Source organism: Pseudoalteromonas sp. DY56-GL22 (genome assembly GCF_041414715.1).
Lineage (GTDB): Bacteria > Pseudomonadota > Gammaproteobacteria > Enterobacterales > Alteromonadaceae > Pseudoalteromonas > Pseudoalteromonas simplex.
In genome coordinates this window covers 1-57,671 of record NZ_JANHZR010000009.1, presented here as the reverse complement: position 1 = coordinate 57,671, position 57,671 = coordinate 1, and the positions used below count along the sequence as shown (strand labels likewise).

Here is a 57,671-nt window from a genome sequence, read left to right as displayed (position 1 = left end):
ATTGATGAATTTAGCTCGCGGCCGAGATTACAGTGCGCTTGAGCGCAGTATCGATGTTCAGGTTTCACGCTTACGCCGGATGATCGAAGTGGATGCCGCTAATCCTCGTTATATACAAACAGTATGGGGTTTAGGCTACGTATTTGTGCCAGACGGTGAAAAATAACAGTAATGGGCATGTTTCCACGTAGTGCGTTTGGACAAACGGTATTTTTGGTTGCAGCCCTGCTGTTAATCAATCAAATTGTCTCTTATATTACGGTCAGTTTTTATGTTGTTAAACCAACTATAGAACAAGTAAACCTGATCCTTTCTAAACAGGTGAAAACCGTGTTTATTGAATGGGAAGAAGGGGTTGAGGTAAGCAAAGAAGCCTCAGACAAGTTTTTTGAGATCACCGGCATCGAAGTGATGACCCAGCGCCAAGCGATGAGTCAGGGTTTGGCTGAAACTCGTGAGTACTCCATGTTATCGCGCAGTATGTCGAAAGAGCTCAATGGTTCTGCTCGGGTACGTATTAGCCAAACCGACCCACTTGTTTATTGGGTTGAAGCTCCACAAGCACCGGGTTATTGGGTGCGCGTGCCGCTCACCGGCCTGCAAGAAAACAACCTAAAATTCTTAACCTTTTATTTATCGAGTATTGGCTTTTTAAGTGTGCTCGGTGGGTGGTTGTTTGCCCGCCATCTAAATAGACCTTTAAAAGCACTGCAACAAGCCGCTGTTAAAGTAGGGGTAGGTGACTTTTCTACCAAATTAGAAGAACAAGGCTCTACAGAAGTCATTGAAGTAACCCGTGCGTTTAACCAAATGTCGCGTGGTATTGCAGCTCTTGAGAACGACCGTCGGTTATTAATGGCAGGTGTTTCTCATGACTTGCGCACGCCGCTTACACGAATTCGCCTTGCCACCGAAATGATGTCGGACGATGAAGATTACCTGCGTGAAGGGATCATTCATGATATTGAAGACATGAATGCCATTATCGACCAATTCATTGAATATTTACGCCACCACAAACGTGAAGAACTTGAGCTAGAAGATTTAAACGCGATTGTGTCAGAAGTTGTCGAAGCTGAACAAAAACATCACCGCACTATTACCTTTAAAGAGAATCCGAGCTTAAGTGAAGTGCCAGTGAGTATGGTGGCAATAAAGCGTGTTGTTACTAATATGATTGAAAACGCAATTCGCTATTCAGATGGTGATATAGAGGTTGAAACCCGCGTGAGCAGTAATAAAAAGTTTGCCATAGTTGTGGTTAACGATCACGGTCCGGGGATCCCAGAAAGCGAACTTGAAACTGTATTTGAACCGTTTAAACAAGGTGATGCCGCTCGCGGTAGCGAAGGCAGTGGCTTAGGCCTTGCAATTATTAAACGTATTGTCGATATGCACGGCGGCCGAGTACAACTACTTAATCGCCCAGAAGGTGGCCTCAGTGCGCAAATCTATTTGCCGTTTTAAAAGTATTTAGCTGTAAGCCTTAAGCTATAAGTTTCAAGCAGCCCGAGTGGGCTGCTTTTTTATGGCAATAAAAAAGCGCGACATCAAATGCCGCGCTCTTTTTACTTGAAGCTTAAACTAACAGCTTTTAGCTTAGATTGCTTTAAAACGAATTGCTGTGCCGCCGCTGGTGGCAAGCTTTAACGTTAGCTTATCATCAGCAGTCACTATGCGTTTTTCTACTTTTAAGTCGTAAGGGTTATTTACCCATTCAGCTTTGTCACCGTCGCGGTAGATTTGCGCTTCAAACTTTTTACCTTTATCTAAGAAGTCTAACTTCACTTCTAGAGTGCGGGCTTTTTCGTCTGTAACAGCACCTAGATACCAGTCGTTACCTGAGTATTGATCACGCTTGCGTTCTTTACGTGCAAATACAACGAAATCGCCAACTTCACCTTGTAGTGCAATACTTTGTTGCCAATCAGTTGGTACATCCTGAATAAACTGGAATGCATCTGGCTTCGCTAAATAATTACGTGGTAAATCTGCCGCCATTTGAATTGGGCTGTACATTACAACGTATAGCGCTAATTGCTTCGCTAGGGTTGTTTGTGGGCGGTTGGTATCAGCACCTAAACCGTTAAAGCCCATATCAAAAATACCTGGCGTAAAGTCCATTGGGCCTGCAAGCATACGCGTGAAAGCTAGCATTGGAATATGCTCTGGTGGGTTCGGCGGTGTACCCCATGCGTTAAACTCTTGACCACGAGCACCTTCACGAGCAATCCAGTTCGGGTATGTACGACGTAGGCCGGTATCTTTCACAGGCTCATGCGTGTTGATACTAATTTTATGTTTTGCAGCAAGTTTTACGTTGTGTAGGTATTCATTAACCATGAACTGACCATCGTGCCACTCTTTGCGTACAATACCATTTTCATCGATACGCTTGATGTTACCACCGTCGGCGACATAGCCTGTTTTAACTTGGCTTACATTTGATTTTTCGTATAACGCAAATGCATCTTCCATTTGGTTACGGTAGTTAGTCACGTTACCCGACGTTTCGTGGTGACCGATTAATTGTACGCCTTTTTCTTTGCCGTAACGTGTCAGCTCTTCAATATCAAAGTCGTCATAAGGTTGTGTAAAGCTAAAAACGTCACCGTTATAGAACCAGTCGCCATCCCAGCCAATATTCCAGCCTTCGACTAGCACGCCATCGAAGCCATATTTAGCAGCGAAGTCCATGTAATATTTCGTGTTTGCAGTGGTTGCACCATGAATTTTACCGCTACCCCAAGTATTTTCATTGATGTGCATACCCCACCAAATACCTACGTATTTACCCGGTTTAACCCAAGATACATCACCCAGCTTATTTGGCTCATTTAGGTTTAAGATGATATCTGAGTTGATTAAATCAACGGCTTCATCACCAATTTGAATTGTACGCCAAGGAGTATTAAATGCGCCGTGCTTTTTAACCGCTACACCGTCTGACCAAGGTGTTAAATCGGCTTGGAAGGTACCATCACGACGTTGATTTAACACCATGCCTGCATAATCAACAAGGGCAGCTTCGTGAATACTAATATGCACACCCTCTTTATTTTTTATAGTAAATGGTGTGTGCACAAGTGCTGCTTTATGAAGTGGGGTGGTGTTATAAACATATTCATAACGGTTCCAACCACGCGCGGGGATCCACCAAGCCGTTGCATCTGATGAGTCTGTAATAGCAAACTCTGTAAGTTCTTTAGTGATTTCTACATCATCATAGCCAGCTTGTTTTGGTAATTCGTATCGAAAACCTACACCATCATTAAAAGCGCGAAAACGTACCGTAAACGTGCCACCTTGTGGTTGTGGTTTTTTAAAGGTAACAGCGACTTCGTTATGGTTATCAACCACAGTTTGGCGTTCACCCCAAGGTTGCTCCCAGCTGCTTTTTACCGAATCAGTGGTTTGGCTGCTAATTTTATAACCTTCACTCATTGCTGGTTGTTGTTTAAAAACAAGGCCTAACGAAGAGTTCGCAATGACTTGTTTACCTGCAAAGCTGATTTCGTAGCTAGGTGTGTGTTGCTCATCTGAGATAGTTACTTTGATCTGCCCATCAGGTGAACTGACGGTTGTGGTTTGTGCTAGGCAAGTACCTGAAAAGGCTGCTAACATTAAGGCAGTTAATCGCATTGTTGTTCCTTGGCGGCTTATGGTTATGGATTGTTGTCACGTATTCACATACATCCTTAAAGCATAAAGTGACTTGCCGGTTAATACGAGAGATCTGCATACGTATTCAACAAAGTGAACGCTGCGATATCAGCCCTGCACCTAAAAAGGTTAAGCAAAATGATAAGAATAACCCTGTTGCTACTATTGTTTAGTCAAAGTTTATTGGCACAGCAAATACAGATAGTTGATAAGCAGAATCAGCCAGTCAAGAATGCCGTGGTTTGGCTCAAAGGTTCAAAACAGCTTGTTGTTGCTGAAAGTCACTACACCATGAGCCAAAAAGAACGTGCCTTTGTGCCTCATGTGCTGGCAGTGCCACAAGGGGCAAATGTTGAATTTCCTAACCTTGATTCAATCATGCACCACGTTTATTCATTTTCTAAAACAAAGCAATTTGAGTTAAAGCTTTACCACGATAAACCCGAAAAACCGATTAACTTTGCACAATCGGGGGTTGTTGAGCTTGGCTGTAACATTCATGACTGGATGCTGGGTTACATTGTGGTCGTCGATGGTGGGATCTATGGGCAAACAGATGATCAAGGTATGGTTGAATTAAGCTTACCTGAAAGTAAGTTTACTCTGGCTGTTTGGCATGACCGCTTTAATGATATCAGTACACCAGAAACTATCGAGATAACGAACAATGCAAAGTCGTTGAGCTATCAGTTAAAGCAAAACTTATTACCAAAATTAGAACTAAGCAGTGACGAGTTTGATGATTATGAATAAATGGCAAGCCTTGCTATTGGCGAGTGTTTTTGGGTTGCCTGCAGTGGTATATGCTGAGCATGATGGGCTGGTAACTGTTTCGGCTGTGCGTGGTGACCAACTAGCGAGCTATCAGCGCAAAGGAATTGGCTTATACCGTTATGACCAAGAGCATGATGGTGTTGTGATATCCCAAGCTATGCTGAGTAGTCGTTTTGAGTTAAATAGCGATTGGTCTGCGCACACAGTACTTAACGCTCATCCTGATCCAGAACTAACAGTTGGTTTAACTCAGGCTTATTTGCAATATCAGCCTCTTACAGCTAGTCGTTATAAATGGACAGTGAAAGGAGGTGGCTTTTATCCCAAAATGTCGCTTGAGAACCCGCAAAATGGCTGGATGTCACCTTATAACTACACTAATTCTGCGATTAATACTTGGCTTGGCGAAGAAGTGCGGGCCTTTGGTTTAGAGGCAAACATCAAGCGCCCAGGTAGGCAATTTAGAAGTAATCATAGTTTTGAAGGCTTTGCTGCGGTTTTTAAAGGCAACGATCCTGCTGGGACATTGCTGTCATGGCGTGGCTTTGCTATGCATGACAGGCAGACTACGTTCAATGAACAAATTGATTTTGCTGTTCCACGTTCATTTGAATGGTCGCAGCTAGATAAGCAAGCCGAGCACGTGGAGCCTTTCGAAGAAGTAGATGGGCGTTTTGGCTATTACGTTGGCGCTCATTGGGATTATCAAAAAAAATCACAATTACGTGTCTATTATTATGACAACAATGGCGATCCAGGTGCTTTGAATACCCGTACTGGTCAATATGCGTGGGATACACGTTTTTTAAGCGCGGCATGGTTGTATAAATTTAATAAGCAAACACGCATTATTGTACAGCTCCTTGATGGTAAAACTGCGATGGGCACAAATCGTGGGGTAGACAATGATTTTTATAGCCATTTTGTTTTATTAAGCCACAAGTTAGACCAGCATCGTCTCACAATTAGGTATGATTATTTCAAGGTTAGCGATCATGATGATTGGCAATTTGATCCTAACCAAAGTCGTGGAGAAGCTTTAACCGCAAGTTGGCGTTATCAACTGTCAACCAAGTGGCAAGTAGGTGCTGAATATTCAGTGCTGAGCAGTGACGCTCAAAACAGACCCGGTATGGGGTTTAATGAGCATAACTCGCAGCAGCAATTTCAGCTTTCAGCGAGTTGGCACTTTTAATTTCATACAGTTTTATATTTTTCAGCTAAGATTCAATAAGCATGCTGGTTTCGATTTTTAATTAGGAAAATGTATGAATTTACAAAGCATTCGCGTTAAAAGTTCCCTACCGATTATTTTGTTAGGCATTGCCATTCTTATTCTAATTGCAGGCTACACTTATCTTATCAGTTTGCAAAAACAAGCTGTTGACGCGCAATCAGAACGATTTTTGAATGCGATTTCGGTCGTTGTTAATGCTGATAGAGATATTTACCAAGCAAAGGTTGCCGAGCTTACTCTTGTTACAAGCAGTAACACAGATAAAACTTATCTAAATGAACATCAAGAAAATGCCGAGCAAGTTAAAGAGCGCTTTGGGCAATACTTGTCTTACATGTCACCTTACACCGAGGTAGTCGACCGGTTTCGTCATTTTGATAGCGCATTTGATTCATGGTATTCGGCATCAAAAAACTTTATTAATGACCCACAAAACAGTGAAAAAAAGCAGATTGCTGAACAAACATTTTCAGCACTGAGGGATATTTTAGATAAAGCAGGCGAAGCAGCAGATAAAACATCAAAATCTGAAACTGAGAAGTTAATGGATGGTGTTATCAGCTTTAAAGTTAAACTAATGATAATGATCGCTATCGTTTTACTTGTCGCTGGTTGGTTTAGCTATTATGTACCTCGACAACTCACGAAGCAGATTAACTTTGTGACAGAGCGAATTAATGAGATTGCGTCGGGAGATGGTGATTTAACAGGCCGTATCAATGTAAAAACACAAGACGAGTTTGCAGAACTTGCGACGGCTTTTAACGGGTTTTTAGATAACCTACAACAACTTATCAAAGACATACTTGGACAGGCTAAAGAGCTGCATAATTTAGGTCGTGACCTTGATAATTTTGCTAATCAGAACCATAAAATAAATCAAAAGCTTAGCCAAGCATCTGAATCAATAGTTAGTGCAGTACATGAAATGAGCGTTGCAAGTCGTGAGGTTGCAGGTGTGGCACAAAACTCATCCCATGAAGCTGACAACTCACAGCAACTGGCTAAACAAGGCTTGGCTGCGGTTGATAACTCGAGTCGAAAAATTGTTGCCTTGTCAGATAATATGGAACATGCCAGCCAACGTTCCACTGAACTGCAACAAAGCTCAGACAACATTGCTAAAGTGCTTGAAGTTATTCGCGCTATAGCTGAGCAAACTAACTTACTTGCACTCAATGCTGCAATTGAAGCTGCGCGAGCTGGTGAGCAAGGGCGAGGTTTTGCGGTGGTTGCAGATGAGGTTCGCACCCTAGCAACTCGGACCCAAGAAAGCACTAATGATATTCAAACTATGGTTGAGCAATTTGCAGCCAGTGTTGAGCAATCCTTACAGGCGATTAATAGTGGTAAGCGTTTTGCTGATGAAGCAGTAGAGTCGTTTACCCAAACTAACGATATACTTAACTCGATGCAAGAATCATCGGTCAAAGTAAATGATATGGCGATGCAAACAGCACAAGCAACTGAAGAGCAAACTGCTGTGGCAGATGAAATTAGTCAAAACCTGTCTGATCTAAACGATCAAACCCAACATGGAGGCGGGTTAGCGAGTTCAACACAAGAGGTCGCTAACCGTATGAATCAGCTTACTGACGAACTGAATCAGTTAGTTAATAGATTTAAGGTTTAATACAACAAAAAAGGGCTCAATGAGCCCTTTTTTCATTTAGTCAAAACGCTTACTTTTTCTCGAAAGCACGTTTCATATAATTAGGTGTGGCTAATGCACCGTGGTGAATACCTGCATTATAGTATTCAGTGCTTTGCGCAAGTTTATTGGCATCATCTTCACGAAAACCAGCGAACGCTTCTGACTTACGAGCAAGCGTTACAGACCATAAACCACTTGGATAAATTGGTTGTGGGAAAGGCAGCGTTTGTAAGTCAACAAAGCCCACTTCAGTCATTGCATCACGCATTTCAACTAAAAGTGGCATGTGCATAAGTGGCGATTCACTTTGCTGAATTAAGATGCCACCTGGGCGAAGTGCAGTTAAACAGCTGGTATAGAAAGCGTGGTTAAATAAACCTTCGCCTGGGCCAACTGGATCTGTACCATCAACAATGACTACATCGATTGATTCTGGCGCTGCTTCGCGCATGTACTTGATGCCGTCATCAAACATCACTGTAGCACGCGGATCTTGATTTGATTCACACAGCTCAGGGAAGTATTTAAGTGACATTTGTGTCACGACTTCGTCGATATCAATTTGCGTTACGTTTTCAACACTTGGGTGTTTTAATACTTCGCGTAAAGTACCGCAGTCACCACCACCAATGATCACAACATTTTTTGGATTTGGGTGTGCAAGCAATGCCGGATGGCTGATCATCTCGTGGTAAAAAAAGTTTTCACGGCTACTTACCATAGTGCAACCGTCAATAATCATCAGATTACCGAAGTCAGTTGTTTCGTACATTTCTACTTTTTGAAATGGCGATTGCTGTTCATCAAGCTTTTTAGTAATGCGTAATGAAAAGGCACTACCATCACGGTCACTAATTTCAGTGAACCAGTTATTTTGATCTAAATTAGCCATCTTGCTTATACACTTTTGGTTAATGGTAAAAAAGGGGTGCAATTCTGCCAGTGCTTGGCTAATTGCTCAATCAAATTTTAATCAGTATAGCGAATATTTTTTATCACTTTGGCATACAGCGCAATTTTTGTTAGCGTGGTCAGCCCTAGCGTATTAAAATGTGCGTTTATATTTAATGAATTTACAGAAGACATTGCCATGACTTGGGGTTTAGATAAAGCACGCGAAACATACAATGTTGCTCACTGGAGTGACGGTTACTTTGACATTAACGCACAAGGTGAGCTGGTGGCTTACCCTGATGGCGATCAAACTAAAGCCGCGGTGTCTTTATCTGAACTGACTGAGCAATTTAAAAAGCAAGGTCTTACCCTACCTGTTTTAGTGCGTTTTACCGATATCTTACAAAATCGCGTTGAAACGCTGACTAGCGCATTTACCAAAGCACGAAATGCCCGTGAATACCAAGGCAGTTATACCTGTGTTTATCCAATTAAAGTTAATCAACAGCGTTCTGTGGTCAGTAAACTACTTGCTCACCCAAGTGGTTTAGTGGGCCTTGAAGCCGGCTCAAAACCTGAGCTGATGGCTATTTTAGGTGTAGCACAAGAGCCAATTACCATCGTTTGTAATGGTTATAAAGACAGTGAGTTTTTACGCTTAGCCTGTATTGGCCAAGGCATGGGTCATAAGGTTCATATTGTTGTAGAAAAACTTTCTGAGCTAACTACTCTATTGGCAGAAATTGATGATCTAGGCATCGAGCCATCAATTGGGATTCGTATTCGCTTAAACTCGGTTGGTAAGGGGAAATGGCAGAATACCGGTGGCGAAAAAGGTAAGTTTGGTTTAACAGCAGGGCAAGTGCTATCTGCGGTTGAGCTGCTTAAATCGCGCAATAAACTTCATTTAATGCAACTAGTGCATTTCCACATCGGCTCGCAAATTGCCAATATCCGCGATATTCATCGCGCACTGCGTGAATGTGCTCGTCACTTTGCAGAGTTAACACAGTTAGGCGTACCACTTAATACCGTGGATGTCGGTGGCGGTTTAGGTGTTGATTACGAAGGCTCTGGGTCACGTAGTTCGTGTTCAATGAACTACAGTGTTGAAGAATATGCGCGTAATGTAGTTAATGCGTTTGCTGAAGTGTGTCAGCAACATGACCTTAAACACCCTGCCATTATTACCGAGTCAGGCCGTGCGTTAACAGCGCACCACGCGGTATTAATTACAGATGTTATTGATGTTGAGCGTGCGCCAAACCATGCAAATCCAACGGCGCCAGAGGCAGGCAGTGTATTGGTACTAGATGAAATGTGGCAGTGTTTACAGCGTTTAACACCGCGTATGGCGTTGGAAATTTATCATGATGCAATGCATCTATTCAGTGAAGCCCATGACCAATATGTGCATGGCCTACTCACTATGCTTGAGTGGGCGAAGCTCGAGCAGTTGTATTTCACAATTTTACATCGTGTTCGTGCATCACTTAGTGAGAATGCCCGTTCACATCGAGAAGTGTTAGACGATTTAAACGAGAAACTTGCCGATAAGCTCTTCGTTAACTTCTCATTATTTCAGTCACTCCCCGATGTCTGGGGGATTGGGCAGTTATTCCCTGTTATGCCAGTTGAAAACTTGCATCAGCCATTAACACAGCGCGCCATTATTCAAGACATTACCTGTGACTCAGATGGGCAAATTCGTGATTATGTCGAAGGCACAGGCATAGAGAGCAGCTTACCTATTCCTGAGTACAAGCAAGGTCAGCAATACCATATTGCAATGTTTTTAGTGGGTGCGTATCAAGAGATTTTAGGTGATTTACATAACCTGTTCGGCGATACAGATTCAGTGCATGTTGAGCTTACAGAAGCAGGCTATCAACTGACGAATGCCATTAAAGGTGACAGTGTTAAGGACGTATTAAAGTTTGTTGATTATGATAGCGAGATTCTTGCTGAAAACTTTGCAAAACGGGTCAACTCACTGGCAATTGATGAGCAATCTAAGGCACAATATTTATCAGAACTAAATGCAGGCCTTGCTGGCTATACGTATTTTGAAGATTAAGCGTTAAAGGAATAAGTAGTAATGTCGATGATCCGTTGTGTGTTCAGTTTTTTATTTTACACCCTCAATACCCTTTTTTGGTTTGTGCCTATTTTTATTTGTGGCCTCATAAAGCTTATTCCAATCAAGCCATTGCAAAAATTAATGAGTTGGATTGCTAAGCAATGCGCCACTATGTGGGTGAGTTGCAACAGCATCAACCAAAACATATTTGCTTCATATAATCTGAACGTGACAGGTCTTGAGCAGTTAAAAGCGAAAGACTGGTACTTGGTGATCGCGAATCATCAAAGCTGGGTCGATATCGTTGTTATGCAACGTCTGTTTAATCGCCGTATTCCGTTTTTAAACTTTTTCTTGAAAAAAGAGCTGATATACGTTCCTTTCTTGGGTCTTGCATGGTGGGCGTTGGATTTCCCATTCATGACTCGTACGAGTAAAGCCCAGTTAAAGAAAAACCCTAAATTGCGTGGCAAAGACTTAGAAACCACGCGCAAAGCCTGTGAAAAGTTTAAAGAAATGCCAGTGAGTATTGTTAACTTTGTTGAAGGTACGCGTTTTACTGAGCAAAAGCATTCTCGCCAAAATAGTCCTTTTGAGCACCTATTAAAGCCGAAAGCGGGCGGGGTTGCGTTTGTTATGCAAGCAATGGGTGAACAAATTTCCAAAGTAGTGAATGTAACCATTCATTACCCTGGTGGTATTCCTAGCTTTGTGGACTTTGCTAGTGGTCGAGTAAAGCAAGTCGATGTGCGAGTAGAAGTGATGGAAGTGAGTCCAAATTTGATTGGGGATTATACGGGCGATGCAGAGTTTAGAGTAAATTTTCAAGCTGAGCTAAATCGAATTTGGGAAGAAAAAAATCAACAGTTAGCCGAATTAGAAGCTAAAACGCAGTAGTATTGCTAACGCAGTCGAGAGCACACATATGTTAAAGAAATTTTTACCAAATTGGTTAACAGGCGTTCTAGTTAGTATTGTCTTGTTTGCTAATGTGATTATTTGGGGCACGCTGGTGCTGCTGTTTGGTGTGCTTAAGTTACTACTGCCATTTAAGGTGGTTAGCGATATTCTTCATTTAGCTTATCGCGGTTGGTGTAAAGGTAACCGCTTTGCCTTGTGCTTAGGTTGCCCAGTAATTGAAATTGATATTAAAGGTAAAGTTACTACAGATGGTTGGTACTTACTTATCTCTAATCATATGAGCTGGCTAGACATTGTTGTTCTGAGTGCAATCGATGTTTTACCCGCGCCAAAGTTTTTCTTAAAAGATGAGCTGAAGTATGTGCCATTCATTGGCACTGGCGCATGGGCTATGGGTATGCCTTTTATGAAGCGGGTGAGCAAAGCGCAACTGGCAAAAAATCCTAAGCTGAAAGGGCTTGATGTTGAGCGCACCAAACGTAGCTGCCGTGATTTTCGTAATCACCCAACAACAATCATTAACTTTGTTGAAGGCACGCGCTTTACAAGTCAAAAGCACAGTAAGCAAAATAGTCCGTTTACTTACCTTTTAAAGCCCAAAGCAGGCGGTATAGCATTTGCTCTTGAGGTGTTAGGTGAGCAATTTGATGCATTATTAAATACCTCGATTATTTATCAGGGGGAGGGCGACCATATTTGCCGTAACCTTATGCGTGGCCGTTTAAACGTGATTAAAGTTGAAGTGCAAGTGCAAGCAATTAGCGCAGAGATGATTGGTGATTATCAGCATGACCGTGCATTTAGAACGGCTTTCCAACAACATATTAATGAGTTGTGGTTACAAAAAGATGCTCAGCTACTAACTTATCACCAAGCTCAGCAAGCTGAGTACCTTGCTACCATCAATAAGGAGATTGAAGCGCCATGAAGCAAACTCACCTACAAGAGTTGGTGATGCCTTGGTTTGAATCAATGCCAGACGCGGCGCTAATAAGTGCATTAACCGCTACAGCTATCGGTGTTGGCTCATTACTAATAATTTACATGTTTACCCGTCGCTTATTACTGCCGGGTATTCAAAAGGTTGTTACACGCCTGTCTCCTGAGCGTATTGGTGCGCTCACACCTATGCTCAATAAGTTAAACCGTCGTTTTGCAGGGATATTGTGCTGTGTACTTTATTTAGCGACCTTCGATTATGTTTATCCAGTTCATGATGTCGCTGCATTAGTACTTAAAACGGTGGGTCAAATTGCACTGATCATTTACGGTGGCTTCATTTTAAGTAGTGTGGTGAGCATTGCTGGTGGTATTTATAATCAGCTTGATTTTGCGCGCGATATTCCGATTCAGGGCTTGATCCAAGTTGTAAAACTTATCACTTTTATGGTTTGCGCCATTCTCATTGTGAGCATTTTGCTAGAGAAGTCGCCAACTTATATTTTGTCTGGTTTTGGTGCGATAGCGGCGGTGACCTTACTCGTATTTAAAGACACCATTTTGGGTTTTGTCGCCAGTATTCAAATAGCAGCTAATCGATTAGTGACTTATGGTGATTGGATCCAAGTGGATAGCTATGGCGCGGACGGTGAAGTTATCGACCTTGGTTTAAATACAGTAAAAGTGCGTAACTGGGATAATACCATTACAACCATTCCAACTTACATGTTAGTTGCAGGGTCATTTAAAAACTGGCGTGGTATGCAAGAGTCAGGTGGTCGTCGTATCAAGCGTTCTTTAAACATTGATATGAATAGTATTCGTTTGGTGGATGATGCTTTTCGAGAGCAAATTGATGATGCAATTCCTTTGCATGACTACATACGAGTAGCAAATTTACCTAACCCAGTAACAAATCTTGGCTTATTTAGACGTTATGCTGAAGGTTACTTAAAGCAACATGAAAAAATTAATCGTGATTTAACTTTAATGGTGCGAGAGCTGCAACCAATAAATCATGGTTTACCGATTGAGTTTTATTGCTTTAGTGAGGATAAGCGCTGGATTTCATACGAGCACTTGCAAGCAGAGATCATGGATCATCTACTTGCTGTTCTGCCTATTTTTGGGCTTAGACCTTATCAAAGTGTTACGGGTCAGTTGAGCACAAGCGAAGCCCAAACTGGCTTAAAACCTAGTATCAAGGTAGCTAATCCTCCACGTGAGAAAGCTTAAAGCTGACCAATCAATAAGCTAATCGTAATAAAGCCTAACAAAAGCCACCAAATAGGTGGCTTTGCCATTCTTAGCCATGTAAATGCTGCAATGACTAAAGCTACTTGCCATAGATTTTGCACTGCCGATTGCCAAATCGGTGAATAAAGAGCAGCGGCTAAAAACCCCACTACAGCGGCATTTAGCGCTGCGATACTGCCTGCAAAGCGTGGCTTATCTGCTAACTGTAACCAGCTTTTCATAAAGGCTAACATCAACAAAAAACCCGGTAAGAAAATCAGGATGGTCGCGACAATAGCACCTACAAGTGGAATGCTTGGTGTAACTTGTGCGCCTAAATAAGTAGCGATAGTAAACATCGGTCCAGGTATGGCTTGGGCACTGGCATAAGCCGATAAAAACTGCTCAGTTTCAAGGCTCGGTACACCAGCTTGTAAAATAGGTAACACAACGTGACCGCCACCAAAGACCATAGCGCCAGTTTGATAAAATGGGGCAAACAAAGAGAGCCATTCACCGAAAGGTAAAAAACTAATTAATAACAAGATGGCAAATAAGCCAAGTGGTAACCAAGCTATTTTCACTGATTTTTGCTCTTGGCTTTCAGGTAATTTAAGCTGTGGATAGCACCAACCTATAGCCGCTGCTGCAATAAGTACTAAAATTTGGCTCGATAATTGTGAGAAAATAATCAATACAACAGTACTTAGCACTGCTATAAGTTTATGTAAGTGGTTTTTGCAAAAGCTCATTGCCATGCTATAGGTTGCATCGGCAACAATCACTACTGCAAAGAGTTTTAGCCCAGCAATTACTGCAAAGTATATATCACCAAATTGATGAGCGCTTAGAGCCAGAAAAAACATGATTAAAAATGAGGGTAGGGTAAACCCAATAAAAGCACACAGGCCACCCAATACCCCTCCTTTTTCAACCCCCATCGCAAAGCTAACTTGACTCGAACCTGGGCCCGGTAATGCTTGGCTAAGACTAATCAGTTGGGCATAGCGTTCAGCAGAAAGCCATTTTAAATTATCAACAAAGTGGCGTTTGAAGTAACCAAGGTGTGCTGCAGGGCCACCAAAGCTCATACAGCCTAATAAAAAGAATTGCTTAAATATGATGAATAACATTGATTTGCCATCAGTAATTTTTTTTCAATTATGACAAAATTGTATGACATTTTTGTGGTTTTTATGACACAAGGCCGTCTACAATATACAGAACCAGTGAACGTAGTCATGAGTATCACTATGAAACACTACATTGCAAGTTTGTTGTTATTTTTTTTCAGTGGCTTAGTATCTGCGAACTCTTATGAGAAAGTGTTGGTGGCTGTTGATCATGCGCCCCCTTATGGCATGATTTCTGATGATGGTAAAGTGAGTGGCGCAATTGTTGATATCATGCGTGAAATGCAACCTAGCTTACCAATTAAGTTTGAGTATGTTGCTTGCCCATTTTCTCGTTGTTTAAAGATGCTTGAGCAAAATGAGCTGGATGTGATGGGCGGCCTTATTCGCACAGAAGCGCGCGAGCAAAAAATGCAGTTTCTTACCCCGCCTTATATGATGCTGTCGTCTTCTTTCGTGTTTTATGCAAAAGCTGATAGCGAGCTTAAAATAAACAATTATCAAGACCTAGTCGGTAAGCGCATTGCGGTAATGCGAGGTGCTGCGCATTTTCCCCGCTTCGACACTGATAAAACCCTCACTAAAATCGAGGCTTTAAGCGAACATAATGCTTTTGAGATGTTATTAAAAAATCGTGTTGATTTAGTGATTGCTGTTGAAGAGACTGCAGATCATGCCTCCGTTTTTTTGCAGCGACCTTCACAAGAAATTGTAAAAATGCCTTATCGCTATAAAGATGTTATTTATGGTCACATTGCCCTAAGTAAACAGTTTGCAAGCTCGAGTTTAGCCGAAAAAATTCAAGAGCGCCTCAATACCTTAGTCCTCAATGGCCGTTTAACAGAATTGGTCAAAAGTTATAACTTACCTCCGGTTACTGCTGTAGCAATCGATAAGTAACCCATTCTTCATAGTTTGTTCATAGACGTTCATTCATAATTGTAAACAATTCAATTTGAATAATTGCCATGGAGAGACACATGACTTTTACAAAATCAGTTTTAACAGTGGGCGTATTAGCCGTTTTATTGACAGGTTGTGAGACAACGAATACAGGTAAAGGCGCTGCGATTGGTGCTGCTACAGGTGCCGTTCTAGGTAAAGCAACTGGCGACCACGATGATAAACGTATCTTCATTGGTGCGGCTATTGGTGCATTAGCAGGTGCAGCCGTTGGCGATTATATGGATAAGCAAGAAGAAGCATTTCGCGATGAGCTAGCAGGCTCAGGTGTTGAAGTGGTTCGTGAAGGCGACAATATTCGTCTAGTCATGCCATCAAATATTACTTTTGCAACTGACCAATCTTATATTTCGTCGGGCTTTCATAGCACCTTAGATGCGATTGCTAAGGTGATGAATAAATACGAAAAAACCTACTTAAGCGTAGAAGGTCATACCGACAGCACAGGTAAAGATAGCTACAATATGACGTTATCTCAACAACGTGCGCAAAGCGTAAAAGATTACTTAGTGAATCATCAGATTATGTCTGCGCGTATCAGCACACGAGGCTATGGTGAAACACGCCCTGTGGCAAGCAATGACTCAGCAAATGGCCGAGCTTTAAACCGCCGCGTAGAAATTCAGATCGTACCGAATACACAAGGTTAGATTTTATATCTAGATTTGTGGTCAGGTTTGATATGCCCTTTCAAACCTGACATTTCCCTTCTTAATCTCGATTAAACTGTAATTCGCACAATTGTTTATACAATGGGTTAGTCTCAAACAATTGCTGATGCGTACCCGTTGCAATTATTTCTCCTTTATCCATCACGACAATCACATCGGCGTGTTTAACCGTTGCCAAACGATGGGCAATGATCAGTGTTGTTCTGTCTTTCATTAGATGCTCAAGGGCAGCTTGTACATGAAACTCACTTTGTGCGTCGAGTGCACTGGTTGCTTCATCAAGCAATAAAATTGCAGGGTCTTTTAATATTGCGCGGGCCAGAACTATGCGTTGTTTTTGCCCACCTGAAAGCCTAACACCTTGCTCCCCTAAAAAGCTGTGGTAACCATCTGGCAGTTGACTAATAAACTCATCGGCATGGGCATATTTGGCCGCCGCATATACTTGCTCGTCGCTGGCGCTTGGGTTGCCATAACGTATGTTATGCATTACGTCTGAGCTAAATAAAATTGGGTTTTGTGCCACCATCCCCATTTGCTGGCGTAAGCAATCAAGAGAGAGTGCTTTTATGTTTATTCCTGCCAGCGAAATACTCCCTGAGCTTGGGTCGTAAAAGCGCTGCAGTAACTCAAACAACGTTGTTTTACCAGCCCCCGATGGGCCAACGATAGCAAGAGTTTGACCTTGTTTTACTTGTAAATTCAGCGTATTTAAAGCGGCTTTATCTGGCCTTGAAGGGTAATGAAAAGATACCTCATTAAACTCGATAGCAGGGTGATTAAGTTTGTTTGCTTCAAGTTGTGCATCATGATTTGTATCTGGACTTTTGATCATGCTTTCAACGGCAAGTAGCTCTAACAGCCGTGCTGCTGCACCTGCGGCTCTTTGCAGCTCACCATACACTTCGGCAACGGTTGCTACAGACATCGCCACCATAATCGCATAGAACACGAAAGCACCTAGCTCACCACCTGTCATAGTGCCAGCTAATACGTCACTGCCACCAACCCAAAGCATCACGCTAATAGCACTAAAGGTCAGAAATATCACCGCTGCAATCAAAAACGAGCGCTGTTTGATTCGGCTCTTCGCTACTTGAAACGCCTTGTTGGTCTCTTCGCTAAATGCTGCTTTTTCACGTTCTTCATGGCTATAACTTTGCACTACTTTAATATTTTGAATGATCTCACCAGCATAGGTGCTGATATCGGCAATGGCATCTTGGCTTGAGCTTGCCAGTTTTCTTACATTTCGGCCAAAAATCATCATCGGCACTAATACTACTGGTACGCAGGCAACAACGACAAGAGTCAGCTTTAGGTTGGTAATTAGTAACATAGCCAAGCCACCAATCAGCATTAAACTACTACGTAGTGCCATTGAAAAAGAGGAACCAATGATAGATTGCAACAAGGTGGTGTCGGTGGTCAGGCGCGACATCAGCTCGCCACTACGGTTTTCTTCAAAGTAGCTGGGGTGTAGTGTAACGATGCGATCAAACACGGCTTTACGGATATCGTTACTGACTCGCTCACCAATCCACGACATTAAATAAAAGCGACAAAAAGTACCTACAGCTAATAAGCTTATTAAACCAATCAACACCATTACTGCTTGTTGAAGTTGAGCTTGCGAGCCTGCAATAAAGCCATGGTCGATAACAAATTTAACGCCTTGTCCGAGTGATAAGTTAACAGCGGCCGTAAGCAGCAAGGCGCCAAGGGCCGCAAACACCATCCATTTATAGGGTTTTATAAAAGCTAAAATCGGTAACAGGCTGCTAAATGCGGCCTTTTCTTTATTGGTAGACATGCTAGATTCTTGTTGATGAATAGGGTATAGATATGGTTATCAATGCTCTAAAAATCAACAGTTATTAAGGGATTAGTATGGAATCTACAACGATCAGTGGTCAATTCACCGTAAAGTTAAACCCAATTGGCGGCTATGCCACAGGGCAAGATGGCGTAAATTTGGGACGCATGTCGATTGATAAACAGTTTTCAGGTCCATTAGAAGCAACAAGCCAAGGCGAAATGCTCAGTGCCATGACTGCAACTCAGGGCAGTGCAGGTTATGTAGCGATAGAGCAAGTTGTTGGTAGCTTAGAAGGTAAGCAAGGCAGTTTTGTGCTGCAACATTTTGGCACCATGGATAAAGGGGCTGACCGATTGATTTTAGAAGTGGTACCAGACTCAGGCGCAGGTGAACTTGAAGGTATTTCTGGTAAAATGGCAATTCGAATTGAATCGGGTATTCATCATTATGACTTTGAATACCAACTGACGGACTAACATGCAAAAAGTTGTAGAGTTTAAAAAGAAACGCTTTTTTGGCGGCATCGATATTGATGCATTAAATCAACGAGTGTTCGAATTAGGACAAGCAGGTTGGCAAGTGAAAACCATCACTACAGCAACAGGGGTTTATGGTCAGATAACATCCGTTTTATTACTAATTGAGAATAACGAATAATGACACTAACTGAGTGGTTGAGTTTAGTTTTAATTTGCGTGATGGGGGCAATGTCGCCGGGGCCGAGTTTAGCTGTGGTTTTAAAACACAGCTTACATGGCGGTATGAAGAACGGCATGTTAGCGGCGTTGAGCCATGGTATTGGGGTTGGCTTTTATGCGTGTGCCTCGTTACTTGGCTTAGGTGCGCTGATGACTCAGTTGCCAACGCTTTATCAAGTGCTGGTCTATGGCGGTGCAGCCTATCTCGCATATTTGGGTATTCGTATTTTGTTAGCTAAACCTAGCTCGCAAACATTGAATGTTGAGCAGACTAAGCCGAGTCCTCGTAGCGCACTGCAAGATGGCTTTGCTATTGCCTTTTTAAACCCAAAACTTGCGGTGTTCTTTTTAGCACTGTTTTCGCAATTTATTGATCCTGAAAAGCTGACTTTGCAAGTTGGTTTAATTATGTGTTTAACGGTATTTGTGCTTGATACGGGCTGGTATCTAGTTGTTGCACTGTTAACCGACATATCAAAAAAGCGTTTTGGTTTCACCAAGACAAATCCATGGCTCGAAAAATTGCTAGGGATAATTTTTATTGCTCTAGCTGTTCGCGTCGTTATTACTTTATAAATCCCTCTATATTGCGATTACATCACTAATAAAAAAGGGTTGTGATCGCTACTCTCCCCAGCAAGCTCCTATTGCATACGTATTCATCACACAATATTTACCTTTTGGTTACACTTTATTGGTTGTTTTTTGACAACAACAATAACCACAAATACAACACCTCCAACGACAACAGGGTGGAAATCCAATGGGGAAATTCAAGCTAAGTGCACTTATGCTGGCTTTAGTGGCAGCAAATAGTGCAATAGCGGCGACGGAAGAAGAACGCACATCAGCAAAGGAAATCGATCCTGAGCTTGAAGTAATCGAAGTGCGCGGCTTTAGTCGCAGCTTAATTCAATCATTAAATCAAAAACGCTTTAGCGACACAGTCTCTGAGCAACTATCAGCTGATGACTTAGGGGCATTACCTGATGTGTCTATGGCTGATGCATTAACACGTCTACCGGGGATCTCGGCGGTACGTACCGGAGGCCAAGCTGCCGAAATCAACATCCGCGGTTTATCTGGTGGATTTGTTTTTTCGACATTAAATGGTCGTGAGCAAGTATCTACTAGTGGTAGTCGCAGTATTGAGTTTGACCAATACCCCTCTGAGTTAATCAGTTCAGCGGCGGTCTACAAGTCGCCTAAGGCATCGCTTATTGAAGGGGGCGTCGCGGGTACAGTCGAGCTACAAACAGCAAGCCCTTTGGATAATGACCAGCAACACAAATTTACTGCGAATGTGCGTGGTATGTATAACGACCGTGCTTCAGAGGTCTTTGATGCAACCGAGTACGGCGACCGTATTAGCTTTTCTTACCAAGGTAAGTTTCTTGACGATACGCTAGGTGTCGCAGTGGGTTACGCGCGCTTATTCCAACCAAGTGTGGCGACTCAGTTTATTGGTTTAGCATATAACGGAAACAAAGATGTTGATGGACTGGCAAATGATACCGATGGCCCTGCAGGTAATCCTGCCAATGAATACATCAGCGAGGGATTTGAGCTTCAGCACTTAGGTGGTGAAGAAACCCGTAATGGTTATTTAACCTCAATTGAATGGGTGCCAGCCGATAACTTTAAATTAAAGGGTGATGCGTTCTTATCGCGTTTTGATAGCGAGTCATTTGCCCGTGGTTTCCGAGTTAAGTTTGGTGGTCCGTCTGCGGTGTATGCTAACCCAGTGCTTGACGGTAATGCGGTGATTGGTGGTGCAATTAACCGTACATCAAATAGCTTTACCCGTGTTGAAATCGTTAATGATGATAACCAAGATTTCGATGAAGTAGACAGCTACGGCATTAATGCCGATTGGCAAGTTACTGAGCGTTTAAACGTCAATGCTGACGTGTCGCTATCACGTGCTAAGAGTAATTTCCGTAATGGTTTACTTTGGGCATTGGTTTCGGAAGATGCCACCGTTGAGAACCCAGTATTCGATACCAATGTATCGCTTAACTATCAATTGAACGGCTTAAACTTGCCTGATGTAGGTTTTAACCAAGCCGACGCATTTAGCGATATTGACCGAGTTATGGTCAGTAAATACGGTATTTACCCGTATGAAAATGAAGATGAAGTAAAAGCATTTCGACTCGATTTTAAGTATGAGTTAGAGAATAACTGGTTTAGCTCCATTGAATTTGGCGCTCGTTATTCAGACCGTGAGTACAGCAATAATCGCTCTGTATTTGAATACGGTAACGACGGTGCATTTTCTTCGACTCAACCACCGCTTCGCCTTACCGATGACATGGCTACAGTCGTCAATTGGCAAGGTGAGTTTAGTTATTTCCCATCATATCTAGCGATAGATTTAGATAAAGCACTTAACGCATGGTTCCCAAATGGTATTCCGCAACCAGTACAAACCTGGGGTAATGCTGATGGTGTTGTTGATTTAGATGGTGATGGTGAGCCAGATGCACAAGACTATACCACTAACTATTCATGGACCATGTTGCAAAGTGGTTCAGTGTATGAAGAAGTAGTGTCAGCCTATCTGATGCTTAACATTGATACTGAAATTGGCAAGCTGCCAATTACAGGTAATATTGGTATTCGCCGAGTAGATACCGATCAGTCCGCGACGGTGCTTGAAAACGTCGGTGGTGACCCACAACTCGGTGCGCAGTATATTGTTGATGACAATGGCATTGTTAACGACCTTTATGCACCAAGCGTGTTAGGCATAAAATACACAGACTACCTGCCTTCATTAAACCTAAACTTTAAAGTGAGTGACGCGACACAAATTCGTTTTGCTGCGGCAAAAGTGATGGCGCGTGCTCCGATTAACCGTTTAGCAGGCGATGCCAGTGCATCGGTTAACAATGACGGCGAAATTAACGGTTCAAGTACTAATAATCCATTCTTAAAACCTTTTTATGCGGATCAGTACGATATCTCGTACGAGCAATACTTTGAAGACACCGATGGTGCGCTGGTTGTTGCTGCGTTTTATAAGAATATCGACTCATTCATAGACACGGTAGCCATAGAGAACTTTGACTTTAAGGGTAATGGTTTTAACGTACCAGAATACATTGTTGACCCTGTCAGCGGTGAGCAAATCGAAACTACTAATGGTGTGTATGAAACTGCGGTTAATAATGCCAAAGGGGGTTATATTCGTGGTATTGAGCTTGCCTATACGCAAGTTTTCTCTTTCTTACCCTCGCCGTTTGAAGGCCTAGGCATTAATGCCAGTTACTCATATACCGAGAGCGAAGTGCAGTCTATCACCGACTTAGGTGGTGATTCTGTGTCGCAAGATTTGCCTGGCCTGTCAAACAATGTCTTTAACGGCACACTTTTTTACAGCTATGAAAACTTTGAAACACGTTTGAATGTGCGTTATCGCGATGATTTCGTTTCAGAGCAAGTTGCTGTCAATGAGCAAGTGGTGAACTTTGATGCGGAAACGGTTATCGATTTCCAAACGTCGTATCAGTTCACAGATTCATTCGGCATGTTATTACAAGTGAATAACTTAACCGATGAACCAACACAAAGCTACTTTGGAACAACCAGTAAAACAGGCACCACGCAATTCTTTGGTCGTCAGTTTTATCTAGGTTTTACCTATAACCATTGATCAGTAAGCTGGAGATAATAATATGAAAATAATAGCTAATTTTAGCCGCTTACTGATTGCATGTAGCATGGTATTGCTAACTGCATGTGGTGGTGGCGCTAGTAACGATATAGATTCTGGGCAAGTTTTATTGACCTGTAGTGTCCCGCAAGTTCCCAATGAAGCGGGGACTGAGTGTGTAGATCCACCACCGATTAGTTGTCCGGCACCAACGGTACCCGATGAGAATAATGAAAGCTGCGTGGTAGGCGCTGATCCCACTTTGCCTGATCCTGTGGTTTTCCCTGCAGATGACGAAGCCATCTTATTCTATAACCGCACCAGTGATGATGCCTATGAAGGTTATCGATTACACTCATGGAATAATGATGACTGTGATGCGTACGCAGCGCCGTTTGATGCTACTGATTGGGCCAATGGTCATGAATACGATGGTATTGATCCTAACTATGGCGCGTACTGGATTGTAAAATTAAAAGAAGGTTACAACGAGTGTGCTAACTTCATCGTGCATATTGGAACCGAAGGGTCCGGCAAAGCGTTTGGTGATGTTGATTTAAAAATGCCATTGATGCAGGACGATGAAAAGTTCCAACGTATGAACTTTACCATTCATGGTGAACCATCAGTATTTGAATATCCAATTATAAGCTTAGGTGAGCGCCCGGTGAGTATTTCTGGTGCTTCAGCGCATTGGATTGATTTATCTACTGTGATTTACCAGCCAAGTAATGAGCTGACAAGCATCATTAAATTACACTCATCAAACAGTGCAGATTTAGCTGTCGATGAAGATACTGGTGAGTTAAATGGTCAAGTGGTTGAGCTTATATCGACATCTTTAAGCGATGAACAAATCGCTAAAGTACCACACCTTGCCGGATGGAATGCGTACCAAGGTAACTGGGATGCAGCCGCTGCAAAAGAGCTTATTAAACAACAATTAGTTGTGGCGGGCTATGATGCTGATGGCAAGCTAACAGAAGCCACTTATGTGCAAACCGCTAAAGCCCTAGATGACTTATACACCAGTGGCGAAAGTGATGCTAATGAAGCACAACTAGGTGTGCATTACGCCAATAATGGCATTGATGTGTCGGTATGGGCTCCAACGGCAAGCAATATGAAATTAGTGCTGTATGATGCTGATAAAACAGAGCTTGAACAACTTGTGATGACCTTTGATAGCGCAACGGGTATTTGGTCTAGCAATATCGATATCAGTCACGATCGCCATTACTACCGCTTTATGTTTGATGTTTATCATCCTACGACTAAGCAAATTGAAAGCTTATGGAGCACAGATCCTTATTCATTAAACGTTTCAACCAATGGTCTATATAGCCAACTGATCAACCTTGATGATGAAGATACTAAACCAACCGGCTGGGATGAGCGTATGGTGCCAACGGTTGATTACCCTGAGCAAGCGGTCATTTACGAAGGTCATGTGCGTGATTTTAGTGTACGGGATGAAACCGTCAGTGAAGCAAACCGTGGTAAGTATCTAGCGTTTACTGAGCTTGATAGCGCACCAATGCAACATCTTAAAAAGCTAGCAGATAATGGTTTAACTCATTTCCATTTACTGCCACTGACAGATATTGGCACCATAGATGAAGATGCCAGTCAGCGTGTTGATATCACTGCAACCTTAGGTGATTTATGTAGCCGCATTGACGATGATGCCGATGCATGTAAAACCGAAGATAAGAGTTCATTGATAGTTGATTTAATGGCGTCATACCTACCTGGCTCTGATGATGCTCAAGCACTTGCTAATGCAATGCGTGGTGTTGATAGCTTTAACTGGGGTTATGATCCGCATCATTTTATTGCGCCTGAAGGCTCTTACGCTTCATCGCCTGAAGGTATTGCACGAGTCAAAGAAACGCGTGCGATGATCCAGTCTTTACAAGAAATTGGTTTACGTGTCGTCCTTGATGTTGTTTATAACCACACGACCTCATCAGGTGTTTGGGATAAATCAGTGTTCGATAAACTGGTACCAGGTTACTACCACAGATATAACGAAACATCCGGCGATATCGAGCGTTCAACCTGTTGTGAAAATACAGCAACAGAACATGTCATGATGGATAAGTTTGTTGCTGACTCTATGGTGATTTTAGCCCGTGACTTTGGTTACGATAGCTTCCGCTTTGATGTGATGGGGCATATGCCAAAAGCATCAATTATGACCGCGCTTAGTGCAGTACAAGCAGTTGACCCAGATACCTACTTCTACGGTGAAGGGTGGAACTTTGGTGAAGTCGCTGATAACCGTTTATTTGTGCAAGCTAAACAAATGGATATGGCTGGCACTGAAGTAGGCACCTTTAATGACCGTATCCGTGAAGCAATTCGTGGTGGTGCGTTCTTTAGTAATAATGCCACAGATGGCAATTTATCTGAGCAAGATACGTTGCGTTTATCACTGGCAGGTAACTTACAAAACTACATTCTTAAAGACTTTAAAGGTAATTCAGCAAAAGGCAGCAGCTTTAGCTGGAGTGGTCAGCCAGCGGCTTACGCTCTTGACCCGGCTGACAGCATTAACTATGTCTCTAAGCATGATAATGAAACTCTATGGGATCAGCTGCAATATAAACATGGCACTAACTTAAGTATTGAAGAGCGTGTGCGTGTTCACAATATGGCTTTAGCTATGCCGCTGATGAGCCAAGGTATTCCATTTATGCAAATGGGTGCTGATATGCTGCGTTCTAAATCAATGGATCGTAACAGTTATGATTCTGGTGATTGGTTCAACTTTGTTGATTTCAGTATGGATACCAATAACTGGAATGTAGGCCTGCCACCTGCGCAAGATAACCAAGCGAAGTGGGGCGAAATTGCACCTATTTCTGCAAATACGAATGCGCAAGCGATGGCAAGCGACATTGAGTACGCAAGTAATGTATTTACCGAGTTCTTAGCAATTCGTAGTGCCAGCCCATTATTTAGTTTAACCACAGAGCAAGACATTCTAGACCGCGTTGGCTTCCACAATATTGGTAAGCGTCAACAACAAGGTTTAGTGGTGATGAGTATTGATGATGGTGTTGGGTTGACTGACCTAGATAGCCAATACGATGCCATTGTTGTGGTGATGAACGGTACGGAGCAAAGCTTATCGCATACGGTATCAACGGCTGCGGGTTTTGAGCTTCATCCTGTTTTAAAAGCGAGTGTTGACTCAAGTATGTCAGCAGCAAGCTTTATGGCTGGTGAGGGCGAAGGTACCTTTAATGTTCCGCCATATACTGTTGCTGTGTTTGTGAAACCACAAGCTGATGCTCAAGGCGAAGGCCTAAGTGCCGATGCGACTGTGGGTGCGCCAGATATTGTGCCATTTGGTAGCACAGAGGTTTATGTTCGTGGCACGTTAAATGACTGGGGTACGGCAAATAGCTTTGAATATGTGGGTGATGGCGAGTACAAAATTGCGATTCCTCTAACAGCAGGCAGCTATGAGTTTAAAGTGGCTTCTGAAGATTGGTCTACCGTTGATTTTGGTGCGCTTTCTGCCGATGTTGCTGAAGTGCTCGAAGGCGAAGATGAGCTGCTAACACGCAGTGGCGCCAATATGACCTTTACGGCGGCAATGGATGCTGTTTATGTGTTCTCATTCGATGCCACAGACACCGATAACCCAGTACTTAAGGTTTATAATGAAGAACCATTTGTTGGTACGCCAATTTATGTACGCGGTAGCTTAAACGATTGGGGTACCAGTGACGAGTTAATGTATCAAGGTAAAGGTGTTTATACCTTCACTAAACAATTAACTGCGGGTAGCTATGAGTTTAAAGTGGCCTCTGAAGATTGGAACACGGTGGATTATGGTTCAGGTGAAAGTAGTGCAGCGGTTACAGTGGGTACTGAAAAACTACTCGCAGTAAAAGGCGCAAATATGACAATGGATATTGCAAGCGATGGTCAATATCAGTTTATGTTTGATGCCAGTAACCTTGAAGAACCACTTATGACTGTATTCAATGCAGAAATGTTTGGCGAAACTCAAGTGTACTTACGTGGTAGTGTAAATGATTGGAGCACAGATAACCCACTGATTTATGCTGGTGATGCGATGTACAGTACTAGCATGACTTTAGAAGCTGGTGACTATGAGTTCAAAGTCGCTTCTGAAGACTGGAATACGGTGGATTATGGCGGCAGTGGTGATGCCCCTGTTGCTGTGCTTGGCGAAGCGGCTTTACTAGAAGCCGTTGGTGCCAATATCGCCTTGAGTATCCCAACAGCGGGTGATTACCGCTTTACAGTGCAAGGACCTGATCTGAGTAAACTAACAGTGACGGTTGAAGCAGTGGAATAGCTTTCCCTGCAGTACCCTTAAGCCGGGCTTTTGCTCGGCTTTTTTTGTATTTAATGAAAAGTTTGTATATTGTCATAACTCTCTATCAAGGAGCCTATGATGACAGAAACCAGTTTAACGAGTGCTAGCTTTGATCCAAAAGTAAAACAATATTGGTTATTACTGGGTATTTTTACCTGTGTGATTAGTATGGTAGGGATCCCTTTCATTCCCGTAGTTGCGTTAATAATCTGGCTGGTGGCAGGGCGTATTTTAGCGGCGATGTCAGCCACGTTGTTAACACGTAAGTTAGTGGTAAAACGCGGTGTCTTCTTTAAAGAAGAAAAATCGATCCCACTTGAAAAAATAACCGATGTAGCACTTAGCCAAGGCCCTTTAATGCGCCAATTTGGTCTTTATCGACTGAGCTTTGAAACGGCAGGTCAATCAGGGCAAGGTGCATTAGTATCATTGCTCGGAGTGGTTGATGCAGAGACGTTTCGCGAGGCAATCTTAAAACAAAAAGATGAGATGACTCAAAGCAGCAGTATTAAAGCTGAGCATCAACCTGAAGATAGTCAGTTAGAACTGCTGCGTTCACTTACTTATAGCGTAAAAAACATTGAGCAAATGTTAGTTACGCTATTAGATGAAAAGCGTTAAGCCATTTGTAAAGTAGGGTTACCAGCTTGTACGCTGAGCGCTTTTTGACGCTCGCTAAGCAGTGTGTAATCGGCTGTTTTAACGCTACTTACATAATGCCACTGGGCAAGCGCTTGTTGTTGAGTAAAGGTGACGGTTAAGTAGCCGCGTTCAACTAAGTTATTGTAAGCTAGGTCGTTAACCAATAATGCAATGACTTGCTCAATTTGTGCGACAGCTTCGCTCGATTGCGTATTTAACGCTAAGTAGTTCTCAAGACCTGGTGATGAAACCGAAGATGCTGCAAATTCAACACCAGCTGCGGCTTTAGCAGAAACAGGATTGCTTGCATCAGTGACTAATTGTCCTGCCCAACTGTTATGCGTATCACCTGCCAAAACGACCAAATTCTTTTGTGCTGCAATTGCAGTCCCAAGTATTTGCTCGCGCTCATAAGCATAGCCATCCCATGCATCAAGATTATAAGGTGCTGTTGTTTCTACACGTGCTCGCTGTTCACTAGTAACCGTTGGATCGCCAGCTAATACGCGCCCTTTAATTTGCGCAAGCTCACTAAATAATGTGTTTGCTTGAGCAAGTAATGCCGAGGGATCAGCACCGTTTGCTTGAGTCACTTGAATATTCATTAGTAACTGTAAAATCTCGAGTGGCAAATGCATTTTGGTCATCAGCACCTGTTGCCCAAGTACTTGCCATTGTGTTGTTGCTGTCGTTAAACCATCAGTCAGCCATGTAAGTTGCTCGTTACCTAATAGAGCACGAGTAGGTGAGCTAATTGCTGCAACAAAGTCAGTTTGTCCTTGGCTGCTGGTTAAGTCGAAATCCGCATAATTAACTTGCTCGTCGCGCGCCAAAACACGGGTATCGAGCATGTGTAATGAAACTAAATTACCAAACTCAAAGCGTCGATAAATACGTTCTTTATCGGCAACATTACGGATAGGCATCCATTCAAAGTATGCTTGTAGCGCATGCATTTTGCGCTCGCTAAATTCACCTTCGCCGTCGTTGTGATTTTCAGCGCCACTATGCCATGTATCATTAGTTATTTCATGGTCGTCCCAAACAGTAATAAATGCACAATGACTATGGGCAGCTTGCAAGTTATCGTCTTTACGATAATGGGCGTAACGTTTGCGATAATCCGCTAAAGAAATGATTTCATCGCTATTGTCATCAGGTAATAAACGGCCAAGTTCGGCGGCATCTTCAGTGGCATAACCTGTATTACCGTATTCATAGATGTAGTCACCTAAGTGCAGTACTGCATCTAAATCGGTTTGTTTTGCGATTTCACCATACACATGGAAGTAGCCTGCAGGATAGTTAGCGCAAGAGACAACGGCAAATTTTACTTGTTCTATGTTGTCGGTTGGAAGTGTTTTACCTGCTCCAGTGGGTGAGGTTTTACCATTACTTATGAAGCGGTAGTAATAGGTGGTGTTGGCATCGAGACCTTGCAGATCAACTTTTAAGGTGAAGTCAGTTGCATCGCTTACCTGTGTTTCGCCATCATGGCTAATGGTTGTAAAGTTAGCATCTGTTGAGGCTTGCCAAACTACGTTAACACTCGTGACGTTTTCAAGAGGGGTTATGCGAGTCCAAATAATTAGACTGTCAGCGAGCGGGTCGCCACTGGCAACACCGTGATCAAAGTTGACAGGGATTTGCTTTGTAGTTTCGTCATCATCGTCATTAAGACTACAGCCCGTTAAACCAAAAGATAAAACGGCGGCTCCAAAACCAGCCGCCGATGCTTTTAAAAAGCGTCTGCGCGTAAAAGTCATTGCTCTGTACCTATAAGTAGAAAAGTACGAGCTTATCCGACCAGTGTTACTGTTCTATGAAGTTAAAACACCTGACAAATTTGTTCTGTATTACAGGTGATTACAGTGACATTTTCGTAGCCAACACGAGTCAGTGCTTCGGCACTGAGTGTGGCGCGGGCACTACTTGCACAGTGTAAGTAAATGGGTCTTGCAGGATCTTTTTCGATTTCCATTAATTTCATTTCAAGTACACCGCGTGGGATATTAATTGCACCTGTTGCTGCTTTAGTTGCGTGCTCAGCAGGCTCACGTACGTCAATTAATAAACCATGGTTTTCGCTTAGCTCTTGTTTTGCTTGGTCAGCGCTAATGCGGCGCTGGTTTGGGGCAACAATTTTCATTAAGTCAGGAATTGGTGTCAGCATACTAATCCTCCATACCAAGTTTTCGTAAAAGGGTGATGTATTTAATATATTAGATAACACTATATTAGTAAATTCTAATATTAGACTTTTCTAATATATCAATCTATACTTTAGCGGCATTTTAAGAATATAGAGTAGTGTGAATATGAACATCGATTTTGCGGCTATGGCCGACAATGTGGAGCAAGCAGAGCAAATGCTAAAGATATTGGCGAATAAAAATCGCTTGATGATCTTATGTTCGCTGCAAGATGGTGAAATGAGCGTGAGCGAATTAAACGAAGCTGTGCCGTTGGCGCAGTCTGCATTATCGCAACACTTAGCGGCGCTGAGAAAAGCTCAGATAGTTGCTACTCGACGCGAAAGCCAAACTATCTATTATCGCGTGGTTGATGAAAATGTAGTATCGATCCTAGCAACTCTATATGGCTTATTTTGCAAAGGTAATTAAGCAGTGAGTGCTATCGATAATGCTGTTAAAAACAGCTTGAGCGGCCGCCTTCCTGTTATAATTTTTATTATGTCGGTGTTGCTTGGCTTAATGGCATTAAAGCAAACCCCTCGTGAAGAGGAACCGCAAATTGTGGTTCCTATGCTTGATATATATGTAGCAGCACCAAACGTTGAAGCGCCAGAAGTAGCCAGGCTGGTAACAGAGCCATTGGAGAAGTTATTGGCGCAGTTAACGGGTGTTGAGCATATTTACTCAACTACACAAAGTAATGCTGCTGTTGTCACTCTTCGTTTTGAAGTCGGTCACGATCGTGAGCAAGCTATTCTCGACACTTACGCTAAACTCTATAGCTATCAACACACTATGGCGTCAGTGATCAGCTCATGGCAAATACGTCCGGTTGAAGTGAACGACGTGCCAATAGTAATGCTGGGCTTATTTAGTAAAGATCCAAAACTTTACGATGACTATCAACTAACTCGTTTTGCCAACGAAATCGCTAACAGTTTACAGCGCATCGAAAACACCAGCGAAGTGAAAGTGATTGCTGGTAGAATCCGTCAATTAACAATTAACCTTGATGCAAGCGCTCTTGCTGCCCATCAAACAACCCTAACCGATGTGTATTATGCGCTTAGCGTATCTAACCAATTAGTGAATGTGGGCAGTGTTGTTGAGGGTAAGCAGCAAATTGCCTTACAAGTGGGTGATGTTTTACGCTCTCAATCTGCGATAGAACGGCTTGTTGTCAACGTGGTAAACGGTAAGAGTGTTTATCTAAGCGATGTGGCCGAGGTGAGTGATGGTCCAAGCGAAGCGCAAAGCTATCAATGGCTGGCTCATTCAGATAACCAACAACAACTTCCTTTAGTCACCATTAGTGTCGCTAAGCAAGCTGGCACCAATGCGGTCGCTGTAGCCAACGAAGTGCACAGCATGATGGACAGTTTATCGGCTAATCTATTGCCAGATGAAGTGGGCTACACCGTACTGCGTGATTATGGCCAAACCGCGAACGAGAAAGTAAATAACCTTACCTCAAGCTTAGTGTTTGCGGTATTTACCGTGGTTATTTTTGTTGGCGTATTTTTAGGTTGGCGACCAGCGATTGTGGTTGGTTTGGCAGTGCCTATTTGCTACGGCATCACCCTGACACTTGATTTTGCCTTTGGCTATACAATTAACCGAGTCACACTGTTTGCACTAATCCTTTCTTTAGGTTTGTTGGTTGATGATCCAATTACTGGGATAGACAACATAAGTCGTTTTTTAACCCACAAAGGCGATAAAAAACAACGCATAGTTGATGCCATGAGCGAAATTCGTGTGGCGCTGTTTATGTCTACATTAACCATTATGGTGGCGTTTATCCCACTTGCGTTTATTACTGGCATGATGGGGCCGTACATGGCACCGATGGCATTCAATGTGCCAATTAGTGTAATGGTTTCGACCATAGTGGCATTTTTTGTTACGCCGTGGTTGGCAATGAAACTACTTAAAGCGCCAGTCGGTGACAGCGTACAACTCGATGCCAATCAGCATGGTTTATATGAGCGCATATTATCACCATTACTTGAGTCTAAAGGCCGTGCCAAACTCGTTTTATGGACCACATTAGCTTTGTTTGTCGCCAGTGCCATGTTACCCGTAATGCGTGCAGTGCCTTTAAAGCTATTACCGTTTGATAATAAAAACGAGTTACAAGTTTTAATCGATATGCCTGAAGGTACAAGCCTTGAGCAAACCGCCGCTTTCACTCGACAAGTACAAACCATCACTTGGCAATTAAATGAAGTAAGCGAGGCGGCAGCCTACGTTGGTCAGCCATCAAGCATGGACTTTAATGGTATGGTGCGTGGTTATTATCGACGTGAAGCTGCTAATTTAGCTGAACTCAGAGTATTACTGCTCGATAAAACTGAGCGTGATCATCAATCTCATGGCGTGGTCATGCGCTTGCGTGCCGCATTAGCGCCACTGGCAACCGATGGCATTGTAATTAAAGTGGTTGAAGTGCCACCGGGTCCGCCGGTTTTAAGTACCTTAGTGGCTGAAGTTTACAGTGAGCCATTTGTTGATACAGACACGCACTATCAAGCAGCCCTTGCTGTTGCTGCAAGGTTAAAACAAGAGCCGCATGTGGTTGAAGTTGATACCAGTATTGCTGCCAATGCGCCCTTACAGCGTTTTATTACCGATAAAAGTAAAGCGTCATTGTCGGCGGTGTCTACACAAGATATTGCCCAGACCTTAGCCATTGCTTCGCATGGGCAAAATGTTGGGGTGTTATATGTTAGCGGCGAAACAGACCCTGTCGATATAAAGTTACAACTGCCATATCAAGATCGTAACCAATTTGCTCAATTGCTGGCATTACAAGTTCGTGGTGATAGGGAGCTTGCAAAAACCAGTGATGAATTTGGGCTGCAAAGTGCACCGCGTACGCTGGTGGCGCTCTCTGAGTTAGGTGAATTTCAGCATCAAGATGTTGCCAAGCCAATTATGCGTAAAGATCAGCGTAATGTTGTGTATGTAATGGCTGAGTTAAATGGGCGTACACCCGCTGAAATTATTGCTGACGTCAATGCTGACTTAGGCATTAGCGCTGACGAATTTAGCCAAACTGATTGGCAAAGTAGGCACTTTTTCAATAATGGCGGTAGCCAAGCTTGGCAATTACCTGCTGGCACTGACGTGACTTTTAGTGGTGAAGGTGAATGGCGAATTACTATTGATGTATTCAGAGATATGGGGATTGCCTTTGCGTTTGCGCTCACTGCCATTTTCATTATCTTACGCATTCAAACAAACTCTGCCAGTTTGTCACTGATCATCATGTCGGCTATTCCATTAACCGTAATAGGGATCATGCCGGGCTTTTGGCTATTAAATCAATTTGGAGAGCGCAGCATTGCTGGTGCTCCAGAGCCGGTGCTATTCACCGCAACAGCCATGATAGGCATGATTGCACTTGCCGGTATTGTGGTTCGTAACTCACTTATTTTAGTTGAGTTTATTAATCAAGCTCGCGGCCAAGGTATGGCAATTAAACAGGCTTTGATTGCCGCAGGTACGGTGCGTATGCGCCCTGTGTTACTCACCGCGGGAACCACCTTATTAGGTAACTTGGTGATCACCCTAGATCCGGTATTTAGCGGTCTAGCGATTGCAATTATTTTTGGTATTGTGGCATCAACATTGTTCTCATTATTTGTTGTGCCACTGGTTTATTATTTCGTGTTTGCAAAGGATGCAGCCAAAGAGGAACAAGCTCATGCAGGGTAAATCGAAACTTACTGGTTCAATCATCGCGTTATCTGTGATCATTGTGGCGGTACTTTACATGGCGGGCAGTTTCTCTGATAAGCAAGCTGCAGGCATGAAAAACCCATCAGCAAATGATTACACTGGTCAGTTAGTGACAGTGACACTGGCAGATATTGCGCGTGATGAAGTTGTACCGGGCACCGTGATTGCAAAACAAAATACGCAAATCTCTTCTCGTGTAATGGCACAAGTTGAGCGTTTAAATGTACGCGCTGGCGATACTGTAAAACAAGGTGACGTGCTAATTACCTTGCAGCAAGATGACTTTAAAGCAGGGCTGGCTCAAAGCGAAGCACAAATAAATGCGATTAATGCATCGCTGACTCAAGCAGAGAAACAACTAAAGCGTATTAACGATTTATACAAGCAAGGTTTGGTATCTGTTAGCGAATACGACGATGCAAAAGCAAGGTTCGATAATTTAACGGCGAACCTAGCGATTGCTAAACAGCAGCAAACACAAGCGCAAGTTGCACTGAGTTTTACGCAAATTAAAGCGCCGATTTCAGGTGTTGTGGTTGAGCGTTTTGCAGAGCCTGGCGATACCGCAACTCCTGGCACGCCATTACTCGCACTGTATAACCCACAACAATTGCAATTAGCATTTGATGTCAGAGAACAACAAGCAATTAAGTTGAATGTTGGTCAAACTCTAACGGTTAAACTACCTGCTTTATCTACGTCAATGCCTGCCACAGTGACAGAAATTGTGCCGGTTGCTGATAGTGCTGCGCGTAGTATGGAGATCCGTTTAGAAACAGATGCGCAAACTGGATTAATGCCAGGGCTTTATGCGCAATTACAATTACCGCTCGCCACTGAAAAAGGGGTGTTGATTGACTCAAGCTGGGTGCACCAATATGGCCAATTGAGTATGGTCTATTTACTTGAAAATAATCAGATAGTGCGCCGCTATGTGCGCCTTGGCGAAATGCTCGATGGTAAGCAGCACATCGTTTCAGGTTTAAACCCGGGTGATGTGCTGGCTGTTGATTATTAATTTTCCAAGTATTGATTTAGCATGGGACTTTAATGGAAGCTGTCTTTACGCCTTGGGTGTCATAATAGTGTTTTTCACAATACTGATTCTCCCAGCCGCCAGAGCCTCCACCAAAAATAGGTGTGCTACCGCCGCCGCTACCGCCGTCTACTATAGGTGTTTTAGGTGAGTGAGATAGGTGTTGATCTAGTGCCTCTTCAAGGCAAGTAGAAATGCTTTTCACTCCTGGTTTACTTAGTTGAGAGAGCGTATACCCTTCGAATTTAGTAAACAATGGATTTAATTCGACATCTAACCCTCTAAATTCTTTTATCCATTTTATATTAAATACTACTTTATAGTCTGTGCTTGCTGGTACATCAGAGTTGTTAGATAAATCAATTGTAGAATTGAATGTACGCGATACTTTTTTCCAGCTACCTTGATAAGAAAATCCTGCAGCGAATAGTGAAAAGCCAAGTGAATCCATTTCATCGGTTAAGAAAAAAGATTCAGGATTATTAAAATCGCTGTGAGCTTTTTCATTTAGCTTTGTTTGTAAATCTGAAGCAGTTCTTCCTCCATATGCTGCATTAACTGCGCTTTTTATGTATGAAGGGCATGTTTCAGTATTAGCTTCGTTGATTGACATAAAGCTATTCATGTTGCCGGATGAGCTTCGTACAGGTTGTTGTTTAATTTGCGCTTTAGCTTCTTCTATAAAAGTGGAAAAATTTTTATCTGTGATTTTGACCTTGTTTATAACTGATAAGTCATTACTTGTTGGTGAGGCGTTATGAATATACTTTTCCAGATTAAAAGCTGGTAAGCCTTGGTTGTGATAACCAATTAGAAAAGCAAAATGGTTATCGCTTTTTGTATCAGCAATTATTACTTTTTTTTCGTCGGTATAACAAGCTTCATTTCCAAAAGTCATTTCTTGATTGGGATTAGATGACTTACAACGCATATGTGGTGATTCTTGATTTGCATAGTACTTTGCTTCGCTATAACTACAGCTTTCACACAAATGCAGAGTAATATCTTTTTCCATAGCACATACAGAAGTGCTTGCCAGTGTAAAAAATAAAGAATAAAAATAGATTCGTTTCATCGTAGCTCCTTGCTTTGATTTAATACTTGGTTATATAACGTTGTTAACATTTAGTTCCCAATATTTAAACGTTAAGTTTTTTTAGTTACATGTCAATCAAATAAAGGTCGCTATTTCGTCCAGCGACTTTTTCACTAAGGCATGCTCAGGGATGGTTGCATCTGTACTTGGGTAGCCTGCAATTAGCAGCATGTAAGGGCGCTCATTATCTTTATCGCGGCCACAAATTTCGGTTAAAAAGCTCATTGGCTTTGGTGTATGCGTAAGGGTTGCAAGGCCAGCTCTGTGTAGTGCTTGAATTAAAAAGCCGGTTGCTAGGCCAACAGATTCATGAACATAGTAATTGGTATTTTTGTCATCGGCAGAAATACCGCCTTTCTTTTGACTAAACACGGCAATGAGCCAAGGTGCATGCTCAAGATAGGGCTTACTGGCATCGGTGCCAAGTGGTTTTAAGGCATCTAACCATTCTTCACCCGCGCGACCTTCATAAAATGAGCGCTCTAATTTTTCAGCTGCTTCTCGAATTTGTTTTTTCACATCGCTGCTGTGTATTGCTACAAAGTGCCAAGGTTGATGATTGGCGCCGCTCGGTGCAGTGCCAGCCGCTTTAATACAAGTTTCGATTATTTCTCTTGGCACTGGGCGGTCGCTAAAGCTACGAATACTGTGGCGACGCTGACTCACGGCTAAAAACTCTTCGGCGCGTTTTAGCATCTCGTCATGGGGGTACTCAATAAAGTCATTAAGTGGCTGATTTTTGTGTTCTTGCATGGCTTTTCGCTTCTTGTGTGTTGATGATTTTAATTATGCATATGTTGGTTTCGACGGTACTCTTTTAATTCATTGCTTAACCAATCTTTTGCATTGATTAAGTTACCATTGCTGAGTTTAACTTTATAGGGCTTACCGCTCCATGAGCTTTTGCTCGCCAGATTTTCGATAAACTTTTCGGCAGTTTTTGCATAGCGGGTTGCTTTTCGATACTTCATAGCTAGGTGTTCGGCAGCATCTTGGCTTGAGTGCTCTGTGCCGTTGCGAATAAATACGGCATCACTCTTAGCGACAAAATCAATGAGGTGATTTATCTCTTGTTCTGGGGTCGCTGCATTACTGAATTGGCTAATGCTCAATAACATTAACGCGATAAGCCAATATCCTTTCATTGTTATTTTCACTGTACTTTTTGCTCTATGGTCAAGGTTGCAATTATTGGATTATGATCTGAGCTTACAAGCTCAGGTACTATGGTTGTCTTTATTTTGACACCACGCACCCATACTTGGTCAAGTGCTAACCCAAATGCTTTGGTACGTTTATCATCTAAATAGATAGCTTCGTGCAAACCTAGCTGGGTCAATGTTTGCTGTAATAAGGCTTGGCGTTCATCACTCCAGGTATTGAGATCACCGGCAAATACAATAGGGCCTCTATGCGTTCGCATAATAGCGGCGGCATCGTCTAGCTGTTGTTTGAAGTCACTAACACCCATCGTAAAGTTAATGGCATGCAGGTTAATACTCAGTAATAACTGTTGATCTGGCAGCGCATATTCCACAATATTGGTGGCTTTTGGGCTACGTAGCCAAGGCTCTTTATGGGTGAGTGTACAATGCACAGTAGCTGGCCAGCGGCTGAGTGTCATAACTCCAGATTGCACGCCGCCACTCTTATACCCTTTAGCAAAGCGCCAATAGGGTTTGAGCTTTGTAAGCGAAGGTTCTTCGATAGCTTCTTGTAGTAACACAATATCAGCACCGGCATTTAGGTTTTGCAAATCTGTGAGTAAGCCATCTATTTGTGCTTTGTAGATATTCCAACTCAATAACTTGAACTGATAGGGCAAAATATAATGTTCAGCGTAAGTTTGCATACGACTTTGTGCTAACTGCTGTTGGCAATTAGCAAGGTTCACAGCGGTTTTGGTTATACCTTGTTGCTCATCAGAGCTAGGATCGCTTGAAAAGCTATACCAAGACAGCACACTCAAACACACAAGTAATAAAAATATACGCAGATATGCCGTCATAATGACCTTTAGTTACGTTCCTTGAGAGTTAGTCGTTGTTAGCCTCAGTTTAGTTCAAAGGCTAAATGTTAGAAACTGTAGTATTTTCTACAATTTCTATACGCTTTCTTACCCAAAATGAGTACTCATATTCTTATACTTACTGAGCTTAACAACTCAGACAAAGGAACTACTCATGAAACAAATGGCCTGTATGCTGCTTGCCTTATCGGTGACAGCGTGTTCATCAGTCACCATAGTGCCAGAAAAAACAACCAATAAATTAGCCACTAAAGCTGATTACCAAGATAGCCGCCCATTCTTTTTGTGGGGCCTCGTTGGTGAAGAGCGCGTTGATGTAAAGGCTATTTGCCAAGATAAAAAAGTTGCCCAAATGCAATCGCAACAAACATTCGCTGATGGCGCATTAGGACTCGTTACACTCGGAATTTATGCTCCTCACACAGTAAAAGTATGGTGTGAGCAACAAGCACAGGAGCAACAATTATGAAAAGCCTACTAGCAACAACTGTGTTAGTGGCAACCTTAAGTGGTTGCACAAATATCTACTTTGATAATGGCAGTGCTGCACAAGCCAATAAAGCGCCTGCAACAGAGCAATGGCATCATAACTTTGCCGCGGCGCTTTACGAAGGTTCAGAGCCTGTAGACTTATCAGAGGAGTGCCCTGATTCCGAATGGCAAACTGTTCACACTTATAAGTCGTTCACCAATGGTTTAGCTGAAGCTGCAGTAAACCAAGTTGGGCCTATTTGGTACCCGAAAACAGTTGAAATAAGCTGCGCTCAAGTACCTTATAAGCCAGACTAGTTATTCATAACGCAGTGCATCAATTGGGTTTAAGCGTGCCGCTTTAATAGCGGGCGCTAAGCCAAACACAATACCAATCAATGAAGTAAAGCCAAATGACAGCATAATCGCCCAACCCGGTATGTAGGCATCTGGCATGCTCGGCACTAAAACTGAAATTAGTGCCGCAGCACCGTAGCCTATCGCTAAACCAATTAAACCACCAAACAGTGATAGCACCACCGCTTCAACTAAAAATTGCAGCATAATAAAACCAGGTGTTGCCCCTAATGCTTTTAAAGTGCCGATCACACGCGTACGTTCTGTTACCGAAACCAGCATGATATTCATCACTCCGATACCACCAACTACCAGGCTGATACCTACGATCCCCGCGGTAATTGCGGTTGCACTTCCGGTAAATTTATCGATATTAGCACGGGCTTTTTCGGCGGTTTCAAATTCAAAGTCGTCATCTTCACCGTCTTTCAGTTTATGTAATTGACGTAAGATGCGGCGAATTTTAGCCAGTACTTGCGCTTCGTTAGCATCGTCTTTCAAACGAAACATCATTTGTACATTGGTATCAACACTGCCGCCCTCTAGCGCACTCATGGTACTTATCGGAATATTAATGTAATCGTCTTGGTCAAAACCTAATAAACTACCTTGTTTTTCAGCAACACCAATAATGCGAAACCACTCACCACCGAGTTTGATATATTCACCTACAGGGTTTTCAGGCAGGTTAAGCTTTTCGATAATTGAAGGGCCAATAAACGCCACTCTACGGCGTTTTGCATCATCTTCTGCGCGAACAAATCGGCCGAGTTCTGGGTAGGTGCGGTAAGCTTTTTGGTAGTCTTGCTCTGTGCCCATTACCCGTGAAGCATGGCTTTTATTGCCATACTCTGCTGCACCCGAAAAGCGCCAAGTAAACATCAGTGCAGTAAAGGTTTCAGCTTCTTTCACGCGTGCTTTTAGAGTTAAAAAGTCGCTGTAGGTTAACTTTGCTTGTTGCCCTACCATTTCTTTTTCTACGCTAGTGTAAGGCTTTATATTGGTGACATCAGGAGACATGTCAGCAAGCTGATCATTAATTTGCTTGGTAAACCCTTGCATTACTGCTACCACGGTCACAACTGCAGCAACACCAATAATAATGCCCAAGCAGGTAAGGGCACTACGCATTGCATTGGCTTTAATTGCCATCAGTGCTGCTTTTGTGCCTTCCATTACAGCGATAGCAGATTTAAACATGTTGTCTTGCTCCTTCGCCTTTGCGGGTATCACTAACAACTTTGCCATCAACTAAACGAATAACACGTTGGCAGTGATCAGCAATATCTTGTTCGTGAGTAACCAAAATAATGGTGTGCCCTTCGTTATGAAGCTCATCAAACAGCGCCATGATTTCAGTGGTGGTTTTACTATCTAGGTTACCGGTAGGCTCATCACCAAGTAGAATGTGGGGTTTAGGAACCAGTGCGCGAGCAATAGCGACACGTTGACGTTGGCCACCAGAAAGCTGGCTCGAAAGGTGATTTACCTTATCGCCAAGACCAACCCGTTGTAATGATTCGAGCGCTTGCTGCTTTCGCTCTTTGGCCGAGATAAATCGATACACCAAAGGCTGCATAACATTTTCAAGAGCGGATGCTCGTGGTAATAAATTGAAACTTTGAAAAATAAAGCCAACACTTTTATTACGCTGATGAGCAAGCTCCGTTTCGGTCATGCGCTTTACGAGCTTATCTTTTAAATAGTAGTCACCACTGGTGGGAGTATCTAAGCAGCCAAGCAAGTTCATCAGGGTTGATTTACCTGAGCCGGAAGGGCCAATAATGGCAACATACTCATTTTGAGCAATTTCAATATTAATATCATCAAGGGCTTTGAAAACTTGTTCGCCCATTTTGTATTGTTTATTGATATTACTGAGTTTGATCACCACAGACATTAGCTAGCACCTTTTTCAGGGCTGTTTTTAACGGCTACCGTATCACCCTCTTTAAGTGAGCTAAGTGGTCTAGCTGGGCCGATAACAATACGATCTCCTTTTGCAACACCGCTGGTTAGCGCTTGTTCGATATCTGAAGAAATACCTACCGTAACAGCTGTTTTAGTTACTGTGTTATCAGCGTTAAGCTTCCAAACAAAGTAGCTATCATCCTCTTTTTGAATAGCTTCAATAGGCAGTTTTAAGCCGTTTTCGGCAATGCTTGTGGCGATTTCTGCGCGGCAGCTCATTCCGGCATAAAGCTGGCGGTCAGTGGCATCAAGCAGTACCTTGACTTTAAATGATAAGCCTTGTGAACCAGCTTGATTTTTTGCTGATGTGCCAATGTTTATGACTTTGCCAGTAAAAGGTTGATTTGGGTAAGCGGCAGCATAGATATCTGCATGTTGGTCTAGTTTGATACCAGCAATATCGGTTTCATCCACTCGAAGTTCGGCTAATATTGCGCTGGGGTCAGCTACTAGCATCAAGTCTGAGCCAATAATGTTGGTTGTTCCCGCAATAACGGTTTCACCTTCTTTAATATTTACCGAAGCAAGTAGGCCACTCATTGGAGCGCGAAACACGCTTTTATTTAAACGGTCTTCAGCAATCAATAGTGATGCTTGGGCTTGGTTGTAAGCTTCACGTTTTGCTTCAATATCTATTTTTGCTAAATCGCGGGCATTTTGTAGGTTTTCATACACTTCTTGGCCAGCAAGGCCAACTTCATAAAGCTCTTTTTGGCGGCTTAATTGGCGCTCAATATTTTTTAATCGGGTTTCGCTATGTTTAATATCGATTTCGGTCGCACGAAGCACAGCTTTATTGCGGGCAACTTCAGATTCAAACGCGGTCGTATCTAAGCGCATAAGAATATCGCCTTCAGTGACACTTTCGCCTTCTTCTACAAACACTTTCGCTACACGGCCAGTCACTTCTGAGCGCAGTTGCACTTGGGTGTTAAAAACTAGGTTACCAGAGGCTAAAATTGAATCGGCAATATTGCCTTGTTCAACTTCTGCAATATGCATTTCTGGTGCATCTTTATTGCCTGTGACTTGTTTTGAGATTAGTAAAGCGACAAATGCCGTAACAGCGAGGCCAATTATAATGGCTTTTTTCATCTTTCTTCCTTGGAAGTTAAGAGCGGCATATTGCCGCTCAAAGCAGAATTAAACGAGAGCGATTACAGTCCAAATACCGTAAATAACAATACTTGGTAAGGCTGCAAACAGTAGTGCCTTATTGAAAGTAAAATTAGTCCAGCTCTTTAAACCGGTAGCTGCGATGAAAATACCCCAAATAGAAAAGATATTGAGACTTTCAAGTAAGGTGTAGAATGGGTGGCCAATTTCTAAACCAATTAAAAGTTGGTTAATCGAAGCATAGTTAAATAACGTCTGTGAGATTTGGTCGGTACTCGCAGTTAATACTAAGATGAGTAAACCTAGGCTTGAAATAATCATTGGCATCATAGTCCACACACCAAAGCCATACCACGCACCATAGCCATAATTAGCTTCTGGGTCTTGCTTAGATACAAATAGGTAGTAGCCTGCCATTAGAGCATTAATAACAGCCAAACCAATAATGCCACCAAACATAGCAAACCATACTTGCATATCTATGGTTTGCTCCATGCTTTGGCGAATCATTTTTTGTTCTGCAATGGTGGCATCAACACTGGCCGCTGCCACTTGTTGATCTATTAAAAACTGCGGGTCAGCCTTATTGTAAAAAGCAAACATGCTGGCAGCGAGAATGCCGGCAAGTAAAATAAAGGCAACAAAAGACCAACCTTTTGCCTCTTTTAAACCATTAAAGGCTCTGCTTGGACTGATAAAAATATCAACCAAAGCAGTCATAACATTTGACGATTTCATTTTTTATTCCTTGTTTTATAACATTTGTTTTTAGGTACTAAAATATCCTGTTTAGTAACAAATTAGCAATCTATTTTGTAACTGTATGTTAACAGCTGTGATTGGTAAATCTGTGATATGGTTAAAGAGTTAATTTGAGTCGAATTTATTAGGAAAAGTAGGTCGTTATGGTGAATAACAATGATCGTTGTATTGATGAGTTGGTATTAGGGTTCTGGCGTTTGCTAGATTGGCAGATAACGCCCCAGCAATGCTTAAGTTTTTTAGAAAATGCAATTGAAATGGGGGTGTCACATACCGATCACGCTGACATTTACGGTGAATACGGTTGTGAAGCTGAATTTGGTAAAGCACTTAAACTAAAACCAAGTATTCGTGATGAAATCAAAATAATCACAAAGTGTGGTATCAAGCCTGCGTTTGCAAGCCTAGGGCTACAAGGCAAAGCAAATCATTATGATTCAAGTGCCGCGCATATTATTGCCTCGGCACAGCAGTCACTTAAAAACTTCAGCACTGATCGTTTAGATGTATTACTTATTCATCGCCCTGATTACTTGATGAACGCCGATGAAATGGCACAAGCATTTAATACCCTAAAAGCAAATGGTGATGTGCTTGACTTTGGTGTATCTAATTTTACCCCATCGCAACTTAGCTTGTTGCAGTCGCGTTTAGACTTTGAGCTTGTGACTAATCAAATTGAGTTTTCACCTTACGAGATGAAAGCCCTTGATGATGGCAGCTTAGACCAATGCCAATTACTTGATATCAAACCTATGCTTTGGTCTCCATTAGCTGGGGGTCGCTTATTCTCAAGTGAAGATGAAAAAGCGGTGCGTTTACGTGCAGTGTTGGAGCAGGTTGGGGCTGAAATTGGCGCCACAGCCATTGATCAGGTTGTTTATGCTTGGCTGTTAATGCACCCAAGTGCACCGTCTGTGGTACTTGGTACGGGTAATATTGAGCGTGTTAAATCAGCTGTTGACGCTAAGCAGCTTACTATGAACCGTGAACAATGGTATCGCATTTGGCAAGGCTCAACTGGTCATAGTGTACCATAAGTGTATTGATATAAATGAGAAAAGGGCCTTAACGGCCCTTCGTGTTGCAGCAAGTAACACATTCTTTATAAAGTGAAGTCAACCGCGTAAGCGACGTACACTTTTACATCTGAACCATCAATGTCGTTGTCTGAAAGACCGAAAGTAAAGCCGTCTTTCGACACTGAAACACCGTAGTCGATGATGTCATCATCACCAATGAAATCCCCTGAGTAATGACCTAAGTGAAGGGCCATTTCTGCACCGGTACTGCCAACTGGGAAACTGTAGTCAGCATTTAAATATAGAGAGTCACCAAAATCTGTACCGTCACCGCTTGCTGCTGATGTTGCTAGGACTGCTGCACCAAAGGTGAAGCTACCCATGCTAATGCTACCGTAGATTTCTGAGAAGTCTGCATCTGTGTAAGATGCTGCATCTGGGTATGCATAATAAATGTAGCCAACATCGTAGCTAAAGGTTTCATTGATTTCACCGCCAAAACCAGCATAAAGGTCTAGCTCGTAAGTCATGTCGTCAGCCCAGCTAGCATTCGACACCCAAGTACCCGCATAAAAGCCAGATTCACTTGCGTAGTCGATACCACCTTGGATTGCAGCATCACCGCCGCCTTGCTCTTGACCACGCCATAAGTAGTTTGAAGTTGCCGCAGCGTTTGCTGTGACTTCTGCATAGCTATATGTTGAGCTCAAAGTTAATAGCGCAAGGGCGCTTGCTGCGACCGTTTTTTTTAGTTTTAGCATGTTTCTGTATCCTGTTGTTATGTTGATTTTGTCCCATTTTCAGATTGCAGTCTGGTTATTATTTGAGGACATTTTCTATGTGTTGTCTGGATACGATGTTGCACTGGTTGTGCCAAGTTAATTTCTAACGGGATATTTTATGCTTAAAGGCTTTAAAAACAGGCTTTTAAACTTGTTTAATTGTGAAAAGGATAGTTATTTGAATTGTTCATGCGCACATGTGTGGTGCAAAAAATAACCCGGTTGCACAATTGCGAAGCAACCGGGTTTTGCTTATTTGAGAGTAACTTAGCCGAAAATTGCACGCATTAGACTAATGGTTTCTTCAACACTGCGGCCTTTTTCTACTTCACTGATGATTGAATCGCGCTTAGCTTTGATATGTTCAGGGATATCATCACTTGCTAGTGCGCGGTCTACCAGTATCTCAGCTGATTCTTTGCCGCGGCGTACGGTCTTTTTACCTGCTGAGCTCGTGGTACTCTTAGGTTTGTTTAACAACTTAATATAGTTTGAGTTATCAGTGGTACTTTTATCTGCATAATAAAAGAAGCTAGGCAATAGGGCTTTGATTTCAACCAGAGATTGTTCAAGCTCATTTGCTGCACTGGCCATTTTGAACCAAGGCATGTTATGTATTGCTTCGATAACATCTTGCCAGTAGCGCTCAAAATCACGGTTATTAAGCTTAGTAATACCTAATGCCGCACAAAGGGCATCAAGTTTACTATTTACGATTGGTGTAAACACGTCAGGTCGGCGCATCGCAAGCAAGCGAGTAGCAGGAGCAAGCGTTGGCTTTTCATCGCTGCCATTAAACGCCATGAAGTAAGCAACCATAAAATGCTGATAATGTTCTTGCGTTACTTCACCCTCAAGTGGAATGTGTGCAAGCGCCTCATCGAACGCACCTGGTAAATCACTCAACATTTGGTGGAAACCTTTCGCGTTCTTAGTAGAAGCAAACCATTCAACGTCGAAGTTATAGCTACTTGGATCAAGCGAAGCACTGTGTTTACCTGAAAACGCTAAACGGTCTTCTGGGATCATCTCTTTTAGGGATTGCGATTTAATTGCAGCAATGTAATTAGCTAAGCGTAGTTGCTCATCAAGGGCTAAAAGCTCTTTATGCTGCTCGATGAAGCCTGCAATAACAGGCCATGGCGCAACCCTTAATGTTTTTAACTGCAAAAAACTGATTGCAGAAATTAATAAGTCATGAAGTTTTTTAAGAGTGGGTAATTGCTTATCTTCTAACAGATCGTAGTTAATGCGATCGCGGCTTGCACTTAATAGCTCATAGCACCAACCTAAAAAGTCTTCAGGGTGGTTTTCTACTTTAACTGCCATTAGGTTTAAGCTGATATCAGAGGCTTGCTTGAGGATATTTTGATAAATTTGACTTTCTTGCTCGCCAAGCGCCATTTTTGACGGTGAAATAAGCAGTTTCTTCATGCTTAATCGATACTCCAGTTTTGACCAAATTGGGTTGTTTAATTTTAGTACACAGGGTGCAAAAACAACAGGGTCGTGCATCATACCGAAGTAATGAAATGATGCAATCTTACTGATAATTTATAAGTAAGATTGCGACTGACGTGGTTTATTAATCATTGTCATCGAGTGTAAATAATTGCTCAACACTGAGTTCAAAGTGAGCAGCAATTTTTAACGCGATAATCACCGAGGGTATAAAGCGGCCTGTTTCAACTGTGCTAATGGTTTTACGTGATACTGCAATGGCATCAGCAAGTTCTTGCTGCGATAATCCCTTTTCTTTGCGGAATTTAGCGATATTATTTTGCACTTTTATACCTAGTCTCTACTTTGCCAAAGAATTGATACGCCATATATCAAACACATCAAGGCAAGGTAAAATGTGGCCATCATGCTATGAGATACATTTAAAGCAAGTTCATCAGACAATAAAAAAATAGCCCCCATGCTAAAAAGCAATCCAAGCACAACATGTTTATAAGCGATGGTATCAATCGTATTTAAAAATTCATCCTTATAAGTAAGGCGATAACCAAGTTTCCATGTAAATCCCCCTCTAATCACAAACATAAAGAAAGATCCTAAAAATGCGGCAACACCAATAAACAGTAAAAATACTGATGTTTGCTTGAGCATTGGGTAAACACTAATAATTAATAACGTGACTCCCATGAATATTGAAAACCATGCGTTATGACTCATAAACTTTTCTTCCGTTTTGATATCTTGCTTAGACATAATCGTTTCCTTTTATTTTAAACTCAAATGTAACCTACAGGTATCAATGTAACCCTAGGGTATCATACGGTCAAGATCTTTTTGTAACCTACAGGTATCAAAAAGTTTCAGCGCTGATTCATATTCTTGTACCTAAGCTTGTTTACAAACCTTTTTGTGTGTTCGGCAATGCAATTGTGCCTAACTCCCGCTATGATAAGAACATTGTTTGCCCATTTTTAAGGATGATTATGAAAACCTTACTGAAAATTGTTGGTGTCATCTTCGTATTACTGATTGCATTAGTAGTCGCAGCACCATTCCTCATTCCTACAGACGCGATATTTAATAAAGTATCGGAGCAAGTAGAGCAAACCACAGGTCGTAGTCTGACTATTAATGGCGATAAAAAGCTGTCGGTATTTCCATCATTAAAACTCGAATTGAATGATGTGCACTTTGCCAATATGCAAACTGGCTCGCAAAAAGATATGGCAAGCATGCAGCAACTTGCTATCCGTATCCCGTGGATGTCGTTATTTGGCGGTGAGTTTAAGCTCGATAAATTCGTTATTAACGAACCAACAATTTTGTTAGAAACCGATAAAAATGGTAAAGCAAACTGGCAATTATTTGATGCGGTTGCTGAGCAACCACAGACAGAGCAGCAAAAGAGTTCTGGCGCTGTTAACTTACCAGATAACTTTGATATCGAACTTGGTGAAGTAGCAATCTACGGTGGTACTTTCACTTATCTAGATGGTAAAACCGGGGCAAAGCAACAGATAAGCGATTTAGAATTAGCAATCTTATTACCTTCTCTTCGTAAGACCTTAGAATTAAAAGGCGGTATTACCTATATGGGTGAGCGCTTTGATTTAGATGTCACGCTAGATACACCTGTTAAAGCGATTGAAGGCGAAACGTTTAATGTAAGCACTGAGGTTGATTCGCGCTTAGTCGATTTAAATTTTAAAGGTGCAATTGCAGAAATGGGTAATGATGTGCAAGGGCTTCTTTCTGTCAGTGGTGACTCTGTTAAAAATATTGCGAGTTGGCAAGGTGTTGAGCTTAATGCAAAAGAAAATGCGTTTAATGCCTTTAATGTAAAGGGTTCAATGCACCTAAAAGGACAGCAGTTTAAGCTTACTGAGCTACTTGCCACCCTCGATGAGCTGCAAATTAAAGGTAAAAGCGATATTAAGCTTGGTGATCGTTTAGCTGTGAATGCCGATATTGATTTAGGTATGCTTGATCTAAACCCTTACCTACCAGAGGGCGTAGCTAAAGAAGAACAAGCAGAACCTGCCGCAGATGCACCAGCACAGCCAATTGTTTGGGATGATACTGCAATTGATATGAGCGGCTTAAACGCATTAGATGCAAATGTAGTCGTGCGTTCAAGTGGCTTAAAAGCAAATGATATTACCCTTGGTGAAAACCAGTTAACGGTGAACCTAAAAAATGCCGTGGCTAAAATCAGTTTAGATAAGTTTGTTGCTTATGAAGGCAATGGTAAAGGTGTCATCACCGTTAACGCCAAGCAAACACCTTATAAAATTAGTACTAACTTTTCTTTAGATAAAATCGATGCACAGCCATTACTAACTGATGCGGCTGGTTTCGATAAGTTAATGGGTAAAGGCTCTCTAAATTGGGATCTAACGACCACAGGTCAAAGCCAAAAGAGCTTTATCAATGCTTTAAATGGTAAGTTAGGCTTTGAGTTTGCTGATGGTGCGGTAAAAGGGGCCAACATTGCAGAGATGGTTCGTAAAGCAAAAGAGCTTATCAAAGGTAACTTGAGTGCAGTATCAGAAGGTTTAGATACAGGCTTTGATAACTCACAGCAAACAGACTTCTCGGCATTGCAGGGCAGTTTTGTATTCACTAACGGTGTTGGTGAAAATAAAGACCTATCACTACTTAGCCCGCTTATTCGCATTACAGGCTCAGGTAAAGTTGATTTACCTATGACGAATGTAGACTATCGCTTGGTAACGGGGATTGTTGATTCAATCGAAGGGCAAGGCACGACCGATGACAGTACCGGCTTTAAAATTCCACTGCGTATCAAAGGTCCATTCCATGATGTTGGTTATAGCCTAGATGTCAGTGATGCGGCTAAAGAAGAAGTCAAAGAAAAAGCTAAAGATAAAATCAAAGACAAATTAAAAGGTCTATTTGGTAATTAATAAAAATTTAATTAAAGTCAAAAACAGGGCGCATTTGCGTCCTGTTTGTTTTATAATCAATAACAAACCAGCAAGCTGCTGTAATTCCTCAATGCAAGCATTGCGATTAATTCCAAATTAATTAAAAAATAACCTACCACTTCCTTGCCATTGCTGCTACAATTGCCCGCCCTTAAGAGACAACTTGCTTGTTTTTTGAGTGGAATTTAACCGAAATGTCTTGATTTTAAACAAAATTAAGGCGTGTTGTAATTTCTACACCGGAGGTCATTAACATGATCCAAATGCAAACTCAGCTGGACGTTGCTGATAACAGCGGCGCTCGCAAAGTGCAGTGTATTAAAGTCCTTGGCGGTTCGCACCGTCGCTATGCAGCGGTTGGCGATATCATCAAAGTTTCTGTAAAAGAAGCTATTCCTCGCGGTAAAGTGAAGAAAGGTGATGTTAAAAACGCGGTAGTTGTGCGTACTAAAAAAGGCGTTCGTCGTCCGGACGGTTCTTTGATCCGTTTCGATAGCAATGCGGCTGTTATCTTAAACGATAACTTACAGCCAATTGGTACTCGTATCTTCGGCCCTGTGACTCGTGAACTTCGTACTGAAAAGTTCATGAAAATCGTTTCACTAGCACCAGAAGTACTATAAGGAGTCTATCATGGCAGCAAAAATCCGTCGTGATGACGAAGTAATCGTACTAGCAGGCAAAGACAAAGGTAAGCGCGGTAAAGTGCTTTCAGTTGTTGCTGAATCTGGTCGAGTATTTGTCGAAGGCATCAACTTAATCAAGAAGCACCAAAAGCCTGTTCCTCAGTTGAACCAAGCTGGCGGTATTGTTGAGAAAGAAGCGTCTATCGACGTATCAAACGTTGCGATCTACAACTCGGAAACGGGTAAAGCAGATCGTGTAGGTTTCAAGATTGAAGATGGTAAGAAATTACGTATCTTTAAATCTACTGGTAAAACTATCTAATAGTTGGAGTAGAATGATGGCGAAACTGCATGAAGTATATAAAGACAAAGTAGTTGCTGAGCTTCAAGAGAAGTTTGGTTTCAGCTCTGTCATGCAAGTCCCTCAGATCGAAAAGATCACATTAAACATGGGTGTGGGCGAAGCTCTAGCTGACAAGAAGATCCTAGATAACGCTGTTGCGGATCTAGAAGCAATCTCTGGTCAGAAACCTCTAATCACTAAAGCACGCAAATCAGTTGCTGGCTTCAAAGTGCGTGAAGGTTACCCAATTGGTTGTAAAGTAACCCTACGTGGCGAGCGTATGTGGGACTTTTTTGAGCGTTTGGTTTCAATCGCTATCCCACGTATCCGTGACTTCCGTGGTGTAAGTGCTAAGTCTTTTGATGGACGTGGTAACTACAGCATGGGCGTACGTGAGCAAATCATCTTCCCAGAAATCGATTATGATAAAGTAGACCGTGTTCGCGGTATGGATATCACAATCACTACTTCTGCGAAAACAGATGATGAAGGCCGTGCGTTGTTAGAAGCGTTTAACTTCCCATTCAAGAAATAAGGGTAGGGTTATGGCAAAGAATTCTATGAAAGCGCGCGAAGCAAAGCGTGCGAAATTAGTTGCTCAGTTCGCTGAAAAGCGTGCGGCACTAAAAGCTATCATCAGTGATGTTAATACATCTGACGATGATCGTTGGGACGCGGTATTAAAGCTACAAGCTTTACCACGTGATTCTAGCTCTTCACGTCAACGTAATCGTTGTAACGTTACGGGCCGCCCACATGGTTACCTTCGCAAATTCGGCATGAGCCGTATTAAAGTTCGCGAAGCAGCTATGCGCGGTGAAATTCCTGGCCTTAAAAAGGCTAGCTGGTAATAGTATCACGGGAGTAAGACTATGAGCTTGCAAGATCCTATTGCGGATTTGTTTACACGTATCCGTAACGGTCAGTCAGCGAAGAAAGTATCAGTAACGATGCCAACTTCAAAACTGAAAGTAGCAGTAGCTAAAGTATTAAAAGATGAAGGTTATATCGCAGATTACGCTGTAAGCGGTGAAGCGAAGCCTGAGCTTTCTATCGATTTAAAATATTTCGAAGGCAAAGCTGTTATTGAAAACATCCAGCGTGTTAGCCGCCCTGGTCTACGTATCTATAAGAAACGTGACGAATTACCAAAGGTAATGGGTGGTCTTGGTATCGCTATCGTATCAACTTCTAAAGGCCTAATGACAGACCGCGCAGCACGTAGTGCCGGCGTTGGTGGTGAGATCATTGGCTTTGTAGCTTAATCGGAGGGGAACTATGTCTCGCATAGCAAAGGCACCAATCAATGTTCCTGCCGGTGTAGAAGTTACATTAAAAGGCCAGGAGATCACAGTTAAAGGCAAAAACGGTGAATTAACTCGTACAATCAACGACGCTGTTGAAGTACAAGTTAACGACAACGTTATTACAACTTTACCTCGTGAAGGCGTAGCTAATGCATGGGCACAAGCAGGTACTGCTCGCGCTCTAATCAACAACATGGTTGTTGGTACGCATGAAGGTTACGAGAAGAAACTTCAGTTAGTAGGTGTTGGTTACCGTGCAGCAGCTAAGGGCAAAGTATTAGACTTAACTCTTGGTTTCTCACACCCAGTGAATTTCGAAGTACCAGAAGGTATTACGATTGAAACACCAAGCCAAACAGAAGTTCTAGTTAAGGGCGTAGACAAGCAGTTAGTTGGTCAAACAGCTGCTAACATCCGTGCATACCGTAAACCTGAGCCTTATAAAGGTAAAGGTGTTCGTTACGCGGACGAGAATGTACGCCGTAAAGAGGCTAAGAAGAAGTAAGGTAAGACGATGGATAAAAAAACAGCTCGTCTACGTCGTGCTAAGCGCACTCGTAGAAATTATATTGAACAAGGCACAACGCGTCTTGTTATCCACCGCACGCCACGTCACATTTACGCTCAAGTAGTTACTGCTGAGGGTACTGTACTGGCTGCTGCTTCTACTGTTGAAAAAGCAATTAGCGAAACAGTTAAAGGCACAGGTAACGTTGCAGCTGCTCAAGCAGTTGGTAAAGCGGTTGCTGAACGTGCAGCTGACAAAGGCATCGAAAAGATTGCTTTTGATCGCAGTGGCTTTAAATATCACGGCCGTGTGAAGGCGCTTGCTGATGCAGCGCGTGAAGCCGGTCTGCAATTCTAGGAGTAGACAATGGCTAACGTAGAAGCAAAGCAACAACAGCCTGATTTGGCTGAAAAGCTAATCGCGGTAAACCGTGTGTCTAAAGTGGTTAAAGGTGGTCGTATCTTTAGCTTCACTGCACTAACAGTAGTTGGTGACGGCGCAGGTAAAGTAGGTTTTGGTTATGGTAAAGCACGTGAAGTTCCAGCTGCTATTCAAAAAGCAATGGAAAAAGCACGTCGCAACATGATCAGTGTAGACCTTAACGGTAACACGCTACAGCACCCAATCAAGGGTCGCCACGCGGGTTCTAAAGTATACATGCAGCCTGCTTCTGAAGGTACAGGTATCATCGCCGGTGGTGCGATGCGTGCAGTACTAGAAGTAACTGGTGTACAGAACGTATTGTCAAAAGCATACGGTTCAACTAACCCGATCAACATCGTTCGTGCAACGATTGCTGCTCTAGAGAACATGAACTCTCCAGAGTCAATCGCTGCTAAACGTGGTCTTAGCGTTGACGAAATCACGGGGTAAACCATGGCTAATAAAACTGTAAAAGTAACACAAGTAAAGAGCTCTATCGGTCGTTTACCGAAGCATAAAGCTACATTACGCGGTCTTGGTCTACGTCGTATCAATCACACTGTTGAGTTAGAAGACACAGCATGTGTGCGTGGTATGATTAACCAAGTTTCTTACATGGTAAAGGTTGAGGGTTAATTCGATGCATTTGAATACACTTTCACCTGCTGCTGGTGCAAAAACTGAAAAGAAACGTCTAGGTCGTGGTATTGGTTCTGGTCTTGGTAAGACTGGTGGCCGTGGTCATAAAGGCCAAAAATCACGTTCTGGCGGTAAAGTACGCGTTGGTTTCGAAGGCGGTCAAATGCCTATGCAACGTCGTCTACCTAAATTTGGTTTCACTTCACGTAAATCATTAGTATCTACTGAAGTTAACCTTTTTGAAATCGCTAAAGTTGAAGGCGATGTAGTAGACGTAAACGCGTTACAAGCAGCTGGTCTAGTTAAAAAGAACATCCAGTTCGTTAAAGTAGTTAAATCTGGCGAAGTTTCACGCGCAGTTACCGTTAAAGGTCTTAAAGTGACTAAAGGTGCTCGCGAAGCTATCGAAGCTGCCGGAGGCAAGGTAGAAGACTAAGGAAGTACTAATGGCTAAACCAGGTCAAGATATGAAAAGTGCACAAAGTGGGCTTTCGGAATTGAAGCGTCGATTACTATTTGTATTAGGTGCTATCATTATTTACCGTCTAGGTTCATTCGTGCCGATCCCTGGGATTGACGCCGCTGTACTTGCCGATTTCTTCGAGCAACAAAAGGGCACCATTGTTGAAATGTTTAACATGTTCAGCGGTGGTGCGCTTGAGCGCGCTTCAGTGTTAGCACTGGGTATTATGCCGTACATCTCGGCTTCGATTATTACGCAACTATTAACGCATATGTATCCGCCGTTTATAGAGCTTAAGAAAGAAGGTGAGCAAGGGCGTAAGAAAATTAGCCAGTACACACGCTACGGCACGCTTGTGCTTGCTACAATCCAATCAATCGGTATTGCTACCAGCTTACCGGGCATGATGGACGGGTTAGTTGTTAACCCAGGTATCGGTTTCTACTTCACTGCTGTAGTGAGTTTAGTAACTGGTACTATGTTCCTAATGTGGTTGGGCGAACAAATTACAGAGCGTGGTATCGGTAACGGTATCTCAGTTCTGATTTTTGTTGGTATTGTAGCTAACCTGCCGTCTGCTATTGGTTCGACAGCCGAAATGGCGCGCCAAGGTGATCTGAATGTACTTGTACTGTTATTGATTGCTGTAATCGTATTCGCTGTTACTTACCTAGTTGTATTCTTTGAACGTGGCCAACGTCGTATCGTCGTTAACTACGCAAAGCGTCAACAAGGTCGTCAGGTATTTGCTGCTCAAAGCACGCACTTACCACTGAAAGTAAACATGGCGGGTGTTATTCCACCAATCTTTGCTAGCAGTATAATTCTGTTCCCTGGTACAATTGCAAGCTGGTTCGGCCAGGGTGAAGGTCCGGTCGCTGATGTGCTACAAGCAATCGCTACAACGTTGACTCCAGGTCAACCTTTATATGCGATGGTTTTAGCTGCGGCTATTATCTTCTTCTGCTTTTTCTACACCGCGTTGGTATTTAACCCGCGTGAAACAGCAGATAACCTGAAAAAATCTGGCGCATTTATCCCAGGTATTCGTCCAGGTGAGCAGACATCTAAATACATTGATAAAGTGATGACACGCCTGACATTGGCAGGTGCTTTGTATATAACCTTTATCTGTCTGGTGCCCGAATTCATGACTATGGCATGGCAAACGCCATTCTATTTCGGCGGTACATCAATTTTGATTATCGTTGTTGTAATCATGGACTTTATGGCACAAGTACAGACGCATCTGATGTCACATCAGTATGATTCTGTGCTGAAAAAAGCAAACCTTAAAGGCTACGGTCGATAAGGTCATTTTACGGAGTTGAGCAATGAAAGTACGTGCTTCCGTTAAGAAAATATGCCGTAACTGTAAAGTTATTAAACGTGCTGGTGTAGTACGCGTAATTTGCAGTGAGCCTAAGCACAAGCAAAGGCAAGGCTAATTAAACAGTCGTGCAGGCTGAGTTATTTACTCGGCCTGTGTTTTTAGTTGTGATTTGGTCTTCGTTTGAGTATCCTTACGGGCTTTTCAAACAGATGATTACCAAATTCAAATATAGGAGATGTGTTAGTGGCCCGTATCGCTGGCATTAACGTCCCTGATCATAAACACGCAGTTATCGGTTTAACTGCTATTTATGGCATAGGTAAGACTCGCTCTAAGGCTATCTTAGCAGCGACTGGTATCGCCGAGACCACAAAAATCGGTGAACTTTCAGACGAAACACTTGACGTATTGCGTGAAGCAGTTGGCAAGTACACTGTAGAAGGTGACCTTCGTCGTGAAGTTACATTAAATATCAAGCGCCTTATGGACCTTGGTTGTTTCCGTGGCCTACGTCACCGTCGTTCGTTACCACTACGTGGTCAACGTACTAAGACTAACGCGCGTACTCGTAAGGGTCCTCGCAAGCCTATCAAGAAATAAGGTGGGGTAGATTATGGCTAAAGCACCAATTCGTCGTAAGAAGGTTAAAAAGCAAGTTGCTGATGGTATGGCTCACGTTCATGCTTCTTTCAACAACACTATTGTAACAATTACCGACCGTCAAGGTAATGCACTATCTTGGGCAACAGCAGGTGGTTCAGGTTTCCGTGGTTCACGTAAATCTACTCCATTCGCGGCTCAGGTTGCTGCAGAGCGTGCAGGTACTGCTGCTCAAGAATACGGTTTAAAAAATCTAGAAGTTTTCATCAAAGGTCCAGGTCCAGGTCGTGAATCTGCTGTACGTGCTTTGAATGCTGCTGGTTACCGTATCACCAACATCACTGACGTGACGCCAATCCCTCATAATGGTTGTCGTCCACCGAAGAAACGTCGCGTTTAACAATAGGTTAGGAGAAATAACATGGCAAGATATTTGGGCCCTAAGCTCAAGCTGAGTCGTCGTGAAGGTACTGACCTGTTCCTTAAGAGCGGCGTAAGAGCTATCGACTCTAAGTGTAAACTTGAGACTGCACCTGGTCAGCACGGCGCTCGTAAAGGTCGCTTATCTGATTACGGTTTACAGCTACGTGAAAAGCAAAAAGTACGTCGTATCTACGGTGTATTAGAAAAGCAATTCCGTAACTACTACAAAGAAGCTGCTCGCCTTAAAGGTAATACAGGTGAAAACTTGTTACAGCTTTTAGAGCAACGTTTAGACAATGTTGTATATCGCATGGGTTTTGCTAGCACACGCGCTGAAGCACGTCAGTTAGTAAGCCACAAAGCGATTTTAGTTAATGGTCGTGTTGTGAACATTCCTTCATACGTAATTACTCCAGAAGATACTGTTGTAATTCGTGAGAAGTCAAAAACACAAGCACGTATCATCGCTGCTCTAGAGTTGGCTGAGCAACGTGAAAAGCCGACTTGGGTTGAAGTTGACGGTAAGAAAATGGAAGGTAGCTTCAAGCGCCTACCTGAGCGTTCAGATCTGTCTGCGGACATTAACGAACAACTAATCGTCGAACTTTACTCTAAGTAAAGTTAAGAGTTAAGAGAGGATAAAATGCAGGGTTCTGTTACCGAATTCCTAAAACCAAGGTTAGTCGATATCGACGCTATCAACCCAACGCGTTCTAAAGTAGTTTTAGAACCATTAGAGCGTGGCTTTGGTCACACTTTGGGTAATGCCTTACGCCGTATACTGTTATCATCTATGCCTGGATGTGCAGTAACTGAAGTAGAAATCGACGGTGTATTGCATGAGTACAGCGCGAAAGAGGGCGTACAAGAAGACATCATTGAAATTCTGTTAAACCTTAAAGGTCTAGCAGTAACTTTAGAAGGCAAAGATGAAGTTTTTCTGACCCTGACTAAATCTGGTGTAGGCCCTGTGACTGCGGCTGATATTCAGCACGATGGTGATGTAACTATCGCCAACCCAGATCACGTTATTTGTCACCTTACGACAGATAGCAGCGAGATCAGCATGCGTATTCGTGTTGAGCGCGGTCGCGGTTATGTGCCGGCATCTAGTCGTTTATCCTCTGATGACGATGAGCGTCCAATTGGTCGTCTGCTGCTTGATGCATCATTCAGCCCAGTTGAACGTATTGCGTACTCGGTTGAATCAGCCCGTGTTGAGCAACGTACAGACTTAGACAAGTTAATCATTGATATGGAAACAAACGGCACTCTAGATCCTGAAGAAGCGATCCGCCGTGCGTCTACTATCTTAGCTGAGCAATTAGATGCATTCGTAGATTTACGTGATGTAACTGAGCCAGAAGAGAAAGAAGAGAAGCCAGAATTCGATCCTATTCTGCTTCGTCCAGTTGATGATCTTGAGCTAACAGTACGTTCAGCAAACTGTTTGAAAGCCGAGCAAATTCAATATATCGGTGATTTAGTTCAGCGCACTGAAGTTGAGCTTCTTAAAACGCCTAACTTAGGTAAGAAGTCTCTAACTGAAATTAAAGACGTGCTAGCTTCACGTGGTCTTTCTCTAGGTATGCGCCTAGAAAATTGGCCGCCTGCAAGCCTAGCTGAATAATCTAAATCACTATATTAGTTTAGTTAGAAGGATAGGGTCATGCGCCATCGTAAGAGTGGTCGTCAATTAAACCGTAACAGCAGCCATCGCAAAGCGATGTTCAGCAACATGGCTGGTTCTTTGGTGAAACATGAAATCATCAAAACAACTTTGCCTAAAGCTAAAGAGTTGCGCCGTGTAATTGAACCTTTAATCACACTGGCTAAGACTGACAGTGTAGCAAACCGCCGTTTAGCGTTTGCTCGCACGCGTGATAATGAAGTAGTTGGTAAATTATTCAGCGAAATCGGTCCACGTAATACAGACCGTCCTGGTGGTTACACTCGTATTCTTAAGTGTGGCTTCCGTGCTGGTGATAATGCACCAATGGCTTATATTGAACTAGTTGGTCGCCCAGCGACAAACGAAGAAGTTCAAGAAGACGCGCAGTCTGCAGAGTAAGTCGTAAAGACACCAAAAAGCCGAGCTTATGCTCGGCTTTTTACTTTCTAAAATTCACTACTAAAGATTCACTCTCAATAAAACAGCTCTATCAACCCTAAACATTACCATGCAATCTTGAAGCACCTAGCACCTAGCAATTAAGATCACATATAAAGATCAATTCGCGTTCTCTTATAGTTAAAATCACCTTCTATACAACTTAAATACAAGCTCATTTATAAAAAACACTGCCTAAATAGTCATAATACGAGTAATTTAGTGCTATTTTTACCCGTTTCGTTCGTATTTTGCGCGAACAGTCATTTTTTTCATAAAAACTTCAAAAAACAGTTGATCTCAATTCGGATCTCCCTATAATGCGCATCCACCGACACGGCGGACTGCTTACAAAAAAGCAAAACGACGAGTTGGTTGAGTCAAGTAAGACTGAGTTTTGAAAAAATAAACTTTTCTCAAAATTAAGTGTTGACAAAAATAACGGCTTGCGTAGAATGCACAGCCCTTGAGGCACGAAAGTGAATCAAATGTTCTTTAACAATATAAAGCAATCATCTGTGTGGGCACTCGTACAGATTGAGTTCTAACAGCGAAGCTTAGTTT

General features: G+C 42.6%; 59 protein-coding genes (1 of these 59 running past the window's edge). 41 read left to right on the top strand and 18 right to left on the bottom strand.

Translation table 11 applies throughout. The features are described 5' to 3' along the window. Both ompR and envZ read left to right on the top strand, forming a co-directional pair. A protein-coding gene (gene ompR / locus NO991_RS17440) for a two-component system response regulator OmpR (RefSeq protein WP_054554428.1) crosses the window boundary here: on the top strand, positions 1-166 show its end. The gene continues 554 nt to the left of window position 1, outside the view; the window shows 166 of its 720 coding nt (coding positions 555-720); the start codon falls outside the window, past its left edge; its stop codon occupies positions 164-166. Between the two features lie 5 nt (positions 167-171). Continuing rightward, positions 172-1,467 (top strand): two-component system sensor histidine kinase EnvZ, encoded by a 1,296-nt coding sequence (envZ, locus tag NO991_RS17435; RefSeq protein ID WP_054554427.1) that lies wholly within the window; start codon positions 172-174, stop codon positions 1,465-1,467. 132 nt (positions 1,468-1,599) lie between these two features. Here envZ and NO991_RS17430 read toward each other — a convergent pair whose 3' ends face one another. Beyond that, the gene (locus NO991_RS17430; protein ID WP_054554426.1) at positions 1,600-3,642 is read right to left on the bottom strand and encodes a glycoside hydrolase family 97 protein; all 2,043 of its coding nucleotides are present in this window, start codon (positions 3,640-3,642) and stop codon (positions 1,600-1,602) included. A 159-nt stretch (positions 3,643-3,801) separates the two neighbouring features. Here NO991_RS17430 and NO991_RS17425 point away from each other — a divergent pair, with 159 nt between their 5' ends. The 3 genes from NO991_RS17425 (at position 3,802) to NO991_RS17415 (ending at position 7,307) form a co-directional block, all read left to right on the top strand. Continuing rightward, on the top strand, positions 3,802-4,416 hold the full coding sequence (locus tag NO991_RS17425; protein ID WP_371352236.1) for a methylamine utilization protein: 615 nt from the start codon (positions 3,802-3,804) through the stop codon (positions 4,414-4,416). Beyond that, entirely contained in the window at positions 4,403-5,632 is a 1,230-nt protein-coding gene (locus NO991_RS17420; protein WP_371352235.1) for a hypothetical protein, read from the top strand. Before NO991_RS17425 ends, NO991_RS17420 begins: the two co-directional genes overlap by 14 nt. A gap of 73 nt (positions 5,633-5,705) precedes the next feature. Continuing rightward, the gene (locus NO991_RS17415) at positions 5,706-7,307 is read left to right on the top strand and encodes a methyl-accepting chemotaxis protein (protein ID WP_371352234.1); all 1,602 of its coding nucleotides are present in this window, start codon (positions 5,706-5,708) and stop codon (positions 7,305-7,307) included. 49 nt (positions 7,308-7,356) lie between these two features. On the opposite strand, the gene speE is transcribed toward NO991_RS17415, so the two are convergent. After that, positions 7,357-8,220, bottom strand: coding sequence for a polyamine aminopropyltransferase (gene speE / locus NO991_RS17410; RefSeq protein ID WP_054554422.1), 864 nt, complete (start codon positions 8,218-8,220; stop codon positions 7,357-7,359). A gap of 198 nt (positions 8,221-8,418) precedes the next feature. Here speE and speA point away from each other — a divergent pair, with 198 nt between their 5' ends. The 4 genes from speA to NO991_RS17390 are packed head-to-tail and all read left to right on the top strand — an operon-like array spanning position 8,419 to position 13,398. Continuing rightward, positions 8,419-10,299 (top strand): biosynthetic arginine decarboxylase, encoded by a 1,881-nt coding sequence (gene speA, locus NO991_RS17405; RefSeq protein WP_054554514.1) that lies wholly within the window; start codon positions 8,419-8,421, stop codon positions 10,297-10,299. A 21-nt stretch (positions 10,300-10,320) separates the two neighbouring features. Beyond that, entirely contained in the window at positions 10,321-11,199 is an 879-nt protein-coding gene (locus tag NO991_RS17400; protein WP_054554421.1) for an acyltransferase, read from the top strand. Positions 11,200-11,227: 28 nt separating this feature from the next. Further along, positions 11,228-12,151: an acetyltransferase gene (locus NO991_RS17395; protein WP_371352233.1), complete on the top strand. Its 924-nt coding sequence runs from the start codon at positions 11,228-11,230 to the stop codon at positions 12,149-12,151. Next, positions 12,148-13,398, top strand: a complete 1,251-nt coding sequence (locus NO991_RS17390) for a mechanosensitive ion channel family protein (RefSeq protein ID WP_054554419.1) — start codon at positions 12,148-12,150, stop codon at positions 13,396-13,398. The genes NO991_RS17395 and NO991_RS17390 overlap by 4 nt, the downstream gene beginning before the upstream one ends. On the opposite strand, the gene chrA is transcribed toward NO991_RS17390, so the two are convergent. After that, positions 13,395-14,531, bottom strand: coding sequence for a chromate efflux transporter (chrA, locus tag NO991_RS17385; protein WP_138618416.1), 1,137 nt, complete (start codon positions 14,529-14,531; stop codon positions 13,395-13,397). The genes NO991_RS17390 and chrA overlap by 4 nt on opposite strands. Before the next feature lie 120 nt (positions 14,532-14,651). On the opposite strand from chrA, the gene NO991_RS17380 reads away from it, so the two are divergent. Together NO991_RS17380 and NO991_RS17375 are read left to right on the top strand one after the other, a co-directional pair. Further along, a complete protein-coding gene (locus NO991_RS17380) occupies positions 14,652-15,431 on the top strand; it encodes an ABC transporter substrate-binding protein (RefSeq protein ID WP_161804360.1) in 780 nt (259 codons plus the stop codon). An 80-nt stretch (positions 15,432-15,511) separates the two neighbouring features. Then, positions 15,512-16,144, top strand: coding sequence for an OmpA family protein (locus NO991_RS17375; protein ID WP_054562840.1), 633 nt, complete (start codon positions 15,512-15,514; stop codon positions 16,142-16,144). Between the two features lie 61 nt (positions 16,145-16,205). Here the strand turns inward: NO991_RS17375 and NO991_RS17370 are convergent, their stop codons facing one another. Further along, on the bottom strand, positions 16,206-17,978 hold the full coding sequence (locus NO991_RS17370) for an ABC transporter transmembrane domain-containing protein (protein ID WP_371352232.1): 1,773 nt from the start codon (positions 17,976-17,978) through the stop codon (positions 16,206-16,208). Between the two features lie 77 nt (positions 17,979-18,055). Between NO991_RS17370 and NO991_RS17365 the strand changes: the two genes are divergently transcribed. The 6 genes from NO991_RS17365 (at position 18,056) to NO991_RS17340 (ending at position 27,321) form a co-directional block, all read left to right on the top strand. Further along, positions 18,056-18,460: a DUF3224 domain-containing protein gene (locus NO991_RS17365; RefSeq protein WP_054554415.1), complete on the top strand. Its 405-nt coding sequence runs from the start codon at positions 18,056-18,058 to the stop codon at positions 18,458-18,460. Between the two features lies 1 nt (position 18,461). Then, entirely contained in the window at positions 18,462-18,641 is a 180-nt protein-coding gene (locus NO991_RS17360) for a DUF4177 domain-containing protein (protein ID WP_054554414.1), read from the top strand. Then, on the top strand, positions 18,641-19,258 hold the full coding sequence (locus NO991_RS17355) for a LysE family translocator (RefSeq protein ID WP_054554413.1): 618 nt from the start codon (positions 18,641-18,643) through the stop codon (positions 19,256-19,258). The genes NO991_RS17360 and NO991_RS17355 overlap by 1 nt, the downstream gene beginning before the upstream one ends. Before the next feature lie 187 nt (positions 19,259-19,445). Next, complete coding sequence (locus NO991_RS17350; RefSeq protein WP_371352231.1) at positions 19,446-22,340, top strand: TonB-dependent receptor; 2,895 nt, start codon at positions 19,446-19,448, stop codon at positions 22,338-22,340. Between the two features lie 22 nt (positions 22,341-22,362). Beyond that, complete coding sequence (locus NO991_RS17345; RefSeq protein ID WP_166341105.1) at positions 22,363-26,679, top strand: alpha-1,6-glucosidase domain-containing protein; 4,317 nt, start codon at positions 22,363-22,365, stop codon at positions 26,677-26,679. Between the two features lie 99 nt (positions 26,680-26,778). After that, the gene (locus NO991_RS17340) at positions 26,779-27,321 is read left to right on the top strand and encodes a PH domain-containing protein (RefSeq protein WP_166341349.1); all 543 of its coding nucleotides are present in this window, start codon (positions 26,779-26,781) and stop codon (positions 27,319-27,321) included. On the opposite strand, the gene NO991_RS17335 is transcribed toward NO991_RS17340, so the two are convergent. Continuing rightward, positions 27,318-29,108, bottom strand: coding sequence for an alkaline phosphatase (locus NO991_RS17335; RefSeq protein ID WP_166341103.1), 1,791 nt, complete (start codon positions 29,106-29,108; stop codon positions 27,318-27,320). The genes NO991_RS17340 and NO991_RS17335 overlap by 4 nt on opposite strands. A gap of 62 nt (positions 29,109-29,170) precedes the next feature. Continuing rightward, entirely contained in the window at positions 29,171-29,515 is a 345-nt protein-coding gene (locus tag NO991_RS17330; RefSeq protein WP_054554408.1) for a rhodanese-like domain-containing protein, read from the bottom strand. Positions 29,516-29,660: 145 nt separating this feature from the next. On the opposite strand from NO991_RS17330, the gene NO991_RS17325 reads away from it, so the two are divergent. From NO991_RS17325 to NO991_RS17315, 3 genes are read left to right on the top strand one after another with little or no spacing between them, the layout of a single operon-like run. Further along, positions 29,661-29,966, top strand: a complete 306-nt coding sequence (locus tag NO991_RS17325) for a metalloregulator ArsR/SmtB family transcription factor (RefSeq protein WP_054554407.1) — start codon at positions 29,661-29,663, stop codon at positions 29,964-29,966. Positions 29,967-29,969: 3 nt separating this feature from the next. Next, entirely contained in the window at positions 29,970-33,257 is a 3,288-nt protein-coding gene (locus tag NO991_RS17320; protein ID WP_371352230.1) for an efflux RND transporter permease subunit, read from the top strand. Then, positions 33,247-34,299: an efflux RND transporter periplasmic adaptor subunit gene (locus tag NO991_RS17315; RefSeq protein WP_166341099.1), complete on the top strand. Its 1,053-nt coding sequence runs from the start codon at positions 33,247-33,249 to the stop codon at positions 34,297-34,299. Before NO991_RS17320 ends, NO991_RS17315 begins: the two co-directional genes overlap by 11 nt. Positions 34,300-34,315: 16 nt before the next feature. On the opposite strand, the gene NO991_RS17310 is transcribed toward NO991_RS17315, so the two are convergent. The 4 genes from NO991_RS17310 to NO991_RS17295 all read right to left on the bottom strand — a co-directional run bounded on the left by NO991_RS17310 (position 34,316) and on the right by NO991_RS17295 (position 37,421). After that, on the bottom strand, positions 34,316-35,392 hold the full coding sequence (locus NO991_RS17310; protein WP_166341097.1) for a hypothetical protein: 1,077 nt from the start codon (positions 35,390-35,392) through the stop codon (positions 34,316-34,318). 96 nt (positions 35,393-35,488) lie between these two features. Beyond that, positions 35,489-36,166, bottom strand: a complete 678-nt coding sequence (locus NO991_RS17305) for a nitroreductase family protein (protein ID WP_166341095.1) — start codon at positions 36,164-36,166, stop codon at positions 35,489-35,491. Positions 36,167-36,195: 29 nt separating this feature from the next. Then, a complete protein-coding gene (locus tag NO991_RS17300; protein ID WP_166341093.1) occupies positions 36,196-36,558 on the bottom strand; it encodes a DUF5329 domain-containing protein in 363 nt (120 codons plus the stop codon). Between the two features lie 8 nt (positions 36,559-36,566). After that, a complete protein-coding gene (locus NO991_RS17295; protein WP_166341091.1) occupies positions 36,567-37,421 on the bottom strand; it encodes an endonuclease/exonuclease/phosphatase family protein in 855 nt (284 codons plus the stop codon). Positions 37,422-37,596: 175 nt separating this feature from the next. Here NO991_RS17295 and NO991_RS17290 point away from each other — a divergent pair, with 175 nt between their 5' ends. Further along, a complete protein-coding gene (locus NO991_RS17290; protein WP_054554401.1) occupies positions 37,597-37,911 on the top strand; it encodes a Bor family protein in 315 nt (104 codons plus the stop codon). Continuing rightward, on the top strand, positions 37,908-38,231 hold the full coding sequence (locus NO991_RS17285; protein ID WP_054554400.1) for a Bor/Iss family lipoprotein: 324 nt from the start codon (positions 37,908-37,910) through the stop codon (positions 38,229-38,231). The genes NO991_RS17290 and NO991_RS17285 overlap by 4 nt, the downstream gene beginning before the upstream one ends. Here the strand turns inward: NO991_RS17285 and NO991_RS17280 are convergent, their stop codons facing one another. The 4 genes from NO991_RS17280 to NO991_RS17265 are packed head-to-tail and all read right to left on the bottom strand — an operon-like array spanning position 38,232 to position 42,095. Next, the gene (locus tag NO991_RS17280; RefSeq protein ID WP_166341089.1) at positions 38,232-39,470 is read right to left on the bottom strand and encodes an ABC transporter permease; all 1,239 of its coding nucleotides are present in this window, start codon (positions 39,468-39,470) and stop codon (positions 38,232-38,234) included. Beyond that, positions 39,463-40,170: an ABC transporter ATP-binding protein gene (locus NO991_RS17275; protein ID WP_166341087.1), complete on the bottom strand. Its 708-nt coding sequence runs from the start codon at positions 40,168-40,170 to the stop codon at positions 39,463-39,465. Before NO991_RS17275 ends, NO991_RS17280 begins: the two co-directional genes overlap by 8 nt. Beyond that, on the bottom strand, positions 40,170-41,336 hold the full coding sequence (locus NO991_RS17270; protein WP_054554397.1) for an efflux RND transporter periplasmic adaptor subunit: 1,167 nt from the start codon (positions 41,334-41,336) through the stop codon (positions 40,170-40,172). Before NO991_RS17270 ends, NO991_RS17275 begins: the two co-directional genes overlap by 1 nt. 48 nt (positions 41,337-41,384) lie before the next feature. Then, positions 41,385-42,095 carry a YIP1 family protein gene (locus NO991_RS17265; RefSeq protein WP_371352229.1) on the bottom strand — a complete coding sequence of 237 codons (711 nt, stop codon included), beginning with the start codon at positions 42,093-42,095 and terminating at the stop codon, positions 41,385-41,387. Positions 42,096-42,265: 170 nt separating this feature from the next. On the opposite strand from NO991_RS17265, the gene NO991_RS17260 reads away from it, so the two are divergent. Continuing rightward, the gene (locus NO991_RS17260) at positions 42,266-43,159 is read left to right on the top strand and encodes an aldo/keto reductase (RefSeq protein WP_138601069.1); all 894 of its coding nucleotides are present in this window, start codon (positions 42,266-42,268) and stop codon (positions 43,157-43,159) included. A 65-nt stretch (positions 43,160-43,224) separates the two neighbouring features. Here the strand turns inward: NO991_RS17260 and NO991_RS17255 are convergent, their stop codons facing one another. The 4 genes from NO991_RS17255 to NO991_RS17240 all read right to left on the bottom strand — a co-directional run bounded on the left by NO991_RS17255 (position 43,225) and on the right by NO991_RS17240 (position 46,137). Further along, on the bottom strand, positions 43,225-43,902 hold the full coding sequence (locus tag NO991_RS17255; RefSeq protein WP_054554395.1) for a TorF family putative porin: 678 nt from the start codon (positions 43,900-43,902) through the stop codon (positions 43,225-43,227). A 288-nt stretch (positions 43,903-44,190) separates the two neighbouring features. Then, positions 44,191-45,357 (bottom strand): hypothetical protein, encoded by a 1,167-nt coding sequence (locus NO991_RS17250; RefSeq protein ID WP_166341085.1) that lies wholly within the window; start codon positions 45,355-45,357, stop codon positions 44,191-44,193. Between the two features lie 151 nt (positions 45,358-45,508). Beyond that, positions 45,509-45,709, bottom strand: a complete 201-nt coding sequence (locus NO991_RS17245) for a helix-turn-helix transcriptional regulator (protein WP_054554394.1) — start codon at positions 45,707-45,709, stop codon at positions 45,509-45,511. Positions 45,710-45,717: 8 nt separating this feature from the next. Then, positions 45,718-46,137, bottom strand: coding sequence for a hypothetical protein (locus tag NO991_RS17240; protein WP_054554393.1), 420 nt, complete (start codon positions 46,135-46,137; stop codon positions 45,718-45,720). Positions 46,138-46,367: 230 nt separating this feature from the next. On the opposite strand from NO991_RS17240, the gene NO991_RS17235 reads away from it, so the two are divergent. From NO991_RS17235 to rplQ, 18 genes are all read left to right on the top strand, one after another. After that, positions 46,368-48,311: an AsmA family protein gene (locus tag NO991_RS17235; protein WP_166341083.1), complete on the top strand. Its 1,944-nt coding sequence runs from the start codon at positions 46,368-46,370 to the stop codon at positions 48,309-48,311. A gap of 275 nt (positions 48,312-48,586) precedes the next feature. Then, the gene (gene rplN / locus NO991_RS17230; protein ID WP_010378257.1) at positions 48,587-48,955 is read left to right on the top strand and encodes a 50S ribosomal protein L14; all 369 of its coding nucleotides are present in this window, start codon (positions 48,587-48,589) and stop codon (positions 48,953-48,955) included. A gap of 10 nt (positions 48,956-48,965) precedes the next feature. Then, positions 48,966-49,280, top strand: a complete 315-nt coding sequence (rplX, locus tag NO991_RS17225; protein WP_054554391.1) for a 50S ribosomal protein L24 — start codon at positions 48,966-48,968, stop codon at positions 49,278-49,280. A gap of 16 nt (positions 49,281-49,296) precedes the next feature. Continuing rightward, a complete protein-coding gene (rplE, locus tag NO991_RS17220; RefSeq protein WP_054554390.1) occupies positions 49,297-49,836 on the top strand; it encodes a 50S ribosomal protein L5 in 540 nt (179 codons plus the stop codon). A 10-nt stretch (positions 49,837-49,846) separates the two neighbouring features. Next, positions 49,847-50,152, top strand: coding sequence for a 30S ribosomal protein S14 (gene rpsN / locus NO991_RS17215; RefSeq protein WP_054554389.1), 306 nt, complete (start codon positions 49,847-49,849; stop codon positions 50,150-50,152). A 21-nt stretch (positions 50,153-50,173) separates the two neighbouring features. Beyond that, positions 50,174-50,566: a 30S ribosomal protein S8 gene (gene rpsH / locus NO991_RS17210; protein ID WP_054554388.1), complete on the top strand. Its 393-nt coding sequence runs from the start codon at positions 50,174-50,176 to the stop codon at positions 50,564-50,566. 13 nt (positions 50,567-50,579) lie between these two features. Further along, positions 50,580-51,113, top strand: a complete 534-nt coding sequence (gene rplF, locus NO991_RS17205) for a 50S ribosomal protein L6 (protein WP_166341081.1) — start codon at positions 50,580-50,582, stop codon at positions 51,111-51,113. Between the two features lie 9 nt (positions 51,114-51,122). Continuing rightward, complete coding sequence (rplR, locus tag NO991_RS17200) at positions 51,123-51,473, top strand: 50S ribosomal protein L18 (RefSeq protein ID WP_036974021.1); 351 nt, start codon at positions 51,123-51,125, stop codon at positions 51,471-51,473. 9 nt (positions 51,474-51,482) lie between these two features. Further along, a complete protein-coding gene (gene rpsE / locus NO991_RS17195; RefSeq protein ID WP_036974018.1) occupies positions 51,483-51,989 on the top strand; it encodes a 30S ribosomal protein S5 in 507 nt (168 codons plus the stop codon). Between the two features lie 3 nt (positions 51,990-51,992). Further along, positions 51,993-52,175, top strand: a complete 183-nt coding sequence (rpmD, locus tag NO991_RS17190; protein WP_016710201.1) for a 50S ribosomal protein L30 — start codon at positions 51,993-51,995, stop codon at positions 52,173-52,175. Positions 52,176-52,179: 4 nt separating this feature from the next. Beyond that, the gene (rplO, locus tag NO991_RS17185) at positions 52,180-52,614 is read left to right on the top strand and encodes a 50S ribosomal protein L15 (RefSeq protein ID WP_054554386.1); all 435 of its coding nucleotides are present in this window, start codon (positions 52,180-52,182) and stop codon (positions 52,612-52,614) included. A 10-nt stretch (positions 52,615-52,624) separates the two neighbouring features. Further along, positions 52,625-53,953 carry a preprotein translocase subunit SecY gene (gene secY, locus NO991_RS17180; protein WP_036974013.1) on the top strand — a complete coding sequence of 443 codons (1,329 nt, stop codon included), beginning with the start codon at positions 52,625-52,627 and terminating at the stop codon, positions 53,951-53,953. Between the two features lie 22 nt (positions 53,954-53,975). After that, positions 53,976-54,089, top strand: coding sequence for a 50S ribosomal protein L36 (gene rpmJ / locus NO991_RS17175; protein WP_002959476.1), 114 nt, complete (start codon positions 53,976-53,978; stop codon positions 54,087-54,089). 128 nt (positions 54,090-54,217) lie between these two features. After that, positions 54,218-54,574, top strand: a complete 357-nt coding sequence (gene rpsM / locus NO991_RS17170) for a 30S ribosomal protein S13 (protein WP_036974011.1) — start codon at positions 54,218-54,220, stop codon at positions 54,572-54,574. A gap of 13 nt (positions 54,575-54,587) precedes the next feature. Next, the gene (gene rpsK, locus NO991_RS17165; RefSeq protein ID WP_036974009.1) at positions 54,588-54,974 is read left to right on the top strand and encodes a 30S ribosomal protein S11; all 387 of its coding nucleotides are present in this window, start codon (positions 54,588-54,590) and stop codon (positions 54,972-54,974) included. 21 nt (positions 54,975-54,995) lie between these two features. After that, on the top strand, positions 54,996-55,616 hold the full coding sequence (rpsD, locus tag NO991_RS17160) for a 30S ribosomal protein S4 (RefSeq protein ID WP_036974007.1): 621 nt from the start codon (positions 54,996-54,998) through the stop codon (positions 55,614-55,616). A gap of 24 nt (positions 55,617-55,640) precedes the next feature. Beyond that, on the top strand, positions 55,641-56,627 hold the full coding sequence (gene rpoA, locus NO991_RS17155; protein WP_004589198.1) for a DNA-directed RNA polymerase subunit alpha: 987 nt from the start codon (positions 55,641-55,643) through the stop codon (positions 56,625-56,627). Between the two features lie 39 nt (positions 56,628-56,666). Then, complete coding sequence (gene rplQ / locus NO991_RS17150; RefSeq protein ID WP_004589197.1) at positions 56,667-57,068, top strand: 50S ribosomal protein L17; 402 nt, start codon at positions 56,667-56,669, stop codon at positions 57,066-57,068. The last annotated feature ends 603 nt before the right edge of the window (positions 57,069-57,671 follow it).

Bases quoted from the DNA above. Each gene is read 5' to 3' on its own strand.
- envZ (WP_054554427.1), top strand. From the start codon at position 172: ATGGGCATGTTTCCACGTAGTGCGTTTGGACAAACGGTATTTTTGGTT.
- NO991_RS17430 (WP_054554426.1), bottom strand. From the start codon at position 3,642: ATGCGATTAACTGCCTTAATGTTAGCAGCCTTTTCAGGTACTTGCCTA.
- NO991_RS17425 (WP_371352236.1), top strand. From the start codon at position 3,802: ATGATAAGAATAACCCTGTTGCTACTATTGTTTAGTCAAAGTTTATTG.
- NO991_RS17420 (WP_371352235.1), top strand. From the start codon at position 4,403: ATGATTATGAATAAATGGCAAGCCTTGCTATTGGCGAGTGTTTTTGGG.
- NO991_RS17415 (WP_371352234.1), top strand. From the start codon at position 5,706: ATGAATTTACAAAGCATTCGCGTTAAAAGTTCCCTACCGATTATTTTG.
- speE (WP_054554422.1), bottom strand. From the start codon at position 8,220: ATGGCTAATTTAGATCAAAATAACTGGTTCACTGAAATTAGTGACCGT.
- speA (WP_054554514.1), top strand. From the start codon at position 8,419: ATGACTTGGGGTTTAGATAAAGCACGCGAAACATACAATGTTGCTCAC.
- NO991_RS17400 (WP_054554421.1), top strand. From the start codon at position 10,321: ATGTCGATGATCCGTTGTGTGTTCAGTTTTTTATTTTACACCCTCAAT.
- NO991_RS17395 (WP_371352233.1), top strand. From the start codon at position 11,228: ATGTTAAAGAAATTTTTACCAAATTGGTTAACAGGCGTTCTAGTTAGT.
- NO991_RS17390 (WP_054554419.1), top strand. From the start codon at position 12,148: ATGAAGCAAACTCACCTACAAGAGTTGGTGATGCCTTGGTTTGAATCA.
- chrA (WP_138618416.1), bottom strand. From the start codon at position 14,531: ATGTTATTCATCATATTTAAGCAATTCTTTTTATTAGGCTGTATGAGC.
- NO991_RS17380 (WP_161804360.1), top strand. From the start codon at position 14,652: ATGAAACACTACATTGCAAGTTTGTTGTTATTTTTTTTCAGTGGCTTA.
- NO991_RS17375 (WP_054562840.1), top strand. From the start codon at position 15,512: ATGACTTTTACAAAATCAGTTTTAACAGTGGGCGTATTAGCCGTTTTA.
- NO991_RS17370 (WP_371352232.1), bottom strand. From the start codon at position 17,978: ATGTCTACCAATAAAGAAAAGGCCGCATTTAGCAGCCTGTTACCGATT.
- NO991_RS17365 (WP_054554415.1), top strand. From the start codon at position 18,056: ATGGAATCTACAACGATCAGTGGTCAATTCACCGTAAAGTTAAACCCA.
- NO991_RS17360 (WP_054554414.1), top strand. From the start codon at position 18,462: ATGCAAAAAGTTGTAGAGTTTAAAAAGAAACGCTTTTTTGGCGGCATC.
- NO991_RS17355 (WP_054554413.1), top strand. From the start codon at position 18,641: ATGACACTAACTGAGTGGTTGAGTTTAGTTTTAATTTGCGTGATGGGG.
- NO991_RS17350 (WP_371352231.1), top strand. From the start codon at position 19,446: ATGGGGAAATTCAAGCTAAGTGCACTTATGCTGGCTTTAGTGGCAGCA.
- NO991_RS17345 (WP_166341105.1), top strand. From the start codon at position 22,363: ATGAAAATAATAGCTAATTTTAGCCGCTTACTGATTGCATGTAGCATG.
- NO991_RS17340 (WP_166341349.1), top strand. From the start codon at position 26,779: ATGACAGAAACCAGTTTAACGAGTGCTAGCTTTGATCCAAAAGTAAAA.
- NO991_RS17335 (WP_166341103.1), bottom strand. From the start codon at position 29,108: ATGACTTTTACGCGCAGACGCTTTTTAAAAGCATCGGCGGCTGGTTTT.
- NO991_RS17330 (WP_054554408.1), bottom strand. From the start codon at position 29,515: ATGCTGACACCAATTCCTGACTTAATGAAAATTGTTGCCCCAAACCAG.
- NO991_RS17325 (WP_054554407.1), top strand. From the start codon at position 29,661: ATGAACATCGATTTTGCGGCTATGGCCGACAATGTGGAGCAAGCAGAG.
- NO991_RS17315 (WP_166341099.1), top strand. From the start codon at position 33,247: ATGCAGGGTAAATCGAAACTTACTGGTTCAATCATCGCGTTATCTGTG.
- NO991_RS17310 (WP_166341097.1), bottom strand. From the start codon at position 35,392: ATGAAACGAATCTATTTTTATTCTTTATTTTTTACACTGGCAAGCACT.
- NO991_RS17305 (WP_166341095.1), bottom strand. From the start codon at position 36,166: ATGCAAGAACACAAAAATCAGCCACTTAATGACTTTATTGAGTACCCC.
- NO991_RS17300 (WP_166341093.1), bottom strand. From the start codon at position 36,558: ATGAAAGGATATTGGCTTATCGCGTTAATGTTATTGAGCATTAGCCAA.
- NO991_RS17295 (WP_166341091.1), bottom strand. From the start codon at position 37,421: ATGACGGCATATCTGCGTATATTTTTATTACTTGTGTGTTTGAGTGTG.
- NO991_RS17290 (WP_054554401.1), top strand. From the start codon at position 37,597: ATGAAACAAATGGCCTGTATGCTGCTTGCCTTATCGGTGACAGCGTGT.
- NO991_RS17285 (WP_054554400.1), top strand. From the start codon at position 37,908: ATGAAAAGCCTACTAGCAACAACTGTGTTAGTGGCAACCTTAAGTGGT.
- NO991_RS17280 (WP_166341089.1), bottom strand. From the start codon at position 39,470: ATGTTTAAATCTGCTATCGCTGTAATGGAAGGCACAAAAGCAGCACTG.
- NO991_RS17275 (WP_166341087.1), bottom strand. From the start codon at position 40,170: ATGTCTGTGGTGATCAAACTCAGTAATATCAATAAACAATACAAAATG.
- NO991_RS17270 (WP_054554397.1), bottom strand. From the start codon at position 41,336: ATGAAAAAAGCCATTATAATTGGCCTCGCTGTTACGGCATTTGTCGCT.
- NO991_RS17265 (WP_371352229.1), bottom strand. From the start codon at position 42,095: ATGAAATCGTCAAATGTTATGACTGCTTTGGTTGATATTTTTATCAGT.
- NO991_RS17255 (WP_054554395.1), bottom strand. From the start codon at position 43,902: ATGCTAAAACTAAAAAAAACGGTCGCAGCAAGCGCCCTTGCGCTATTA.
- NO991_RS17250 (WP_166341085.1), bottom strand. From the start codon at position 45,357: ATGAAGAAACTGCTTATTTCACCGTCAAAAATGGCGCTTGGCGAGCAA.
- NO991_RS17240 (WP_054554393.1), bottom strand. From the start codon at position 46,137: ATGTCTAAGCAAGATATCAAAACGGAAGAAAAGTTTATGAGTCATAAC.
- NO991_RS17235 (WP_166341083.1), top strand. From the start codon at position 46,368: ATGAAAACCTTACTGAAAATTGTTGGTGTCATCTTCGTATTACTGATT.
- rplN (WP_010378257.1), top strand. From the start codon at position 48,587: ATGATCCAAATGCAAACTCAGCTGGACGTTGCTGATAACAGCGGCGCT.
- rplX (WP_054554391.1), top strand. From the start codon at position 48,966: ATGGCAGCAAAAATCCGTCGTGATGACGAAGTAATCGTACTAGCAGGC.
- rplE (WP_054554390.1), top strand. From the start codon at position 49,297: ATGGCGAAACTGCATGAAGTATATAAAGACAAAGTAGTTGCTGAGCTT.
- rpsN (WP_054554389.1), top strand. From the start codon at position 49,847: ATGGCAAAGAATTCTATGAAAGCGCGCGAAGCAAAGCGTGCGAAATTA.
- rpsH (WP_054554388.1), top strand. From the start codon at position 50,174: ATGAGCTTGCAAGATCCTATTGCGGATTTGTTTACACGTATCCGTAAC.
- rplF (WP_166341081.1), top strand. From the start codon at position 50,580: ATGTCTCGCATAGCAAAGGCACCAATCAATGTTCCTGCCGGTGTAGAA.
- rplR (WP_036974021.1), top strand. From the start codon at position 51,123: ATGGATAAAAAAACAGCTCGTCTACGTCGTGCTAAGCGCACTCGTAGA.
- rpsE (WP_036974018.1), top strand. From the start codon at position 51,483: ATGGCTAACGTAGAAGCAAAGCAACAACAGCCTGATTTGGCTGAAAAG.
- rpmD (WP_016710201.1), top strand. From the start codon at position 51,993: ATGGCTAATAAAACTGTAAAAGTAACACAAGTAAAGAGCTCTATCGGT.
- rplO (WP_054554386.1), top strand. From the start codon at position 52,180: ATGCATTTGAATACACTTTCACCTGCTGCTGGTGCAAAAACTGAAAAG.
- secY (WP_036974013.1), top strand. From the start codon at position 52,625: ATGGCTAAACCAGGTCAAGATATGAAAAGTGCACAAAGTGGGCTTTCG.
- rpmJ (WP_002959476.1), top strand. From the start codon at position 53,976: ATGAAAGTACGTGCTTCCGTTAAGAAAATATGCCGTAACTGTAAAGTT.
- rpsK (WP_036974009.1), top strand. From the start codon at position 54,588: ATGGCTAAAGCACCAATTCGTCGTAAGAAGGTTAAAAAGCAAGTTGCT.
- rpsD (WP_036974007.1), top strand. From the start codon at position 54,996: ATGGCAAGATATTTGGGCCCTAAGCTCAAGCTGAGTCGTCGTGAAGGT.
- rpoA (WP_004589198.1), top strand. From the start codon at position 55,641: ATGCAGGGTTCTGTTACCGAATTCCTAAAACCAAGGTTAGTCGATATC.
- rplQ (WP_004589197.1), top strand. From the start codon at position 56,667: ATGCGCCATCGTAAGAGTGGTCGTCAATTAAACCGTAACAGCAGCCAT.